This window comes from Microcoleus sp. M2_D5 (assembly GCF_036701935.1).
Lineage (GTDB): Bacteria > Cyanobacteriota > Cyanobacteriia > Cyanobacteriales > Microcoleaceae > Microcoleus.
On record NZ_JAUBRP010000008.1, the window covers coordinates 56,626 to 114,296 of the forward strand.

At 46.8% G+C, this 57,671-nt stretch carries 42 protein-coding genes, 1 pseudogene and 1 riboswitch (2 of these 44 only partly in view); of the genes and pseudogenes, 25 read left to right on the top strand and 18 right to left on the bottom strand.

Annotated features, from left to right (window positions below; genetic code table 11):
- Window positions 1–2 carry a 2-nt sliver of a ribose-5-phosphate isomerase RpiA gene (rpiA, locus tag QUA50_RS05700; RefSeq protein ID WP_333263822.1) on the bottom strand. Its footprint begins 715 nt before the window's first position, so just 2 of its 717 coding nucleotides fall inside the window; only part of the start codon is in view: it crosses the left edge, with 2 bases visible at window positions 1–2; the stop codon falls past the left edge of the window.
- A gap of 365 nt (window positions 3–367) precedes the next feature.
- Here rpiA and QUA50_RS05705 point away from each other — a divergent pair, with 365 nt between their 5' ends.
- The 5 genes from QUA50_RS05705 (at window position 368) to thiC (ending at window position 7,909) form a co-directional block, all read left to right on the top strand.
- Window positions 368–592: a hypothetical protein gene (locus QUA50_RS05705; RefSeq protein WP_333263821.1), complete on the top strand. Its 225-nt coding sequence runs from the start codon at window positions 368–370 to the stop codon at window positions 590–592.
- A 165-nt stretch (window positions 593–757) separates the two neighbouring features.
- The gene (locus QUA50_RS05710; RefSeq protein WP_333299447.1) at window positions 758–4,084 is read left to right on the top strand and encodes a tetratricopeptide repeat protein; all 3,327 of its coding nucleotides are present in this window, start codon (window positions 758–760) and stop codon (window positions 4,082–4,084) included.
- A gap of 663 nt (window positions 4,085–4,747) precedes the next feature.
- Window positions 4,748–5,308: a Uma2 family endonuclease gene (locus QUA50_RS05715; protein WP_333264969.1), complete on the top strand. Its 561-nt coding sequence runs from the start codon at window positions 4,748–4,750 to the stop codon at window positions 5,306–5,308.
- A gap of 117 nt (window positions 5,309–5,425) precedes the next feature.
- Complete coding sequence (locus QUA50_RS05720) at window positions 5,426–6,244, top strand: Uma2 family endonuclease (RefSeq protein WP_333264970.1); 819 nt, start codon at window positions 5,426–5,428, stop codon at window positions 6,242–6,244.
- Between the two features lie 187 nt (window positions 6,245–6,431).
- Window positions 6,432–6,528, top strand: a riboswitch (TPP riboswitch).
- A gap of 7 nt (window positions 6,529–6,535) precedes the next feature.
- The gene (gene thiC / locus QUA50_RS05725) at window positions 6,536–7,909 is read left to right on the top strand and encodes a phosphomethylpyrimidine synthase ThiC (protein ID WP_333264971.1); all 1,374 of its coding nucleotides are present in this window, start codon (window positions 6,536–6,538) and stop codon (window positions 7,907–7,909) included.
- A gap of 396 nt (window positions 7,910–8,305) precedes the next feature.
- Here thiC and QUA50_RS05730 read toward each other — a convergent pair whose 3' ends face one another.
- The 5 genes from QUA50_RS05730 to pyrE all read right to left on the bottom strand — a co-directional run bounded on the left by QUA50_RS05730 (window position 8,306) and on the right by pyrE (window position 11,781).
- Window positions 8,306–8,422, bottom strand: a complete 117-nt coding sequence (locus QUA50_RS05730) for a hypothetical protein (RefSeq protein WP_333298801.1) — start codon at window positions 8,420–8,422, stop codon at window positions 8,306–8,308.
- Between the two features lie 211 nt (window positions 8,423–8,633).
- Window positions 8,634–9,116: a hypothetical protein gene (locus tag QUA50_RS05735; RefSeq protein ID WP_333264973.1), complete on the bottom strand. Its 483-nt coding sequence runs from the start codon at window positions 9,114–9,116 to the stop codon at window positions 8,634–8,636.
- Window positions 9,117–9,196: 80 nt separating this feature from the next.
- Entirely contained in the window at window positions 9,197–9,376 is a 180-nt protein-coding gene (locus tag QUA50_RS05740) for a hypothetical protein (protein ID WP_333298799.1), read from the bottom strand.
- A gap of 428 nt (window positions 9,377–9,804) precedes the next feature.
- Entirely contained in the window at window positions 9,805–11,091 is a 1,287-nt protein-coding gene (gene dcm / locus QUA50_RS05745; RefSeq protein ID WP_333264974.1) for a DNA (cytosine-5-)-methyltransferase, read from the bottom strand.
- Window positions 11,092–11,205: 114 nt separating this feature from the next.
- A complete protein-coding gene (gene pyrE / locus QUA50_RS05750) occupies window positions 11,206–11,781 on the bottom strand; it encodes an orotate phosphoribosyltransferase (RefSeq protein WP_333264975.1) in 576 nt (191 codons plus the stop codon).
- An 85-nt stretch (window positions 11,782–11,866) separates the two neighbouring features.
- Here pyrE and QUA50_RS05755 point away from each other — a divergent pair, with 85 nt between their 5' ends.
- Window positions 11,867–12,394, top strand: a complete 528-nt coding sequence (locus QUA50_RS05755) for a hypothetical protein (RefSeq protein ID WP_333264976.1) — start codon at window positions 11,867–11,869, stop codon at window positions 12,392–12,394.
- 314 nt (window positions 12,395–12,708) lie between these two features.
- Here the strand turns inward: QUA50_RS05755 and QUA50_RS05760 are convergent, their stop codons facing one another.
- Both QUA50_RS05760 and QUA50_RS05765 read right to left on the bottom strand, forming a co-directional pair.
- Window positions 12,709–13,452: a pentapeptide repeat-containing protein gene (locus tag QUA50_RS05760; RefSeq protein ID WP_333264977.1), complete on the bottom strand. Its 744-nt coding sequence runs from the start codon at window positions 13,450–13,452 to the stop codon at window positions 12,709–12,711.
- Window positions 13,453–13,472: 20 nt separating this feature from the next.
- Entirely contained in the window at window positions 13,473–14,117 is a 645-nt protein-coding gene (locus QUA50_RS05765) for a hypothetical protein (RefSeq protein ID WP_190661578.1), read from the bottom strand.
- Between the two features lie 334 nt (window positions 14,118–14,451).
- Here QUA50_RS05765 and QUA50_RS05770 point away from each other — a divergent pair, with 334 nt between their 5' ends.
- Entirely contained in the window at window positions 14,452–14,763 is a 312-nt protein-coding gene (locus QUA50_RS05770) for a WGxxGxxG family protein (RefSeq protein WP_333264978.1), read from the top strand.
- A 385-nt stretch (window positions 14,764–15,148) separates the two neighbouring features.
- Here the strand turns inward: QUA50_RS05770 and QUA50_RS05775 are convergent, their stop codons facing one another.
- The gene (locus QUA50_RS05775) at window positions 15,149–20,503 is read right to left on the bottom strand and encodes a PAS domain S-box protein (RefSeq protein ID WP_333264979.1); all 5,355 of its coding nucleotides are present in this window, start codon (window positions 20,501–20,503) and stop codon (window positions 15,149–15,151) included.
- Window positions 20,504–20,685: 182 nt separating this feature from the next.
- On the opposite strand from QUA50_RS05775, the pseudogene QUA50_RS05780 reads away from it, so the two are divergent.
- The 3 genes and pseudogenes from QUA50_RS05780 to QUA50_RS05790 all read left to right on the top strand — a co-directional run bounded on the left by QUA50_RS05780 (window position 20,686) and on the right by QUA50_RS05790 (window position 22,787).
- A pseudogene (locus QUA50_RS05780) lies at window positions 20,686–21,489 on the top strand (creatininase family protein).
- A gap of 192 nt (window positions 21,490–21,681) precedes the next feature.
- The gene (locus tag QUA50_RS05785) at window positions 21,682–22,437 is read left to right on the top strand and encodes a DUF561 domain-containing protein (RefSeq protein ID WP_333264980.1); all 756 of its coding nucleotides are present in this window, start codon (window positions 21,682–21,684) and stop codon (window positions 22,435–22,437) included.
- 62 nt (window positions 22,438–22,499) lie between these two features.
- On the top strand, window positions 22,500–22,787 hold the full coding sequence (locus QUA50_RS05790) for a hypothetical protein (protein ID WP_333264981.1): 288 nt from the start codon (window positions 22,500–22,502) through the stop codon (window positions 22,785–22,787).
- A gap of 148 nt (window positions 22,788–22,935) precedes the next feature.
- Here QUA50_RS05790 and QUA50_RS05795 read toward each other — a convergent pair whose 3' ends face one another.
- Window positions 22,936–23,613, bottom strand: a complete 678-nt coding sequence (locus QUA50_RS05795; RefSeq protein WP_333264982.1) for a calcium-binding protein — start codon at window positions 23,611–23,613, stop codon at window positions 22,936–22,938.
- 80 nt (window positions 23,614–23,693) lie between these two features.
- Here QUA50_RS05795 and QUA50_RS05800 point away from each other — a divergent pair, with 80 nt between their 5' ends.
- The 3 genes from QUA50_RS05800 (at window position 23,694) to dprA (ending at window position 26,453) form a co-directional block, all read left to right on the top strand.
- Window positions 23,694–24,341 (top strand): DUF2301 domain-containing membrane protein, encoded by a 648-nt coding sequence (locus QUA50_RS05800; RefSeq protein WP_333264983.1) that lies wholly within the window; start codon window positions 23,694–23,696, stop codon window positions 24,339–24,341.
- Window positions 24,342–24,468: 127 nt separating this feature from the next.
- Window positions 24,469–25,122 carry a YdcF family protein gene (locus QUA50_RS05805; RefSeq protein WP_333264984.1) on the top strand — a complete coding sequence of 218 codons (654 nt, stop codon included), beginning with the start codon at window positions 24,469–24,471 and terminating at the stop codon, window positions 25,120–25,122.
- 179 nt (window positions 25,123–25,301) lie between these two features.
- On the top strand, window positions 25,302–26,453 hold the full coding sequence (gene dprA, locus QUA50_RS05810) for a DNA-processing protein DprA (protein ID WP_333264985.1): 1,152 nt from the start codon (window positions 25,302–25,304) through the stop codon (window positions 26,451–26,453).
- 317 nt (window positions 26,454–26,770) lie between these two features.
- On the opposite strand, the gene QUA50_RS05815 is transcribed toward dprA, so the two are convergent.
- The 4 genes from QUA50_RS05815 to QUA50_RS05830 all read right to left on the bottom strand — a co-directional run bounded on the left by QUA50_RS05815 (window position 26,771) and on the right by QUA50_RS05830 (window position 38,545).
- A complete protein-coding gene (locus tag QUA50_RS05815) occupies window positions 26,771–34,618 on the bottom strand; it encodes a DUF4347 domain-containing protein (RefSeq protein ID WP_333264986.1) in 7,848 nt (2,615 codons plus the stop codon).
- A gap of 729 nt (window positions 34,619–35,347) precedes the next feature.
- Complete coding sequence (locus tag QUA50_RS05820; protein WP_333264987.1) at window positions 35,348–36,226, bottom strand: inositol monophosphatase family protein; 879 nt, start codon at window positions 36,224–36,226, stop codon at window positions 35,348–35,350.
- A gap of 98 nt (window positions 36,227–36,324) precedes the next feature.
- A complete protein-coding gene (locus tag QUA50_RS05825) occupies window positions 36,325–37,452 on the bottom strand; it encodes a cupin-like domain-containing protein (protein WP_333264988.1) in 1,128 nt (375 codons plus the stop codon).
- Between the two features lie 232 nt (window positions 37,453–37,684).
- Complete coding sequence (locus tag QUA50_RS05830) at window positions 37,685–38,545, bottom strand: PfkB family carbohydrate kinase (RefSeq protein ID WP_333264989.1); 861 nt, start codon at window positions 38,543–38,545, stop codon at window positions 37,685–37,687.
- A gap of 102 nt (window positions 38,546–38,647) precedes the next feature.
- Here QUA50_RS05830 and rsmI point away from each other — a divergent pair, with 102 nt between their 5' ends.
- Window positions 38,648–39,529 (top strand): 16S rRNA (cytidine(1402)-2'-O)-methyltransferase, encoded by an 882-nt coding sequence (gene rsmI, locus QUA50_RS05835; RefSeq protein WP_333264990.1) that lies wholly within the window; start codon window positions 38,648–38,650, stop codon window positions 39,527–39,529.
- Window positions 39,530–39,597: 68 nt separating this feature from the next.
- Window positions 39,598–40,815, top strand: coding sequence for a glycosyltransferase (locus QUA50_RS05840; RefSeq protein WP_333264991.1), 1,218 nt, complete (start codon window positions 39,598–39,600; stop codon window positions 40,813–40,815).
- A gap of 100 nt (window positions 40,816–40,915) precedes the next feature.
- Here QUA50_RS05840 and QUA50_RS05845 read toward each other — a convergent pair whose 3' ends face one another.
- On the bottom strand, window positions 40,916–41,926 hold the full coding sequence (locus tag QUA50_RS05845; RefSeq protein ID WP_333264992.1) for a DNA cytosine methyltransferase: 1,011 nt from the start codon (window positions 41,924–41,926) through the stop codon (window positions 40,916–40,918).
- 144 nt (window positions 41,927–42,070) lie between these two features.
- Between QUA50_RS05845 and QUA50_RS05850 the strand changes: the two genes are divergently transcribed.
- Window positions 42,071–43,336 carry a folylpolyglutamate synthase/dihydrofolate synthase family protein gene (locus QUA50_RS05850; RefSeq protein ID WP_333264993.1) on the top strand — a complete coding sequence of 422 codons (1,266 nt, stop codon included), beginning with the start codon at window positions 42,071–42,073 and terminating at the stop codon, window positions 43,334–43,336.
- Window positions 43,337–43,341: 5 nt separating this feature from the next.
- Here QUA50_RS05850 and QUA50_RS05855 read toward each other — a convergent pair whose 3' ends face one another.
- A complete protein-coding gene (locus QUA50_RS05855) occupies window positions 43,342–43,917 on the bottom strand; it encodes a Uma2 family endonuclease (RefSeq protein ID WP_333264994.1) in 576 nt (191 codons plus the stop codon).
- 35 nt (window positions 43,918–43,952) lie between these two features.
- Window positions 43,953–44,096, bottom strand: coding sequence for a hypothetical protein (locus tag QUA50_RS05860; RefSeq protein WP_333264995.1), 144 nt, complete (start codon window positions 44,094–44,096; stop codon window positions 43,953–43,955).
- A 270-nt stretch (window positions 44,097–44,366) separates the two neighbouring features.
- On the opposite strand from QUA50_RS05860, the gene QUA50_RS05865 reads away from it, so the two are divergent.
- Both QUA50_RS05865 and QUA50_RS05870 read left to right on the top strand, forming a co-directional pair.
- A complete protein-coding gene (locus QUA50_RS05865; protein WP_333264996.1) occupies window positions 44,367–44,984 on the top strand; it encodes a hypothetical protein in 618 nt (205 codons plus the stop codon).
- 8 nt (window positions 44,985–44,992) lie between these two features.
- Entirely contained in the window at window positions 44,993–45,412 is a 420-nt protein-coding gene (locus QUA50_RS05870; protein ID WP_333265006.1) for a type II toxin-antitoxin system VapC family toxin, read from the top strand.
- Window positions 45,413–45,621: 209 nt separating this feature from the next.
- Here the strand turns inward: QUA50_RS05870 and QUA50_RS05875 are convergent, their stop codons facing one another.
- Window positions 45,622–46,905: a sugar ABC transporter substrate-binding protein gene (locus QUA50_RS05875; protein ID WP_333264997.1), complete on the bottom strand. Its 1,284-nt coding sequence runs from the start codon at window positions 46,903–46,905 to the stop codon at window positions 45,622–45,624.
- Window positions 46,906–47,458: 553 nt separating this feature from the next.
- On the opposite strand from QUA50_RS05875, the gene pilM reads away from it, so the two are divergent.
- The 7 genes from pilM to QUA50_RS05910 form a co-directional block, all read left to right on the top strand.
- A complete protein-coding gene (pilM, locus tag QUA50_RS05880; RefSeq protein ID WP_333264998.1) occupies window positions 47,459–48,553 on the top strand; it encodes a type IV pilus assembly protein PilM in 1,095 nt (364 codons plus the stop codon).
- 497 nt (window positions 48,554–49,050) lie between these two features.
- A complete protein-coding gene (locus tag QUA50_RS05885; protein WP_333264999.1) occupies window positions 49,051–49,950 on the top strand; it encodes a PilN domain-containing protein in 900 nt (299 codons plus the stop codon).
- Entirely contained in the window at window positions 49,947–50,747 is an 801-nt protein-coding gene (locus tag QUA50_RS05890) for a pilus assembly protein PilO (RefSeq protein WP_333265000.1), read from the top strand. Before QUA50_RS05885 ends, QUA50_RS05890 begins: the two co-directional genes overlap by 4 nt.
- Before the next feature lie 478 nt (window positions 50,748–51,225).
- The gene (locus QUA50_RS05895; RefSeq protein ID WP_333265001.1) at window positions 51,226–53,610 is read left to right on the top strand and encodes an AMIN domain-containing protein; all 2,385 of its coding nucleotides are present in this window, start codon (window positions 51,226–51,228) and stop codon (window positions 53,608–53,610) included.
- 724 nt (window positions 53,611–54,334) lie between these two features.
- The gene (locus tag QUA50_RS05900) at window positions 54,335–54,625 is read left to right on the top strand and encodes an HU family DNA-binding protein (RefSeq protein ID WP_006634837.1); all 291 of its coding nucleotides are present in this window, start codon (window positions 54,335–54,337) and stop codon (window positions 54,623–54,625) included.
- Between the two features lie 15 nt (window positions 54,626–54,640).
- Window positions 54,641–55,909 (top strand): aminotransferase class I/II-fold pyridoxal phosphate-dependent enzyme, encoded by a 1,269-nt coding sequence (locus QUA50_RS05905; RefSeq protein WP_333265002.1) that lies wholly within the window; start codon window positions 54,641–54,643, stop codon window positions 55,907–55,909.
- Between the two features lie 334 nt (window positions 55,910–56,243).
- Window positions 56,244–57,671 carry the 5' portion of an NAD(P)/FAD-dependent oxidoreductase gene (locus QUA50_RS05910; RefSeq protein ID WP_333265003.1) on the top strand. Its footprint extends 63 nt past the window's final position, so 1,428 of the gene's 1,491 nt are visible here — the first part of the coding sequence; it begins with the start codon at window positions 56,244–56,246; its stop codon lies beyond the right edge, outside the window.

A 57,671-nucleotide genomic window follows, 5' to 3' on the forward strand; every position in this document is an offset into this window, starting at 1 on the left:
ATGTTCGGTACTCCTTAATAGTTTTAAGATTATACCATTTATTATGGATTTATTTAACCGCAGAGAGCGCAGAGAACGCAGAGAGGAAGAAGATGAAGAGAGGGAACTCGCAAATTATTTCAATTGGGAACTTCTCTCTGTTTTCTCTGCGCCCTCTGCGTACTCTGCGGTTAAATAAAAAAATCTAGTTCACAAATCGGTGGATAATTGCCACAATGAAAATCTGATTTCTCGATCTCGAAATTCGTCAATCTGTTTCCATAACCAGATTCCCACTATTTTCAAGCATGAAGGTACACCAAATATACGACAATGATAACCAGCTTTTTTCGACCAACTTTAGCGCCAGTGCCAGGAAACAGAAGGGGTGGAGTACGTCGGTTCCTTACCGCAACCCGAACTCGTCCGGCAACTGAGTTCCGTCGCGGTTTTAGCTTACTCGAATACCTGTTTGGAAACGTCATCTATTGTGGCGATGGAGGCGATGGCTAGCGGTTGCCGGATTGTGACGAGTGCATTGGCAGCTTTGCCGGAAACAACTGCTGGATTTGCCCGTCTAGTTTCCATGTCAGGGGTGGAAAATTTTCATTGATAACTAATTGCAAGCTGGTGGAAAAACCGGATTGGGAGGGATATATAAGGATGTTTTTAGAGGCGGTAGTCGGAGTTTTAAATGAGGGAACGGGTGCGGGGCGCCACGGCTGAAAATCATTTAAGATAGCAGGTAGAATATATAAATCGAGGGTGTATTTTGTCTGTGCGATCCCGAAAGTCGGTAGAATGGCTGAATAGTCTTAGTGTAAAACCAGTAAGAGTGGCAGAGCAAATGATCGGGAATTCTTTAGTAGGTTTAGAGGCAGTGAGAGATTATTTTCAAAAGGGAAATTGGCGGAAAGAGCAAGGTGATCTCGGTGGCGCTATCGAGAATTATCAGAAAGCTTTAGAGTTTAATCCCGAAGATGCGGAAGTTCATAAAAAGTTGGCGGAAGTTTATGTTTTGCAAGGAGAATTTGAAAAGGCGATCGCCTCTTGTAATGTCGCTCTTCAATTTCAACCAACTTTTGCTCCTGCTTACTTGACAATGGGCAATGCTTTGCACAGTCAAAACAAGCTGGAAATGGCTATTCAAGCTTACTTGCAAGCTTTAAAAATTCAGCCGGAATTTGCCGAAGCCAGCGCTAATCTCGGCAGTATGTATTACAAATTAGGGCAATTGGAACAGGCTGCAAATTATTACCAAAAAGCTCTGCTAATTAATCCTCAATTGTGTTCTGTCAATATGATGATGGCGAGCGTTTTGCAGCAGCAAGGAAAGTTAGATGCAGCAATTATTTGCTATCAAAAAGTGCTGGAACAGCAACCTGGAGATGCCAGCGCAGCGGAGAAACTATCGAGTTTGACCGCACAAAAAGAGCGGCAAACTACAAACAGCAAATTTATAGAATTAGAAACAGAATCAGGCGAAGCCCAACCACTATCTGTCAACAAAGATGAAGGCTACGGCTTGCAGCCTTCGAGTATCAATTTGCCGCCAGCGCCAACCGCTGAGACTTTAAATACTCCGTTTACAAACCCCGCCGAACTTTCCGAACAAGTTACCTCGATCGATGTTCCAGATAGCGGACAAGTTGCCAATTTTGAAGAAGTAGAACCGTACAATAAACTCGCAGAACAGTTTTTAGTTCAAGGTAAAATTAAAGAGGCGATCGCAGCTTGTCAGCAAGCGATCAAAATTCGACCGGATTTCATCTACGCTTACGTCACTTTAGGCAATGCCTTGCAAGCAGGAGGCAAAACTGAAGCTGCAATTCGATCGTATTCTCAAGCCCTAGTATTGCAGCCAAATTTTGCGGAAGTGCGCGCCAATATCGGCAGTATGTATTTCAAAATGGGGCGTTTGGAAGAAGCGATCGCCCATTACCAGCAAGCCATCGCCCTGAGTCCCGATTTAGCGGGAGCTCACTGGAACTTAGGGAAAGTATATCACCAACACGGCAACATCGAAGCAGCGATCGCCTGTTTTAAAAGAACATCCGAGCTCAACCCGCAGCTAGTCGGTGCAGACTTCCACTTTAACTTAGGTAATCGACTTTTGGGCCAAGGAAAGCGCGAGGAAGCCATCGAAAGCTACGAAAGAGCGATCGCCATTAAACCGGATTGGGCCGAAGCTTACGGTAACATCGGCAGCGCGCGATCGCAACAAGGCAATCTCGACGCCGCCATCGCTTACTATCAGAAAGCTGTAGCTTTAAAGCCGCATTTAGAAGTTTTGCACTTCAATATAGCCAACTCTTTTTTACAGCAAAACAAGTACGAAGAAGCGATTACTAATTATCAAAACACTCTGAAAATCAAGCCCAACTGGCCGGAAGTTCACGCTAACCTCGGCAGTTGTTTTTCCATGCAGGGGCGGCTGGAAGAAGCTTTAGCCAGCTACCAGCAAGCTTTGGCCTTAAAACCGAATTGGGCAGAGGTTTACTGCCGGATGGGACACATTCAGAAACAAGATAAGCCCTTGGAGGCGATCGCCAATTTTGAAAAGGCGATCCAATGCAACCCCAAATTTAGCGAAGCCTACCAACAACTGTGCGACTTGCTAAGCCATTCCACCAACCTCGCCGGAGCCCGCAACGTAGCCGACAAATACTGCGAAAACTGCGGCGAAAATGCCCCAGTCATGTCCGCTACAGCCTACGTCTTTTCCTACCTGCAATCAGGTGTCAGCAAACAGGCAATTCAAAAACTCGAAGAAATCGAAAAACTATGCTACGAAAAGGTCGAAACCTTTAGCGTAATTGAACTAAAACTGCTCTACGAAATCTTCCTGTTTGCAGTTTCTCACCTGCGAGACAACCGCGAAAAAAATGCCAGTTTCTACAGACTCATTGCCAAAGAATACTACCAAAAAGCCGTTCCTAAGCGCCAGGATATTAACAGGATAAACTTAGGAAAGTACCAAACAAAAGAACAGCGTCCTTTAAAAATCGGCTTCCTTTCCAAACACTTTCGCCGCCACTCAGTAGGCTGGTGCAGCGAAGCTTTAATTCGCGAATTAAGCCGCATCACCCCCCACGTTCACCTTTACGTCACCGGGAAACTCCACCGAGATGAAGTTACGCAGCGGTTTGAAGACATGGCAGGCAAGTTTTACTGGCCTAAAAAATATCCAAACGGCTTTGCTGATGGCGGTGAAATCTTCGCCGAAGTAGCCCAAGACAACTTGGATGTTTTGATAGACTTAGACTCGATGACAGTGCCAACAAATGTGGAAGTGCTGTATCAATATCCTGCGGGTATTTGCGTTTCTTGGTTGGGATTTGACGCACCCTACATTTCAGATAATCACTACTTTCTGTGCGACGAACACACTCACCCCCCTGGTGTTGAAAAAAATTACTTAGAACAGTTAGTAAGATTGCCTGCAGGTTCGGTAGCAATTGGCGCACTGCAAAGCATTCCTGTGAATCGAGATGCCATTAGAAACGCTCTCGGAATTGGCTTGGATCAAATGACTTATCTGTGCGTTTCGCCAGGGAGAAAAACCAATCCCGAAATGGTACGAGCTCAAGTTCAAATCCTTAAGGAAGTACCAGAGAGTTTGTTAATTCGCAAAGGTCAAGGCGACCCGGATGTTATTCACAGCACTTACCGCCAAGAATGCGAAATTCAGGGAGTAGATTTTGCTCGGATTAAGTTTATAGGGCAAACCAGAAGCGAAGAAGAACACCGCGCTATTTATTATGTAGCCGACGTGCTTTTAGATTCCTATCCTTACAACGGCGGGACTCACAATTTAGAGGCTCTGTGGGCAAATTTGCCAGTGGTAACTCGCTCCGGCGACCAATATCTTTCGCGCATGGGTTACGCTTTTCTCAAAAGTGCAAATCTTGATGTTGGTGCGGCGTGGAGTTGGGAGGAATACACGCAGTGGGGAGTTAAGTTTGGCCGCGATGCTGGTTTAAGAAATGCGGTGAAAGAACATTTAGTAAAATCTAAACAGCCAGAACATCTCGCACCTTTGTGGAATCCTAAAAAGTTGGCTGAGGATATGTATGAGGTGTTTCAAAAACTGTTAGCTAAATAGACTGGGAATGTGAATTTCTTTCTTTCTTTCTCTCTTCTCGAACTCTGTGTCATCTGCGCCCTCTGCGGTTCAAAAAAAAGAGATATCGGGTAGAGAAAAGTGATTTCTGGATATTTTTACCCAACGCCCAGTAAAGTTTTGTAAAAAAATCAGTGAAAATGCGTAAAAATTCCGCGCAGAGCCTGATAGATAAATAGCTGATTCATAGTACCGCGATCGCACTAACTTTATGCCAGTTAGGGCGATCGCTTTTTTAGGATCGCGAATTAAATAACTTATAATTTTAATTGTTATTGTGGGATGGGCCTGAAAGCCCGTCCTTAAAAGACGGGCTTTCAGGCCCATCCCACTTTCAAGAGTGGAAGTTATTTAATTCTCATTCCTAATCGGGAGGCGAACCCTAGTTTTAAGTTGATAACGGATGAGAATATATTACCTGTATATCGAGATAAACTTTGGCGGCGCCAATCAAATTTAGCTGTAGTAATGCTTGAAAACAAACTATATACACAGTTATTTGCGAGTTTTAGCAAAACTTAATAGCTGGAATTTAAATGGTTTTTATCTGAGGTTGATAGTCAAAAAAATATTTTTGTGCCGCTCTGTTTGGGGCGGTTTTTTTATGGTAAATTTAGGCAAGCTGCAAACAAGGAGAATAGTTATATGTCTGTTCAGCTTCAAAAACGGTTATTTACAGTAAAAGAATATCATTTGATGAGTGAGGTTGGTATTCTCTCCGAGGGCGATCGGGTAGAACTTATAGAAGGAGAGATTGTTAAAATGGCTGCAATTGGTACTCGTCACGCAAGTTCGGTTAAGCGTCTGATCGCTGTGTTCTCGGATTTGGAGAGAAGACGTGCGATTATAGGCGCCCAAGACCCTATCCAGTTGACGGAGCGCACTGAACCTCAACCGGATGTTGTATTGCTGCAACCTCGCGCTGACTACTACGCCACAGCCCATCCCGTACCGTCTGAAGTTTTGCTGTTAGTTGAGGTTTCAGATAGTACGGTTGATTATGACAGAGATGTGAAAGTATCGATTTACGCGCGATCGCTCATTCAGGAAGTTTGGCTGGTAGATTTAGTTGAAAATTGTTTGGAAGTTTACCGTCAGCCCGGCCCGAACGGTTATAGTTTAATGCTCAAGTTTTGGCGCGGTCAACAAGTTGCGCCGCTGGCTTTTCCCGATTTAGAAGTGAGCGTTGATTTTATATTGGGTTAAGAGAATTTTTTTATTAATTTTTCCTAATTTAGGGAGCGATTTGAATCCGCCAAATTTCGATTCTTCCTTCTTCCTTATACTATAATAAGTTTAATTCCTCAAATCAGCGCAAGTGTTATGACTATTGCCAAATCATTTGAATTGGAAGTCACCCATCTCCCAGACCACACTGAATTACCAGAGTCGGACGGTACTTTTGTGAAAAACTTTCAAGAACTTCCTCAAAGCATTATTCTCACTGATTCACTCCGACCAATATTGCAACGACTTCATCCTGACGGACGCTACCGCATAGGCCAAGATTGCGGGATTTATTGGCGTTTAACTGACCCTCTCGAACGCGGTGCCGAAGCGCCCGATTGGTTTTATGTGCCGAATGTTCCCCCACTATTAAATGGTGAGGTGCGACGTTCTTATGTATTGTGGAAAGAATACGTTGCACCGCTGATTGTTTTGGAATTTGTGTCGGGGAACGGTGCAGAAGAACGAGACAGAACGCCGCCGCCCGAACCAGGTCAAGCCGAAGAAAAAAAGGTGGGCAAATTTTGGGTTTACGAACAGGCGATTCGCGTGCCTTACTACGGCATTTATGAAGTGAAAAAAGCGGCTGTAGAAATGTATCATTTAGAAGACAATCGCTATCAGCGCATGAGTGTAAATGAGCGCGGTCGCTATCCGATTCCTCAGCTTGGAGTTGAATTGGGCATTTGGCAAGGTGAATATGATGAGATGAATTTACCTTGGTTGCGTTGGTGGGATAGTGAAGGGAATTTGCTGTTAATTGGAGAGGAACGTGCCAGAGAAGAACGCCTGCGGGCGGAACGAGAACACCTTCGCGCTGGAGAAGAACGCCTTCGCGCCGAGGAAGAAAAACAACGCGCCGATCGCCTAGCAGCAAAATTGCGCGAAATGGGGATTAATCCTGATGAGGTGTGATTGTTTTTAGGTTGTTAAATGGGGTGCGATTCCCTTCGGGATAGCTTCGCTGGCGTGTACTTTTTAAACAGCAAAAATATCAGAAGCCCTAAAAGGGATCTCGCACTTTCGATCTCTTCACCCCATTGTTTATATTAAGATTTCCTTAATTGCTTTCATTTGGTACAGACATCAGTGCTACTATTAACAACTTAGCTAGGGGTGCCCGAATATCCGGGCTGAGAAAACACCCTTAGAACCTGAGTCTGGGTAATACCAGCGGAGGGAAGCTGTTTATCAAGGAAATTAAATATGCGTACCGAATGGATCGCTAAGCGTAGCGGGCAGAGCAATGTATCTCAAATGCACTACGCCCGCCAAGGTGTAATTACTGAGGAAATGCACTTTGTTGCTAAGCGAGAGAATCTCCCGGCAGAACTGATCCGCGCCGAAGTAGCGCGGGGACGGATGATTATTCCCGCTAACATCAATCACCCGAATTTGGAACCGATGGCGATCGGCATTGCATCTAAATGCAAAGTCAATGCTAATATCGGTGCATCTCCAAACTCTTCCAATATGGAAGAAGAAGTTGACAAGCTTAAACTAGCAGTGAAATACGGCGCTGATACCGTGATGGACTTGTCCACCGGGGGCGGCAATTTGGATGAAATCCGCACTACGATTATCAAAGCTTCACCGGTGCCGATTGGTACAGTACCAATTTACCAAGCTCTAGAAAGCGTTCACGGTAATATGGAAAGCCTGACGGCGAATGACTTTCTTCACATCATTGACAAACACGCTCAACAAGGTGTTGATTACCAAACAATTCACGCCGGAATTCTCATCGAACATTTGCCGCTGGTGAGGAACAGAATTACTGGCATTGTCTCTCGCGGCGGCGGTATTTTGGCGCGGTGGATGCTGCACCACCACAAACAAAATCCCCTCTACACTCACTTTAACGACATCATTGAAATATTCAAAAAATACGATGTTTCGTTTAGTTTGGGAGATTCTCTGCGCCCCGGTTGCACTCACGATGCTTCCGACGAAGCTCAATTAGCCGAACTCAAGACTTTGGGTAAATTAACTCGCAAAGCTTGGGAACATGACGTGCAGGTAATGGTGGAAGGGCCCGGCCACGTGCCGATGGATCAAATTGAGTTTAATGTCAAGAAACAAATGGAGGAATGTTCGGAAGCACCCTTCTATGTTTTGGGGCCGTTGGTGACAGATATTGCGCCTGGGTACGACCACATTACCTCAGCAATTGGGGCGGCGATGGCCGGTTGGTACGGTACTGCAATGCTGTGTTACGTGACGCCGAAGGAACACTTAGGATTGCCGAATGCTGAGGATGTCCGAAACGGGTTAATTGCTTACAAAATTGCAGCGCACGCGGCGGATATTGCGCGGAGGCGGCCGGGCGCGCGCGATCGCGATGATGAACTCTCGAAAGCGCGTTACAATTTCGATTGGAACCGTCAATTTGAGCTGTCATTAGATCCAGAACGCGCCAAGGAATATCACGACGAAACTTTGCCGGCGGATATCTACAAAACTGCTGAATTCTGTTCGATGTGCGGCCCTAAGTTCTGTCCCATGCAGACTAAGGTTGATGCCGATGCTTTGACAGAATTAGAGAAGTTTTTGGCTAAGGAACCTGTAGCCCAAAGCTAATTGGATTAATTCGTAGGGTGCTGATGGCGCACTTTACTTAAGCCTCAAGCTGTTTCGTTTGTTGTGGGGCGGGCATCCTGCCCGCTCAAAAGTAAGGTGCTGATGGCGCAGCTTACTTAAGGTTATATTAAAAGCAGTTTCCGAAAAGGAGAATTGCGATCTTCCGTTGCAGGTACTTTTTTGTTACCAAGGAATCTAGGATTTTATCGAGATTGGGATGAGCAAAAAAAGTAGCTATTTGCTCTTTAGTTAATACCTTGCCATGTGGGTTCTGTCTAAAATATTTATTTCACCTTGTTAATATAACACTCTTCATCAACTCAATTTCGTCTCAACAGAACTCGCCTCGCAAACCCTGTTCGCAAGAATGAAGAGAATTGCCACAGCGATCGTCAATTAGCCGCCTACCCTGTACTGGTAAACTAACTGAGCGTCGGGATTGATTTCGCTGCTTAAGAGGCATTTCGTTTCCAGATTCAAGGAACCAGCGGCGGATTCAAGCGCTAATCTCATGCCGCCTATTCCTGAGAATAAGTCAATAAAACGGATTTTTTTCAGTGCCATTAAGCCTGCGGTAAAAACTCATATTTTGTACGATTTTTCAATCGAGGCAGAGCCTCTAGATATTCATTACCAGGCAGAGCCTCGTAACGATAAAATGTCAATTGGTAAGGTGGGTTAACGCAGCGCCAGCCTAATGTAATATTTGAGCGAAGTAAAAGATTTACCGGGATATGTTAGCTCCCGCTGTATCTTTGCACGTTGAAAGAATGCGGCGATCGTTTGAGCTAATTGTGCGGATAGAATGCAGATTTGTTAACTGAGTATTGACTTCAATTGTTTGAAATTTTCCGGCTGAGATTGCCTTCCCGTACAATGTATTTCCCTCAATTTTACCAGTGAAGCACGCAAAGTCCGATCGCGGCGCGTAGATTGCACCAACGACGCGATCGTCCTGGCGTTGAAACACGATATAGTTTTGAAGAACTTGGTTGGGCTGTGGCGAATCTCCGTACAGATAAATACCATCTGGCAAAGCAGCAACATTAGTCTTAGATGGATTTTGTTGTGCTTGAATCGGTTGTTGCTGAATGCCAACACCAATTAGTGTCAGAGGACAAATAAAGGCTGTTGCCAGTAGTTTCCATTTCCTTTTAATAGATGCAGGTAAAATCATTACTGCTTCTCCTTGCGCGTCACCTAACATATTAAAACAGTCTTCTCTAGTTAAAATCTCACTCAGGTTATAATTTCGCTCTGCTCAAATCTGCCGATTGGTAGAGACTCTCAACCTGAAAGCTTGCGCTTGTTTAGCACCGAAAACTTTATTTTCCCTTGCGATCCAAGTACCTGAGCTGATTTTGATAAAATTAGAGCAGACATAGTTTCTAATCCCACCCAATAAAACACCGATCTAAGGTTGATGCCGATGCTTTGACCAAGAATTTCAAAGGTGGTACCCGCCACGTGATTTCTCCGTGAAATCAATCCAAAATCTAAAATCTAAAATCCTCAAGCCCCCGCATTTATCGATGGGGTGTAAGGATTCAGGTCTAAAAACTTGCGACTCCAACGCTTGTTTGGCAAGGGCTTTAGGGGAAAATAAGGGTTTTTGGCTTTCGTGGTTGATTGTCAATAAAGGACGAAAAGCTGTCATTTTTTGTCATTTATTGAGAATAGAGATTTATTTAGCATCAAGCTCCCGATCTAAAGTCTTTGCCTAGCAAGGAGTTCAGTGACCTGAATCCTTACGGTGGGGTCAATGCTAAAATCTAAAATCTAAAATCTAAAATCTAAAATCGATTGACGGAATTAGAGAAGTTTTTGGCTGAGAAACCTGTAGCGCAAAGCTAGTTGCTAGGGTGGGCGGAAACACTCCGCCAACCCTTCCCAATTCACCAGGCGCTAACTTTTTGTTTGGTAGAACACAAAACATTTTGGATAACTTCTAGAGCAACAGCTTTAACTACATTAATACTTACACTATTACCCAGTTGATGATAAGCTTTTTCATCATTAGGATGCAGAATAAAACTATCGGAAAAACCTTGTAACCGCGCCGCCTCGCGGGGAGTAATCCTGCGGACTCGGTTATGATAATAAACTCCTAATCTATTAGCATCACTGGCAACAATTGTTACAGAAATTTTCTGCAAATCGAGAAATTTATAGACTTCAAAGGAAAAGTTACCGGATACAGGTTTGTATTGATTTTTGTTCCGTTGCAGGTACTTTTTTGTTACCAAGGAATCCAGCATTTCATCGAGATTGGGATGAGGAAAAAAAGTAGCTATTTGCTCTTTAGTTAAGAGCTTGCCATCTCGGTCTGTTCCAAATTCTTTATTGCGCCTTTTCAAGATAAAAAGATTCATTAATTCAATTTCTTCTAAACTGCACTCGCCTCGCAAACCCAGTTCCCAAGAATGAATCGAATTGCCACCGCGATAGTCAATTAGCCGCCTACCGTGCAGTCGGCTGAAATCATTGTTAACTATTTGTTTTAAGGCATTAACAAATTCTGGCGAACAATCATATTTGGGATCGGGATTGTCTTCCAAAATATCTGCAACGGTGACAGGTTGACTTAACGGGGAAAAGAACGATAGCTGTTGATGACTAGACGAATGCGAATTTTTTGGGCCTAAGTCGGAAATTAACCCAAATTGGGGCGAAGCATTTAAAATTCCTACTAGGTAAACTCGGACGCGGTTCTGAGGTAAACTAAAGTTAGAGCTGTTGAGCAAAAAATAATCGAAGCTGTAACCTCGGCTTTTGATTTCGCCCTTAATAGTTTCGAGGGTTCTGCCGCCGTCGTGGCTGACAAGCCCCCGCACGTTCTCGAAAATAAATGCTTGAGGTTTAAAGGTATCAATTAACCTGGCAATCTCAAAAAATAGGGTGCCTCTGGTGTCTCCAAAGCCTTCTTTTTTGCCAGCATAGGAGAAAGACTGACAAGGAAATCCCGCTAGTAAGATATCATGTTCTGGTAGTTGGTCAATTAGTCGGATGTCGCCTAAAGGTGTGTCGGCAAAGTTTTTCTGGTAAACTAATTGAGCGTCGGGATTGATTTCGCTGCTTAATACGCATTTTGTTTGCAGATTCAAGGAACGAGCGGCGGATTCAAACGCTAATCTCATGCCGCCTATTCCTGAGAATAAGTCAATAAAACGGAGGGTTTTCATAGCATTAAACTGGCTGGTTAAGATTGATATCTTGCACCATTTTTAACATGAGGCAGAGCGAAAGCATCTGCGTTACCAGGTAGAACCTGGTAACGAGGGGAATCGCACTTTTCCCTATTTCTTGCTACTAATCCATTCCTTAAGATCCGCGATCGTAAAAATGGCTTGAAAATCCAATCCCGCCTCGCGATATAATTCCCCTCCACCTTGCTCTCTGTCAATCAGCGACAACACGCGATCGACTTTATAACCAGCAGCCCGCAACCGTTCCACCGCCTGCATCGCCGACTTGCCCGTCGTCACCACATCCTCCAAAACCGCCACATTCGTGCCCTCTGGCAACAGTGGGCCCTCAATGTACGCCATTGTCCCGTGTCCCTTCGTCTCCTTTCTGACAATTAAAGCTGGTATAGGTCGATCGCCCAAAGCCGAAACCACACTCACAGCAGTTACAATCGGGTCAGCACCCAAAGTCAAACCGCCCACCGCTTCCACCTCCGACGACAGCATCGACAACAGCAAACGTCCCGTTGCCAATGCACCTTCAGCGTGCAGCGTCACCGGTTTGCAGTTAATGTAATAAGAACTTTTCTGCCCCGAAGACAGCACAAAATCGCCTTCGCGATAGGCCTCCTCGCACAGCAAATCTAGAAGTCGATCGCGCAACACCTTTAAATCCGCAGCATCCATAACTCACACCGTGTAAAAAACACAAATAATCCGCCGATAATCAGTTTATAGTGGAATCGGAATTAATTAAGGAGGCTGAAATATTATGAGTCAAAAGTTAAAAAGCCTGAGCGGCGCGTTGATTCTCGCTGTCGCCTCTGCCGCACTGGCATCCGTCAAACCAGCTCAAGCACAAACAGCTCGATTTCACCCAATTGCCGACGACTTCAACCGACAATTCTTTGAAGCTTCAGGAGACTTTTACCACAACGTCAGCTTGCAAGGTTACTTGGGCGACTATTTAGGCATCGGTTCCCCCAGCGGCGTCGTTGCCTTTCCCGAAAAAGAAATCGAGCGGGATTCGAGTCGCGTCAACGGATTCTACCGCCGAGTAATGCAGCGGCAAGTTTCCAGCGATCCAATTCTCCGTGTCCCAGATGCCGTCAATCCCTTCGATGCCTCAATCATGGCACTGCCTGCAGCTTGCCAGCTAGGACCTCAACCAAGCGGCTGTTTCCCCACTCCCGGCGGACTCCAAGATCAGTTTACACTTCCAACACAGCAGCAAAATTCACCGAGCGATCCAGGGCCCGTTAGAGGACTTTATCAAGTATCGCCGAGTGGCCAAAATTAATCGATCGACAGTTGCGAGTTTTGAGCCGAGGCAGGTTTACTCTCATCTCGGCTTTGTATTTTAGGAATGAGAATTAAATAACTTTCACTCTTGAAAGTGGGATGGGCTCTTATAGCCCGTCCACTCATGACGGGCTATAAGAGCCCATTCCACAATAACAATTAAAATTGTAAGTTATTTAATTCGCGATCCTTAGAGAAAACCTCAACCCGCCCCAAAAGCTCATCTTTTGGCAATCTTTTCGGTAAACGCGCAACTGGCTTTTTTTTCACAATCGCGGTTATTTTAGAGGAATAAATATTATCCAATATTTATCAAACAATGCTGCCGTCAGGCATGATTGTTCCTTTCAAAATAGCTTGGCTCAGATTAGCTCCCGCCAACTTCGCTCCCCTGAGATTTGCCCCGGTCAAATTCGCCCCTCTCAAATCAGCTTTGCCGAGGTTTGCCCACCGGAAATCTGCCGCGCTCAACTCTGCAAAACAGAGATTGGCCCGGAAAAGATATGCTGCTGTGAAGTGAGCTTCACCGAGGTTAGCTTTAGAGAAATTAGCTGCATAGCAATGTGCTTCAATGAATTCGGCTTGAGGGAGACTTGCTTGACTGAGATTAGCACAGTTGAAGTTTGCGCCCATTGCATTAACTCGAAACATCACCGCACCGATTAAATTCGCCTCTCCAAAATCGGTTTGTTGGAGATTCGCACCGCTAATGTCCGCCCCAATTAAATTAGCACCGCTCAAATCAGATCCTCTGAAGTCAGCCGCTTGGAGGTTGGTTCCAGTTAAATTAGCTTTAATTAAATTAGTTTCGAGCAGTTGCGCTCCGGCAAGATTTGCTAAACTGAGGTTGGATTCGGCGAGGTTTGCCGCAATTAATTTAGCCTTAAACAAATCTGTTTTAAAAAGGTTCGAGCGCCAAAGATACGCACCTCTGAGATTTGCTTCCGCGAGGTTAGCTTCGCTGATATCCGGTTCTATATTTGGGTTGAGACTTCTCCATTCAATCCAAGTGACTGCACCTTTTTTTAACAGAGCTAAATGCTGTGTATTTGCCATAATTGCGTCTCCTTTAACGGCTATTCCTTGCGACCAACAATTGCTGGATTTTCTCGACCCGTCACGTTTTCCACCGCCGCAATTGCTGCCTGGGAACCTGCTATAATATCTCGTTCTGCGCCGCCGAGGTAAAGCCGTCCGAAACTGCCTACAGCCTGAACCTCTAAGATGTTAATAGATGCGCCTTTTTCTGCTTCATTAGCCGCCAGGGCTGCATAGGCCGCCGGTTCTACTTCTAAGACGTAAAGCGTTTGTCCCGCCAGCAGCAACTGTCCGCGGCGGGTGCGGTTGATTAATTGTGTTTGGTGGGGGTCAATGTTGCGAATAATTTGACTGGAAATCACTCGCGGTTTGATACCTTCTTCTCTGCGGAGTCCGATGAATTCTAGAATTGCTTTGCCTGCGGCCCGCGTTTCCCCCTGCTGACTCGAGTGTACTTCCAGAAGGCCGTACAAGCGTTCGACTATCTGCACTCCCGGCCGCACGGAGGCAGATTTGAGGGCGACATCGGTAATTCGGTTAATTTCGATACCGGGCGAGATTTCTATCCACAGCGACGCATCCCCCGGCAGCGGCAAGAATCCGGCGGCGACTGTGCCGATGTATGCTGCGTGCTGTGGCTGCAAGTTGTCTAGAAATACGTAGCTGCGTAGCTCTATACCCAAAAGTTTCTATCTCCGTCGATCGAGTTCCAACACTTGTCTGTGCAATATCTGAGTTTACCTTTTTTTGTGAACAACACCTTGTCTGTATGATTGTTGAGTGTTGACTGTTTGAACAATACCGATGCAACCGGAAACGATATGAGACACCACCCAGAGTGCCGGAGTGCGTTTGCTAGCCATGTTTAATTTCGATCGCCTGCTAAAAATTTCATATCAATCTGTAGTTATAGGTGGAACTTAGCAATGTTTACCGCTAGAGATGGATTTAACTTTAAAAGCCAATCGATATAGTTTTGATAGTTAAAGATTTTAGCCAACAGAGAGCATTTGAGTTATGAAACGTTCTGATTTATCCAAAGCAATCGGTGCAGGTATTATAGCTGCTGGGTTAGCCATAGCACCAGCTCACCTGCCTGCTTCAGCTCAGACAGATACAACTGGCGGTACTAACAACACTACAACTACCACCACTCCTCGCTCCGATGTCTACAATGCTGAGAACGATCGCGATTTTGATTGGGGATGGTTGGGATTGTTAGGTTTGTCTGGTTTGTTGGGCTTGATTCCCCGCAAACGCGAAGAAAATGTCCGCTATACAACTACAACGAGCGATCGCGATCCAGCAGTTCGCACCGACTACCGCTAAGAATCGAGTCTTAGGGTTGTGGGCATGATGCAGGGACGGGATGTTTTAACCTGTCCGACCAGCACAAATAATCATCAAAAAACCTCCATCTGTGAGGTTTTTTTATTGGATACGATCCGCGATCGAACGACAATAAAATAGGTTAAATCTGAGATATTTCACCATTGTCAATCAGATTTTTATGAACAGGCTTTCGGGCCTGTGAAGCGAGAAAATTCACTTTTTGTGGAACAGGCCCGAAAGCCTGTTCCTGACAATGGTGCAATATCTCAGATATAAGCGGAATTGAGATTATTAACTTCTTCCTATCTTCTTCCCTTCTTTCTTTGCATTCTTTGCGTCTTCGCGGTTCATTAAATAAAGACTTTTCCGACACAAAAACATTTTAAATAATGTTTTTCCCCGATCGCTCGAGTACCTCCCCAATCGCCTGCACCAAATTGTCGGGGTCTAAAGGCTTAGCAATGTGGCGCCAGAACCCCGCAGCCAGGGCCTGCTGATAGTTAATTTCTCCAGCATAAGCCGTAAGGGCGATCGCCGGAATCCGTCCCCCTTTGTCGGGTGGCAGAGCCCGAACCTGTCGCATCAACATATAACCGTCGGTATCGGGCATTCCAATATCGCTCAACAGCAAATCCGGCACAGACTCAGTTAAAACTGCCAAGGCATCGGCGGCGTTAGCAACTGCTGTAACACTTGCCCCACACTCCTCAAGCAGAAAAACCACTAAATCTAGCGCATCGGCCTCATCATCCACCGCTAACACCTTGACACCGCTCAAATTGAAGGATCGATCCGGCGACGCAGTTCCCGCAGGACTTGTCTGAGATTGGAGCGGCATCAGAGGTATCCTGACAGTCAAGGTTGCACCTTGTCCTTCGCCGGGACTGTCAGATTTCACTGTACCGCCGTGGAGTTCGACGAGATGGCGGACGATCGCCAATCCTAAACCCAATCCGCCAAACTTGCGCGTCATGGTGCTGTCAGCTTGGCGGAAGTAGTCGAATACATAGGGCAGAAAATCTGGTTCGATACCTTTTCCCGTATCAGTTACAGTAATTTGGGCCTTAGTGTCAACCCGATCGAGAACGACTTCAATTTTGCCCGACGGCGGGGTGAACTTGACGGCATTTGACAGCAAATTCCAGACTACCTGCTGAAGTCTGCCCGCATCGCCCAACACCGGGCCCAGATCCGGTGCAAATTGAGTGGTGATTTGAATCGACTTGACTTGGGCCGCCAGACGCACCGTTTCAATAGCAGCGCCGATGACCTCGGCTAAATCCACAGGTGCAATATTCAAGCTAACCTTGCCTTGCAGAATCCCCGACACGTCGAGCAAATCTTCGATAAGCTGGGTTTGCAGTTTGGCGTTGCGCTCGATCGTCTCTAAGGCATAACGCTGCTTTTGGGGTGTCAGAAGATTCGATTGCAGCAGCTTCGCCCAGCCCATAATCGGGTTTAAGGGAGTCCGCAATTCGTGGGACAAAACAGCCAAAAATTCGTCTTTGACGCGGTTAGCCTGTTCTGCCTCTTCCCGCGCTGCCTTTTCCCGTGCTAGAAGGCTTTCCCGTTCTGCTTCTGCAACTTTGCGATCGGTAATATCGGTGTTAGTGCCACACCAGCGCAGCACCTGGCCTTGCTCGTCGCGAATCGGCACGGCGCGGGAGAGAAACCAGCGGTACGATCCGTCTTTGCCCCGTAAGGGGAAAGTATCTTCCCAGAGTTCGCCTGTTTCAATGCAGCGCCTAAATTTTTCCACAACGCCATCGAGGTGTTCCGGGTGGTGCACCTTTTGCCAGCCCCAGCCTAGCATTTCTTCTAGGGTGGTGCCTGTGTAGTCAAACCAGCGTTTGTTATACCAGAAAATCCCCCCAGCAGCATCTGTCATCCAAGCCAACTGAGCGATGTTGTCAGCTAGAGCGCGGAACCGAGCCTCGCTTTCGTGCAGCTCATGCAGAGCTCGCGCGTGCAGGATCACCGTCCAGAGGCGAGCCACCACTTCTTGCATCAGCCAAACTTCATCGGGCCGCCAGTGCCGCACCACCCTTGATGTCACCAGCAAAAGAGCCACCCAGCGCCCTTCCTGAAGGCAGGGAACATCGACCAAAGCGCGAATACAAACGGCACCGTAGTTATCGAATAAATGCGCTGTATGGGGGTAAGTAGCGATATCTGAGATGACAAGGGTTTGACCTGCCATAGACAGAGCTTTCAGTTCTGGCGTCTTAAAGTCTGAGATTTGATAGGTGCCGGCGGCGCTGGCAATGTCGGACTGGTGCCAGTCTTGGTGGACAATTGCCCGATCGGCTTCTAAATCGATTTCGTGCCAGATGCAGCGATCGACCTTTAAATATTCTCCCAGACTTTTCATGGCTTCCCACAACATTTCTGTGGGGTTGAAGCGCTGTCGCAAGCGGGCTTCGAGATCGGAGAGAAACTGCTCGTTAAGTTGGGCTTGTTTGCGATCGTGAATATCAGTATTCGTACCGATCCACTCGACAATCTGGCCTCCTGCGTCGCGAATTGGCACCGCGCGGGACAAATGCCAGCGTTCCATTTGGTCTGCTGCCCGCCGGAGGCGCAGCTCAACTTGATAAACTTCTCCGCTGATTAGACATTCTTCCCAGCGGGCCCAAGATTCTGCCAAATCCGAGGGCGGGACTAGGTATTGCCAATTGCTTTGAGCGGCTTCCTCGTAAGACATTCCCAGATATTCCAACCATTGTTGTTGATTGGTAAAGCGAATTTCCCCGCCGGAACTTACGTTCCAAAGCAGGTGGGGCAGCGACTCAGCGAGGAAGCGAAAGCGGCGGTCGCTTTCTGCTAAGCTTTCTTCTGCTCGTTTGCGATCGTCAATATCAATGCCGATACCAGCCCATTGCACCACCTTTCCCTTCCTGTCTTTGACGGGTACAAGTCGCGCTAGATGCCAGCGGTAATTACCATCAAACCTGCGTACCCGACACTCGAATTCGTAGGCTTCCCCGGCTGCAATCGCAGGAGTGCGCGTGGCGACAACTGCTGGCAGATCATCAGGATGAAATAATTGCAGCACCGGCGCAGGCATCGGCAATTCTGGCCTCATGCCCGTATAGGTTTTCCAGTGTTGGTTGCAAAACTCTAACCTGCCGTCGGCGGTGTTGATCCACATTAATTCCGGGACGCCATCGGCGAGGGTGCGGTAGAGATTTTCGCTGTGCCGCAGTGCTTCTTCTATTTGCCGGCGCTCGGTTTTGTCCTGCATAATTTTCAGGAAACCTTGCACCTCGCCTGCTGCGTCGCGCAGGGGCATCACCAGCCCGCTGCCCCAAAAGCGGCTGCCGTCTTTGCGGAGGTGCCAGCGCTCGTTTTCTCCTTTTCCTTGAGTCAGGGCGCTGTGCATTTCTGCTTCCGGCATCCGGGCTGCTGAGTCTTCTGGGGTGAAGATGATGCGTCCGTGCTGCCCGACGATTTGGGCTTCGGAATAGCCCAGCAATCTCTGGGCCCCTGCGTTCCAACTGGTAATGTGTCCGTCGGTGTCAATGGTGAAGATGGCGTAGTCTTTGGCGCTGTCGAGAATCAACTGCAGGTGGGTTTCACGATCGCACAGTGCTGCTTCTGCTTGTTTACGCTGGGTAATGTTGCTGGTGAAGCCGACTATTTTGGTCGCTTCACCTTGCTGGTTGCGGATCGAACAGCCGCGCTCCCAAACATCGATCCAGCGCCCGTCTTCGTGCCGGACTCGGTACTCGATTTCATAGCGATCGGGAATATTCAAGATTGATTGCCCCCCGGCTTGGATGCGTGCCAAATCGACCGGATGGATGCGTTCTCTCCACCACTCTGGTGTTGCAGGTGCATCCTCTGGGTAGACACCGACGATCGAGCACAGTCCCTGGGAACGGTAAACTGAGTTTGCTGCCAAATCCCACTCAAACACCATGCCGTCGATCGCCCTTGTAGCTAATTGGAAACGGTTGTAGCTTTCTTGCAAGGCGAGTTCTGCCATTTTGCGAGCGGTAATTTCCTGTACCACGATATGAATCCCCACAATCTCTGGGCCCCTGTCTCTGAGCGGCCACCAATTCTGGAGCCAAGTGCGAACAACTGTGGGTTGATCCCTAGTTGCACCGGTGAGTTCATAATTCCGGATCGGTTCTCCGGTGTCTAGAAGGTGTCCCAACAAAGGTTCGGCTGTGTCTGCCCAGTCGGGGACAATTTCGCGCAGGGTATGGCCGATGTGCCTTTCTACTGCCAAGCCGTTCATTTGGGCAAACCGCTGGTTGATCCGCACGAACCGCAAATCTGTGTCTAAAACGGCTAAACCCACGGGAGTTGTTTGGTAGAGCGACTCTATCTCTACAAGTTGACGCCGCACGGTTTGTTCGCTTTCTTGTAGGGCGAGTTCGGCTTTTTTGCGATCGGTAGCATCAAATAATACTCCGATAAACCGCACTGCTTCGCCTGCTGCGTCGTAGAGATAGCGCCCGAACGCGCTCAACCAGCGGATTTCTCCGTTGTCGGCGCGGATGATCCGGTATTCGGGGGAGTAGAGCGATCGGGTTTGCCGAGCTGTTTTGGCTGCTTGCATGACTTGCTTGAAGTCGTCTGGATGCACGCAGTTTTCCCACACAACCGCGCTTGCTTCCCCGCCTGGTACCGGTTGGCAGCCCAAAATGCTGAAATGGGTCGCCGACCAAATTACTCGATTTGTTCGCACGTCTAAATCCCAGGTTGCCATGCCTGAGCCTTCGATGGCGATGCTCAAACGTTCTTCGCTTTGTTTTAAGGCAATTTCTGTTTGTTTACGCTCGCTGATATCTGTGAGGGAACCCACGGCGCGCACGGGATTGCCTGACTCGTCCCAAATTGCTCGCCCTCTGGCTAAAACCCATTTGTAGCGCCCGTCCCCACAACGGATGCGGTACTCGCAGCAGTAATGTGAGGTTTCTCGATGCAAGTGCTGCTGCCAATTGCTTTGCACGATCTCCACATCATCGGGATGAACGTAGCTCAAATATTGGCTAAAGTTTTTGACATCTTCGGGCCCACGTTCCAAAATCTCTAAAAAGCGATCGCTCACTACAGAGCAATTTGTTTGCAGGTTGCGATCCCAAATCCCGTCGTTGTTGCCGGCACAGGCTAGCTGCCAGCGTTCTTGGCTTTCTCGCAAAGCTTCTTTGGTTTGATTGGCGCGATCGATTTGTATGGCGGCAACGGCAAAGTCTGCTAGGGCGATCGCGATCTGCAAGTCTTCGGCATCGAACTGGCGATCGTCCTCGTGAGATACAATCCATATTGCCCCCAGCGATTGATTTTCTGCTTGCAGTGGCACGACTAACGCTTCGGCGATCGGCAATTCTAACTGTTGTAAGTCGGTAAAATATTGTTCGGGAGCAAAGTAAAGCTGGGGAGTTTGGCGATCGATCCCGGTGCCCGACAAACGCAATTTGCGGGGTGTGTTTTTATGTTCTGCTGCTTCCCACGCGCCCGCTAAGGCTTCCCAGCGAAATATTTGTTCGGAAGTTGCATTTTCTTCTAGCAAGCAGACTCCGACGCTTCCGGCGTCGCACAAATCTTGAGCGATCGCAACGAGTGTTTTTAGCAGCCTGTGCGGTGAGGTTGCCAATTGTCGAGCCAGCGTTTGCAGCGCTCGGTTTTCTGCTTTTCGATCGTGTGATCGAGGGATGCGGCGCGACAGTTCATCGGCGATCGGAATGTCGGTTAAATTAGTTTGTGGGGTGTGCCAAGCTTCCATCAATTAGTGGTCTCTATGTCTTTCGGTCTGAGCTGGCGAGCGTATATCAGCGCCCTCTTCAACCATCTGCTACAAATTATAGCATTTACCCAGAGACAAAATTAGTTATCTATCTTGGTAATTACTTTTTATTTTTCAGGCTAGTGGATTGCCTTAGTTGCCTTTACTCTTGTCGCCGCCTTATGCACAATTTCATTCCAGAATCGCGCTTTTTTCCATATCTGACTTGGAGAGAAATTCAGTCTATGCCGGATAAGGAAAATACTGTGATAATTCTGCCGCTAGGTGCGATCGAACAGCACGGCCCCCATTTGCCTTTAATTGTAGATGCGGCAATTAGCGCGGCAGTTACAGGCCAAGCCCTGGCAAAGTTAGAGGCAAATATTCCCGCCTATGCTTTGCCACCTTTGTACTATGGTAAGTCAAACGAACACTGCCATTTTCCCGGTACAATTATGCTCAGTGCTCAGACACTTTTAGCAGTAATCAGTGAAATTGCGGACAGTATTTATCAGGCTGGCTTTCGGAAATTAGTGTTAATGAATGGTCACGGCGGACAGCCACAGGTGATGGAAATTGCGGCGCGGGATATTCATCAAAAATATCAGGATTTCTCTGTTTTTCCGCTGTTTGTTTGGCGGGTTCCTAATGTGGCTGCTGAATTATTAACTGCCAAGGAGTTGGAGTTGGGAATTCACGCGGGTGGTGCAGAAACGAGTTTGATGTTGTCAGTTTTGCCCCAACAGGTGAAAATGGAACTGGCCGTTTGCGACTAGCCCCAGGGTTTGCCAACAGACAGTTTGCTGAGTGTGGAAGGGAATTTGCCTTTTGCTTGGCTGACGCGAGAGTTGACACAAAGCGATGTGTTGGGCGATGCGACGGCGGCGACGCAAGAAAAGGGATCTCGTATTCTCGAATCTCTCTCTGACGGCTGGGCACAAGTTATCAAAGATGTTTACAAATTTCGACAGCCGGGAATTAATTAAAACACGCATCGGCATCCAGAAACCGGGTTTTTTACCTAATCTGCGGTCTACAATCTGTGTATTTTCGTAAAAAAACCCGGTGTCTAAACAAGGAGTGCGTCAGTCGTATAAAAATTAAGAATTAAAAATCAAAAATTATTCTAATTTGTGTCAAAATAAGTCTAAGAAATTTTTTGAGTTGGAAAACTAACGATGAGTGTAAATTCTAAATTGCAGCGCGCATTTGAGCAAGGTCGCGCCCTGAAAATTATCAGCGGTTTAAATAATTTTGATGCCGCCAAGGTTGCGGCTGTAGTCAAAGCAGCGGATCTCGGCGGTGCTTCCTTTGTCGATATTGCTGCCGATCGCGATTTGGTATTGACGGCAAAACAGTTGACAAATTTGCCAATTTGTGTATCGGCTGTGGAACCGGAAAAGTTTGTGCCTGCAGTAGAAGCCGGCGCTGATTTGATTGAAATTGGCAACTTTGATGCTTTCTACGCAGTAGGCCGCCGCTTTGAAGCTGAGGAAGTTTTGCAATTGACTCGCGAAACTCGATCGCTATTTCCAAATATCACTCTTTCTGTAACAGTTCCCCACATTTTGGCACTCGACAAACAAGTGCAGTTAGCAATTGAATTAGTCAAAGCAGGGGCTAACATCATCCAAACCGAAGGTGGCACCAGCGCCCAACCAATTCACGCCGGCACATTGGGATTAATTGAAAAAGCAGCGCCTACTTTGGCCTCCGCCTTTGAAATTTCCCGCGCCGTATCCGTCCCCGTACTCTGCGCTTCCGGTATCTCCAGCGTCACCGCACCCCTCGCTATTGGAGCCGGCGCTGCGGGTGTTGGTGTCGGTTCTGCTGTCAGCCAACTTAATAGCGAAGTGGCGATGATTGCGGCTGTTCGCAGTTTGGTTGAAGCTTTGGCTTTGGTTTCGCGATCGCACTTGCCGGCTTCCATTTAATTAAGAAGGAAGTTCGGCAACGGATTCTGTAACGGATGTAACGGATGTAACGGATGTAACGGATGTCCGTCGGAAGTTCGGCAACGGATTCTGTAACGAATGTAACGGATGTCAGTCCGATGTCCGTCGGAAGTTCGGCAACGGATTCTGTAACGAATGTAACGGATGTCAGGAAGAAGGGAGAAGGAAGTTCGGCAACGGGTTCTGTAACGGATGTAACGGATGTCAGTCCGATGTCCGTCGGAAGTTCGGCAACGGATTCTGTAACGGATGTAACGGATGTCAGTCCGATGTCCGTCGGAAGTTCGGCAACGGATTCTGTAACGGATGTCAGTGTGATGTCAGTGTGATGTCCGTCGGAAGTTCGGCAACGGATTCTGTAACGAATGTAACGGATGTCAGGAAGAAGGGAGAAGGAAGAAGGAAGATTTTTTCCATCCCCCACTCTCCCCTTCTCCCATTATTCCCGTCTTCCCCTCCCCACTTTTCCACTCTTCCTTAATAATTGATAAACCACACGGCATAATCATCTAATAACTGATTGTTTCGGGAGATTACATCAACTGATTCTAACTCTGATAAAGGCAGCATAAACTTTTGGCGATCGCTGACGCGCTGCACTTCCACAAATATGCCTTCTTCCTGAAGCACCAAATCCTCCAAGCGATTAATTGTGAATCTATCAGTATAAGAAGGTTGAGTTTTTTTGAGCCGTGCATATTCTTTTTTGCTGCCGGAACCCATTGTATATTCTTCTTCCCATTCAAACTCTTCTATGCCGGTAACGTGGCAGGGTAGTTGAATATTTTGCTTGATGTAGTCTAGATATTTGACGGAATTTTTTAGGCTGAAGTTAATATTTTTTGATCCCAAAATCTTGCTGATTTTAGTTTCAAATTGCTTGGTATTAAATGGGAGATTTTCATCGAGATGCGCTAACATTTCTGGATCGAACCCCGCTCTCAATTCGGATAATTCCTCCAGCAGCCTCTGAAAGTCGTTGAGCGGTTTCGGTCTTCTGCCTGCTACAATGGTTTCATCAAGCTGAACTGGAGGAAGTTCTGATTGTGAAGGAAGGGATTGGCTTTGCTCTGGGCGATCGTCAACTTTAGATTTGTTAACTTTAGATTTGTTAACTTTAGGCTGGTTAAGTTTAGGCTTGTTAAATTTAGGCATCGCTCGGTCTCGCTGGGTCGGTTTATCAATAAAGTATATCTTGGCAGAAGTACATTCGTGTCTGATAGGAGGAAGCTGTAATGCAACTACTGAAATCACCTGATGAATCGCCAGTCTATCAAGGACAATTCGGCGAGTTTACGATTACTCAAAACGATCGCACGGGAGTGTTGATTTACCGCGCTGGATTGGGGGTGGCGGCGCTGTGTTTTGCGATCGGCACTACTCTGGTGCTGCAACAGAGCGACAACCCGATGGCAATCCAAGCTGTAACGCCTGTTTTTGCTTGTTTCTGGATAGCTTTAGGCGTCAGCTTGGCAACTATTCACATTTACATGATTGCGCTGCATCGAACACTACAGGCGTTTTGGGCGATCGGCGGCGCGGCAGCATTGTTTGTCGCCCTACAAAGCAGCCAACCTCTAGCTTTAGCAGTGTACGAACATCCCGCCACGTTGTGGGGAATTGGCTTTACGTTTGCAGCCTTAAATGGCATTTATTTTAAGGAAGCATTCTGCTTTAATCGCCTCGAAACTAAGTTTTTGACTCCGGGAGTTCCTTTATTAATTTTAGGACATATATTCGGATTTTTGTCAGCCGAAAATGAACAATTTTTGCTAGCAGTTTGGGCGGCTTTGTTTATCATCTTTGCTGTGCGTAAGTTTTTTCAACCAATGCCGCAGGATATTGGGGATAAAAGCGTTTTTGAGTATCTGAAACACCAATAATTTGGGAATTTGGCATGGGAAATGGGGGATTGGACATTGGGGAATTCTATCATTTTCCCGCTATTTCCCTCTTCCTCAGTCTCGCCGAATCTACCTCCATACCATAAAACATCTAGAGCTAGTTAAAATGAGAATTCGTCTAATCCGCCGCCGAGAAATGTGGGTAGTTACCAAGGAAGGTTGGGTAATTGCTCTGATGGGATTAATAATTACAATGCTCTTAATTATCACAAATATATATCCGTTTTTGGCGGTAAATGCGCCGATTAAAGCAGATGTTTTGGTTGTCGAAGGCTGGTTGCCGGATTATGCGATCCAAAGTGCGATCGCACAATTTAAAAAAGGCGAATACCGCCAATTAATTACCACAGGAGTTCCTTTAAGTAAAGGCTACTTTCTTGCTGAATATAAAAATTATGCCGAACTAGCTGCCGCGACTTGTATTGCGCTAGGATTTGATAAAAACAAAGTAGTAGCAGTACCAGCAGCGAGTGTTCTCAAACACCGCACGGCTGCTTCTGCGATCGCACTTCGAGATTGGCTGGCTGCTTCTGCCATAAAAGTTGAGTCAATTAATCTTTATTCTTTTGGCCCTCACGCCCGCAGAAGTTGGATTATTTTCAAAGAAGTGCTGAATCCTGACATTAAAGTCGGGATTATAGCTGCTGAACCGCAAGATTACAATCCCCAAGAATGGTGGAAATCGAGCGAAGGTTTTCGGACTGCGATCGGAGAAGTTATTGGTTATATTTACGTCCGTTTCGTTGATTGGAAAGCTTAGCCAGTAATTGTCAACCTCCCTCTTAATTTTCTTCGCCTTCTTAGCGCCTGCGCGGTTTGTAAAAAACATTTATATAGCAGTTTTAAATCTGTGGAAATACAGGACAATGCTCTGCCGTTTTCTACCATAATTTAATCAAAAATGATAAAATTTTTCTCAGATAAGTTGAGGGCAACTCGTTGTTAGAAGAACGCGCTTACTGGTTAGCATGGTCGCAAATTAACGGAATCGGGCCGATTTTGTTGCAAAGATTGCACCAAAATTTCAATAGTTTGGCAGAAGCTTGGACGGCAAAACCAGTAGATTTAATGCGAGTCGAAGGGTTCGGGAAGCAGATAATTGAAACCATTGTGCAAGAACGAACCAAACTTAATCCTGAAGAACTTATCGAAAAACATCTTATAAAAAATCCCTGTTTTTGGACGCCGGCAGATTCAGATTATCCCCGCTTATTATTAGAAATTCCCAATCCGCCACCAGTGTTGTATTATCGCGGTAATGTCGATCGCAAAGAGAATCAAGGAATTACGCCGACGGTGGCAATGGTTGGTACTCGCAGCCCAACGGAATACGGCAGAAGGTGGACTCGCAAAATTAGTACGGCTTTAGCTAGAAGCGGTTTTACTGTGGTTTCGGGATTGGCGGCTGGCATTGATACAGAGGCTCATACAGGCTGTTTGGAGGCGGGAGGAAGGACTTTTGCAGTAGTGGGGACGGGAGTAGATATTGTATATCCTAAACAAAATGAGAGGTTGTGCGATCGCATTTTGCAGCAGGGATTGGTAATTAGCGAATATCCGGCGGGGACTCAACCGAATAGAACTAATTTTCCCCGCCGAAATCGCATAATTGCTGGCTTGAGCCGCGCTACAATTGTGATAGAAGCTCCGCATAAATCGGGTGCTTTAATTACTGCTTATCAAGCGAATGATTTTTGCCGGGATGTGTATGTTTTGACGGGCAGATTGGATGATGAGCGTTCGTTTGGGTGTTTGGAATTGCTGAGTAAAGGTGCTCATCCGATTCTGCCAAATAGCGATCGACTTTTAAGCGAAGACAGGTTGTTGGAAATGCTCGGAGCTATGCCAAAATTGGATAATGCCGAGCAGTTGTCGCTATTTCCTCCAAATCCGACGGTTGAGAAGCAAGGGCCGCCGTTGGAGCCGGAATTGGCTAAGGTGTTAAGTGCGATCGCCTCTGGGCCGATTTCTTTTGATACAATTGTGGAAGCAGCGGGATTAGAAGCGGGAACGGTTTCTAGTATACTTTTGCAGTTGGAATTGTTGGGATTAGTTTCGCAGTTGCCGGGAATGCGATATCAGCGATGCTGATGTGAAAAAAAACTGGGCGGTTGAAACCCCGTCTACACAGACAAAATCCGCCTGCGCGGATTGAAGACAATGGAGGACACGGCATTGCCAATTGGTGTCAACTTAAGGTAAAACCGATAGTCCGACAGGGAATGAATTCCCTGTCTCAAAGCTAAAGTCCTCGCTATGAGGACTGAAGAACTCATTAGTCGTCTTCAGACGACTTTAGCTATTAGACAGGGGTTTCAACCCCTGGCGGACTGACGGATGAGCGAGAAGACTAACGGACTAAAAGCTTAAGTTGACACTAATGGGCAATGCCGTTTCCCTGCTCCATCTCAAATCAATCCGAAATTAACGGCAGTGATACTGCTAGCAGAAACTCCTGCCAGAGAAGCTAAAATCTCCCCTGTTTGTGCAAACCGGATTAAAGTTGCACCGCTATCTTGGACAATTGCCAATTGCGAGAAACTCAATCCGTTACCCAATACTAACAAGTCTTGACCGACTTCAAAGTCAGCAATAGTATCAATACCGGAATTGGTAGATAATAAGAAGCGATCGCTCCCTACATCCCCTACTAAGGTATCATCGCCCAAATCGCCACTCAGGAAATCGTTACCCTGACCTCCTAGCAGAATATCATTGCCTTGACCGCCGTAGAGGGTATCGTCGCCCTTTTCACCAATTAGGATATCTTCACCTCGATTGCCAGAAAGGAAGTCATTGCCTGCGCCACCTGTCAAAGTATCAAAACCCTTACCGCCATAAAGGGTATCGTCACCAATTCCACCATCTGTTACGTCGTTGCCTTGATTGCCATTCATCCAATCATTGCCATCAAGGCTAAATAACAAGTCATTTCCTTTTTTACCGCGCAATATATCATCGCTAGCGCTGCCAGTAATGGTATCATCGCCATCTGTGCTTTCGGTAGTATTTTCCCCATCTTTAACAAATTCAATACCGCTTTCTGGGAATGGTTCTTCGGGTGTAGACGGTGTACTGGAGTCATCAGTATCTAAAGTATTGCGGACTGTGGGATTGTTAGCTGTCGCCGACTGGATTTTGGTATTTAGAGATGCACCAGTATTTTCGGAAATCGCCGACTGAATCGTTTTATTTCCGGCTGCAACTTGCAGTAAATCTTGGGCTACTTGTCCTTGTGCGACTTTTTGGATGCGGGCGATTTCTGTCGCGGCATCTGAGGGCGAGGTATTGCTGGATGCGATCGCACCTATTCGCTGATTTCCCTCTGCAATAATTTGGGCAGCATCCGAAGCAATACTAGAGAGTTGCGGTACTTGCAGTTGACTTGTCGCCGACTGAATAATCGCCTGCAATTGTGTGGAATTGCTTAAGTCGAGAGTGCCAGATTTAATTTGATTGGCAACGGCGGAAATTACGCTAGAGGCAATTTCATTTTTCGCGGTATTTGAAGCACCGCTAATTAAATCTGTGACTAAAACAATGGTATTTTGTACCTGAGCGTGGGCTGCATAAACGACCAAACCGTTCTGGTCGTTTTGAGTAATTGCCTCTAGCGGGTCGTAGCTAGTCAAGTCAATTGCTGACGACACTCCCAGTGCAGATTTCACCTGAATTTGCGCCTGATTAGGGTCAGTACCTTGCTCGACCAACTCGGTCAATAAGGTAGTTAACGGAGTGACGACAATAGCATCAGGTGTGGCAAATAGCGGCGTTTGCTGCGGCAAATAAGTAGAGGTATTGATGCCGTCTATGAGTACAATTTTGCCTTCATCCGGTTCGAGGTCGCCGCTATTATTTTTGTCGAATTGGTCAAGAGAGACATCTAAGTCAAAGCTGCCATCTGCGTTAGTAATTGAGAACGGTTCGTTGTCATCCTGAACTCCATTAAAGTTGGCATCGAAGAAGACAGTCGCCCCTGCCATGTAACCGTTAATTGCTCTACCCCTAGTGCTAGAACTCGGCCCCAAAGTAAACTTAGCTAACTCAAATGTGGCAAAGTTATTATCGTAGACTGTTTTGTAATCTAATCCACAAGGATAAGATATACTGAAGCGCTTCCCAAATACTTTGAAACTTTTATCACAGAATTTGACTGAAATGGACTTAACTTGAGCACCCAAGAAAGCATTAACTTGTCCTGTTACATCAAACAGTTCCGAGGGTTTGCTGATGCGGGAAGTAATTTCCGATGTTCGGATTTTGCCGTCGCCACCTTGTTTCGGTTGGAATTCTCCGATATCTATTAAGTCAATGCCGACTTTTCCTTGAATTCCACCTTTGACATAGCCCTCGGCAATGCCAACATCTATCCCAGCACCCACGGCAATACTAGCGTCAAGCCTGAGTTCGTCAACATCTCGTCCTGTGCCGTCAGCATTTTCGCGATCGCTCACATAAAATCCATCCAAAACTTTGCCAGCAGAACCCGCAGCAAAATTCGAGTTTTTCCACTCATTTAGTCCGTAGGTATCGTACCCAAATCCTAGATGAGCGACAGCACTAAACTTGCCTTCCAGTAAACCCTTAAGCGGCCCCCATATCGGAAAATCTTTCCGAATATTAAAGTCAAATCCCAGTTTTGGCATCTGATAGGTAAATACCGGAACATCCGGTTTACCTATCAGTAACTGAATCGCAGTTTGCGGTTTGGTCAAGAGGGGCACATCAAAGCCATCAATGTCTTGTAAAGCATTTAAAAATTCCTTGACCTTGCCGCTTGTTTTGGAGTTGATTTGTTGGTTGGTGGTTTGCTGTAGGACAGTTTTTGGAACCGGGGAAGCGTTTTGCAGATTCGCACTGTTATCGGCAACATCTATATTCCCCAGAGTGTAGGAACCTAAGTCGATTTTATCGGGAGAGTTCGCTATTTGGTTTGCCAAATTCACGACTTTATCAACCTTGGCAACCGCATCTAAAAAGCGAGTATCGATATCGCGACCAGAGATTTTTGCTGCCAGCTCTAGTACACTGACTTTGCCATCCCCATTTTTATCGAATGGTCCCGCTATACCTAGTTTAGAGAGTAACTTGGTGTCGGCATTCAGAAAGTTGATAACTGGTCGAAATGGTTTAATGACATCGGAAATTTTACCGATTATTGGTTTGGCAAAGTTATTGACAAATGTTCCCAAATCTAGTTGCATATTGTTAAATGCAACTGTGGGCTTTTGCGGGCCAGTTAATTGACCGTTAGCGTAATTTAGGATCGGCCAATTAACTGCTAAGTCGAAGTTATAGGAGGGGAATGCAGCATTGCCGTTGATGCTGGTTTTTGCTGTGAGACCGAGATTAGCATTGCTCGTTAAGTTGGCATTGAATAAGTCTTTAAACTGATAGTTGCCTTGCAGTTCTGGCAACGTGAGGCGAGATCCATCATTCGGGCCGCCCAGATTGTCTAAGTCATTGAGCTTGACTTCGAGGTTGGCATCGACTTTAGTAGGGTTTTTGGCATCGTTGGCGAGGTCTACTTGGAAAAAACCTAAGTTGCCTTTAGCCTTGAATTGGTCATCTAGGCCCAAGTCAATGTTGGCGGTTAACTTGGTTTTGTCAGTATCTATGTAGCAGCCGAAATCTTTACTAACACCAACTCCTAGGGACAAGTTGAAGTTGTATTTTGATTTTGCTTTTCCATCTACATCTAAGCTTAATGCCGGCACTCCTAAGTTTTTAGAGAGATTGAGATCGGGAAACTGATATTGCTTGCCAAGAGTAATTAGCAAGGTACTTTCATCAGCACTAGAAGTCCCAGTTAGAGCAACATTGAAAGTCGAGCCAAGTGCAGTGCGGAGGCTACTTTCTAACTGACTCAAACTTTGATTAGCCCCATTTTTAATCGTATCGACTAGCTTAGTCTTGATGTTGCTAATAAAATCTGGGGAAATGTTCTTCAGCGGGCCGACAATGGGTAGCTTAACTGCCTGTAATTGGTCGTCAAGAATTTTCTCAAGTTTATCCAATCCAGCTTCTACGCCGCACCAATTCTTCTGTGTGTCGATGGTACCAACAGGTGTCGGTGGTGTCGGTGGCGTCGGCGTCGGCGTTGGAGTCCCAGTTGTCGGCGTTGGTGTCGGAGTACCAGTTGTCGGTGTCGGCGTTGGTGTCGGAGTGCCAGTTGTCGGCGTCGGCGTCGGAGTACCAGTTGTCGGTGTCGGCGTTGGTGTCGGAGTACCAGTGGTCGGCGTCGGAGTTGGAGTACCAGTTGTCGGCGTCGGAGTTGGAGTACCAGTTGTCGGTGTCGGAGTTGGCGTCGGAGTTGGTGTCGGGGACGGTGGCGCTACATCGTTATCGGAGATCGCCACTGTCACCCCTGGCACCACAACCGCATTATACTTAGCATCAGTGCTACTCACACTGTGAGTGATATTACCGCTGTGCGCGCCTTCCACAACCGTATCGTCAACAGCTTTCACCGTAACGGTTTGAGCGACATCCCAATTATCCGCAGTGAAAGTCACAGGCGCGATCGCCTGAATCTGATTACCTGTTGTGAGAGTGATAGTTACCGGGGCGATCGGCTGGCTGTTGAGTTTGACTGTATAACTGCCATCCGCACCGCCTTCTGTAGCACTTGTGCTCGCCGCAGAAATGCTGACACCTACTGTGTCGTTGTCGGTAATCGCTACATTTACATCCTGAAGGGTCTGACTGCTATACTTAGTGTCGGTAGTGGTAACAGTGTGAGCGATCGTGCCGCTGTGCGTACCTTCGGCTTTGTTATCCTCGGTAGCGGTGACAGTGAGTGTTTTGGCAACATCCCAATTCGTGCTGTCAAAGGTAACAGGGGCGATCGCATTTATTTCACTTCCGGCATTAAAGTTAATGGTAACAGGGGCGATCGGCTCCGACGTTAACTCGATCGCATAACTGCCATTCGCACCGCCTTCTGTAGCAGTTGTTGCCGTGGGAGTAATAGAAATACCAGCCGTATCATTGTCCTTATTGCTAAGGCTAACATCCGCTGCATCTAGCTTATAATTCGGATCGTCGCTAACAGCAAGCGCTGTGACAATTTTGTAGTTAATATCGCCGTCAGCAATACTATCATTAACCCCTGTTACTGTCACCGGCTGCGGTGTATCCCAGTTAGCCGGAGTGAAAGTTATGCTATTAGTCGAAACTGTTCCCTCCGCAACATTATCACTGCTCAAACCGATAGTCACATCAGCAGTTGGTTCAGTATTGAGAACCACAGTAAAGTTAGCCTTGGTGCCATCTTCACCAGTAGTTAATCCCGCCGTCGGATTCACCGTAATTCCCGGAGTTTCATTGTCACTGTTGGTGACGGTGACATCTTCAGGATCGAGGTTATTGTAATTAACATCGTTACTCACAGCAGCAGCCGTGACTATTTTGTAAGGTTTAGGGCCATCAGCTACTAAATCTACAACACCAATTATCGTTATTGTTTGCGGTTGATTGTAGTTAGCCGGAGTGAAAGTTAAGCTATTAGTTGAAACTGTTCCTTCTTCAACATTGTCACTCCTCAAACCGATGGTAACGTCAGCAGTGGGTTGAGCGTTGAGTTTGACTGTAAATTCTGCCTTGCCACCAGCTTCACTGGTAGTTAATCCCGATAGTGGGTTAACAGTAAAGCCAGCTTTGTCATCATTAGTAATAGTTGTGGTAGCGGTAGCAGTGGTAATTGTGGGGGTTACGCCCGGGCTGGTGGGATTGGACAGGGTGACGGCTATGGTTTCGTCGGGTTCAACTAGGGTGTCGCCTAATACATCCAGAGTAATGGTTTTGGATGTTTCATCGGCGGCAAAATTAATTGTGCCAGTAACAGTAGTTACCCCTGAAGTGCCGCCAATGTTGTTGTAATCGCTGACGTTTGTAGCTGTGCCGGCGATCGTATAATTGATGCTACTTGCCCCGCCTGTGTCGCCACTGCGAGTCGCGGTGAAAGTCAGAGGTTTTGTGCCGCTATTACCTTCAGGAATGCTGGCAGTACCGGCAGCAATGGCATAAGAAACAGTACCGTTGGCTGCAATAGTTAATGTTGTTTGTTTGGCTGTACCGGCAACGCCTCCGGTGATTGTGCCGAAGTTGAGGATTGCGGTTTCGGCGTTTTCAGGGAGATTGTCGGGTTTGATAGTAACTGCCACATTCTGGGTGAGTGCGGCACCTGTTGCGCCTGCGGGGAAAGTAATTGAAGTAGGCGAAAAGGCGTAGTCGGAATTTTGGGTGGCACTGCTGCTGGGGTCGATCGCAATTGGTACAATTACATCAGCAAAAGGAGTGCCACCGCTGATGGTGACGGGAATATTAACTACTGTATCCGCAGTTCCTTCTGTACCGCTGTAAGTTGCTGAACCGAAATTAACTGTATTCGGTGTATTTAGCAGCACGGAAACGTTGTTAGGATTGAAGTCGGTGGTGGCCACGTCAGGCAAATTGTCCCCGTTCAAATCCTTCGCAATAACAGAAGTAGGCGACAATCCCGCATCTAAATCAGCAGTCTTGGTAAATGTGCCGTCGCCATTCCCCAACAGAGTTGAAACCTTGTTATTTTTCACGACAGCCAAGTCTTGCTTGGAGTCACCGTTGAGATCCGCCACCGTGACGAAATTAGGACTCGAATCCACTGGAATTTCCGTATTAGTAAAGCCCCCACTACCATTTCCTAGCAAAATTGAGATGCTCTTAGAATCAATATTTGCCACAGCCAAGTCGGGGAAGGGATCAGTGTTAAATTTCCCCACAGCCACCGAATATGGCCGCGACCCCACTGTAATATTATTGGCAGCGCCAAAAGTGCCACTGCCATTCCCTAGCAGAATTGAGACAATGTTTACACCTGCGTTATAGCTTGTGACAGCCAAGTCTTTTGTGCCGTTGCCGTCAAAATCATCGACGGCAATAGATTGAGGTGCTATTCCTACCAAAAAGTTTTGAGGAGGCGCAAAAGTGCCATCAAGATTCTGCAATAGAATTGAGACGACACCATTAGTATTGGGGGAACCCGTGGCACGATTAGTTGCTAAAGCTAAGTCTGTCCTGCCATCACCGTTAAAATCTTCTGCAGCAATGTATTTAGTGAAAATCAGCGAGTCGAAAGATAGATCGACGGGAGCACCCAAGCCAGTGCTACTCCCATAAAATATTGAGACAGAACCATTCTCATTATCTACAACCAAGTCGTCATAGATATCTGGATTAAATTTAGCAACAGCGAGGCCATTTCTCCCCCGTGGCAAGAGAGTAGCGGCCCCAAAGCTACCCGTACCATTTCCTAACAGAATTGATGTGCCCCTACCACTACCACTGGTGGAAGCGCCACTGTTGGTCACAGCTAAGTCTTTTTTTCCGTCGCCGTCAAAATCTCCGACATCGACGAAGACAGGATCTGAACCTACGGGAAAATTAGTTGCCGCACCGAAACTATTCAAAACGTACTCGTAACCCGCTAATACTTCGGGTTCAAATACCAGCGGCGTTTCTATTTTCCCGGTTCTCACTTCCAGTTCCCAGTCGCCACCCTTTGCTGCACTTCCCGTGAGGTTTTGGGAAGCTGCAACGTTTGTATTTGTAAGTTTGGCAATTCGTTGGATGAAGGCGAAACCGTCTATATTTCTGGCGTGTTCATTATCTATGGCGTATTCATTATCTATGGCGTATTTATCATCTATGGCGTATTCATCCGATCCGCCGGGGGTTGAAACCCCCGTCTCATAGCGAAAGTCCTCTGAAGAGGACTCAATAGCCGGCTTGTTTTCAGTCGGTTTCAACCGACTTGAGCTTTGAGACAGGGAATTCATTCCCTGACGGACTTTCGGGTAAGCAGTCGGTTTCAACCGACTTGAGCTTTGAGACAGAGAATTCATTCCCTGGCGGACTTTCGGGTAAGCACCAGAGGCTGCCACATTACAACCGTAAATCAGAATGTCCGCATCAACAGTTAAAGCACTCCGCCACTGCTGCAATTTCTCGGAATAAGTTTCCAGATTATTTAAACTCAAGCAGCCATTACCCAATTGCAAGCTGCCGGGAGCACCGTGAGAAACAATGTGAATGCTGTCAATATTGCTACGAAGACCTAAAATTTGAGTAATTTGGTCGATCGCATCTTTATTCCCATCCAAAACAACTACTTCCGTACCCGGTTTTACCCCGGCCATCAAACTTTGATAATTTTCAACTTGAGTGTCTATAAAGGCGATCGCACTTCCTGAAACTTGATTATTTAAATTTGGCATAATACACCTACTAATAGCTAAAAAAAGACAAGGATTTCCCTGTTTCGCGACTTGCATCCGAAACACTTTCTGAAGGTTGTAGTAACCATAACTGTTTTTTAAGAGAATATCTATAAAGTTTTCTTTATAAACACCTTTTTAATTAAAGTTTTGATAAAGTTGGGGGATTTTATTAAGTAATATTACGGATGAGCCAGCGCGAGGTGGATGAGATAACACAAAAAAAATTCAATAGCAAGTGTCATTATACTGAAATATTAAGAGCGCGATTTTTGATACATATGTGCGATCGGCGGGTCGATCGCGCGGTCAGAAACCGGGTTTTTTGCCCAGAAGACACGTTACAGCCGCAGAAACAGGAAAAAACCCGGTTTCTTGGCTTTTGATGCCTCCAGGACTATAAGCTGTTAGCGATCGCCAAGATTTTTCCTAACACCCACCCCTTGTATTCTGAAAGAAGTAGATTGCGATTTACCGTTGGGTGGGGCGGGTTTATTATATTGTCTGCGATCGGCAATTATTGTTGATGAACCCGCCCCTACAAGTTATTTGTGGCAATCTTTACGCGCGATTCCCTAGGGGATAGCTTCGCACGCGCGGACTTAGGATCGCGAATTAAATAACTTATAATTTTAATTGTTATTGTGGGATGGGCGTCCCGCCCGTCCTTTTTGGAAGGGCTTTCAGGCCCATCCCACAAACTTGTGGAAGTTATTTAATTCTCATTCCTTACTTCAAACTCCCATCTATCCCCGCTAAAATCTCCTCAGCTTGCCCGCACAAAGCAGCGTGACAGCAGCCATTACTCGCCAACAATCCCCCCCACTGACTCACATCTCCCCGGTTATATTGCAAAGCAGAACCGTCAAAACGAGTAAATTGACCGCCCGCTTCAGTCAAAATTAATTCCGGTGCCGCTAAATCCCAATCTTTCGGCGCAGACTTTCCCGAAAGCGCAATATAAACATCAGCCTTTTGTTCGACAATTGTCGCAATTTTGCAGCCAATACTGCCGACAGCTATTTGATTTTGACAAGGCAGTTTGTGCAATAATTGATTAAAGCGATCGTCCCGGTGACTGCGGCTGGTTACTATAGATAAATCTGCCACTATATTTCGCGCCGAAACCTGCAACTTGACCGCAGAACCGTCCCGATTTTCCATAAAAGCGCCAGCATTTTGCACCGCGTAATAAATCTTTTGCTGTTCGGGCCAAGCCACAACTGCCAATATCGGTCTTCCCTCGAACGCTAAAGCAATGTGAACTGCAAATTCCCCTGTCCTGTCAATAAAATCTCGCGTTCCATCCAAAGGGTCAATAATCCAAACCCAACTTTGAGGTAAGGGAATTTGACCGTTTTTTTCTAAATAAGATTTGTAAGTTTCTTCGCTGAGATAGCCAAATTCTGCATTCCCTAAAGCCGACTGCAATCCGTCGAGAATGTAAGAATTGACAGCGACATCGGCGGCGGTGACGGGGCCATCTTTTTTCTCTTGGATGTCGAGGTTAGGAGTGTTGGAGTCCTGGCGATAATAGGATTGTAGGATATCTGATGCACTCCAGGCGATCGATCGGGCAATTTCGCTGATTTCTTCGAGAGTTTTCATGAATTTCTTTTGTTTGAACCGCAGATGAACGCCGATTAACGCAGATTTCTGTAGGGGCGATACCCCCGTGCCCGCCCCTGGGAACCATACATTACCAACTACCAATTAATATGAGGATATTTCCATTCATAATAATTGGGAAACACAAAATTAGTAAACGAAACCGAAATACTAACATCCAATGATTTTACATGATGCCACCAACCGACAGGAATAAAGATAGCTTCTCCCGGTTCCAAAATCACTTCAATAATTTTCGCATCTCTGTAAAGCGGGTATTTGTCATAATCTGGATTTTCGCCGTCAACTTTGCTGAAAACGCCGACATGATTGTAAAGCAGAGGTGTTTGTTGGGGAGAAATCAATTTAATTAGTTTGCGACCAGACACTTGAGCTAAAATTAAATTAACTGGGTCGTGGTGGAGTGGTGTAATCGTGCCTTTCGGGCCGAACCAAAAGAAAACTCTGCCTTTTGTATCCGTTGGATTGAGGTATTCGGGAAAAATTTCAATGTCGTTAAATAGCGGTTTAAATTCCTCTCTTTCCAGAGTTTGGTTGTTAGCAACCATGTAATAGTCGTTGCTAGGCCCGCCCTTGACCACCATCTCTACATATTTGCGGAACAAAACAATTTTTTTGTGATTTTCTATCTTAATTTCGTAATTAGGGTCGGAATTGCGGTTGGCTTGAATTTGTACCTCTGCATCGCCATATTTTTGCTGCAAATATTCCGGCGTCCACAACTGCAACGCTTTCCAGTTGTGCATGATATTGGTAATAATTACTGGAGTATTTTTGGCGTAGTAATTTTCGAGAAAATACTCTCGCGAAAGGCTGCTTTTGCGTTCGATTGTGCCAAACTTGGAAGACAATGCAGCTAATTGATTGTTAATCCTGAGATGCGATTCTAATTTCTGCAATAACTGGACGTAATGGCTGCCTGCTTGGAAGTAGGGATGAGATGATATTTCTCTAACTTCTGCGGTGGCTGTTTCCGCATCTATGCCGGTACTTATTAGCGCTTGAATGATTTCGGCGTCAGGTTGATTTAATAATTTGTTGGCCGCCACCCACTGTTTCATATTGTCGGGGACTTCTGGTTTGCTTGGCGCTGCGAGTAGATTAGGCAAGTTTTGCGTCAGCCATTCTAGATTAACCTGTTGTTGCTCGCTTAGGGTAATCCGCAAAGGGGGAAGGGTGATACTTAGAGGTTGGGTGTCAGGCATGATTCGGGTATGTTGTTTTGGGAGTGTTTTGCGTGACTTTAACTTGTCTTACTAATATAGCAATCTTGTTAACGAACCGCGAAGGCGTTAAGGGCGCAAAGGAAGAGAAGAGAGAAGTTCACAAATTTTGTCGAGGTTGCTGTCAGGATTTTAACTCAACAAGTGTTGCCAGTTCAAGTTTTCTAGCTTTGAGCGGTTTTAACCGGATACTTTGGTTAATTTTAATTTAAAATTAACTCTTATTCATCCAGGCGCGGGTTCCGAAGTTTTTGCAGGAATGGGAAGCGATTTTAGCTGATGCGGTGAGAGTATCTGTAAAGTTGTTATTTTGCAAAATGTAGTGACAGAAAGCGCCGTGAAAGATGTCGCCCGCGCCTAAAGTGTCTGTGGCTTGAATTTGAGGTACTTCTATAGTGCCGTAACTGCCATTGCTGAGGTATAAAATTGATTTTTCGCCGCGAGTGATGGCAATATTGGGAATTCCGGCTGCTGACAGGTAAGCAAAAACTTGTTCGGAATTGTCGCAGTCGGGGGGATAAAAGTTATCGGAACATACCGCCCATTCAACGAAAGGCAATATTTCCTCTAATCCGGGTTTCCAACTGCCGCCGTCGAGGACAATGGGAATGTTTTTTGACTTGGCAAGTTGAGCAATTTCTTGGCTGGCTGCGATTTGATGTCCGTCAACCAGTACAATATTAACCGATGTTAAAATATCCCGGTTAATTGTTTCACTGTCAACTTGCGATTTCGTAGCATTGATGGAAATTACCGATCGATCGCCCGTTGCTTCAGTTACAATAATCGAGGAAACTGGCGGCGAGTGCGATCGCCCTGGTGCCAAATCAATTATCCTGACATTATACTCCGCTAAGTCTGCACGAATTAATTGGGCGATCGCGTGAGTGCCCAAAACACCTGCCCATACCGCCGCATTCCCCAAATAGCTAAAAGTCACCGCAGCATTCGCCGCCGGCCCGCCCGCAGCAATGGTACAATCAGAAGCAACAACTTTCTGATTTTCACCCGGAGGCCCAACAGCCAAATAAACTAAATCTAAAGTCGCCAATCCCAAAAACAATCCAGTTTTCATATCTTCTTAAATATGTGGCATGGGCGTCCCGCCCGTGTCCCATCTGCGTGGCATGGGCGTCCCGCCCGTGTCCCATCTGCGGTTAAAAATCCCAATCTTAAAATGCAAGCAAACCCCAATACAGGAACACTTTACATCGTCGGAACCCCGATCGGCAACCTGGAAGACATGACATTTCGCGCCATCAAAATCTTGCAAAAAGTAGACTTCATCGCCGCCGAAGATACCCGCCATACAGGCAAACTTTTGCAGCATTTCCAAATCAAAACGCCCCAAATCAGCTATCACGAACACAACCAACACCAGCGACTGCCCGAACTCCTCGAAAAACTGCATTTAGGCAAAGATATCGCCCTCGTCACAGATGCCGGAATGCCTGGAATTTCTGACCCCGGATACGAGTTAGTCAAAGCTTGCGCCGATGCTAATATTAACATTATTCCGATTCCCGGCCCGACCGCCTGCATTGTTGGGATAACTGCATCAGGATTGCCCACAGAGAAATTTGTATTTGAAGGTTTCTTACCCGTGAAAGGTCAAGAACGCCAACAAAGTTTAGAAACTTTGCAAATAGAATCCCGCACTATAATATTATACGAATCTCCGCACAGATTGCGGCAAACTTTACAAGATTTAGCAAATACTTTGGGAAGCGACAGACAGATTGTGCTGGCGAGAGAGTTAACTAAAATGCACGAAGAGTTTTGGCGTGGTAGTATAGAAAGTGCGATCGAGCTTTACACCAATCGCGAACCCCAGGGAGAATTCACCCTCGTAATTGCCGGCATCCAAACAGCAGCCCCAATATTTTCCGAAGACGCCATCAAAGCAGAATTGCAAACATTAATTGCCGAAGGCATAAGTCGTTCCCAAGCCAGCCGCCAGCTAGCGCAACAAACATCCCTCCCGCGCCGCCAAATCTACCAACTCGCCCTCACAATTGGCGACAGCGAATCACTAGAACAACCCTTAGATAACTTGTGAATATCTCTCTGCGCCCTCTGCGCCCTCTGCGGTTAAATAAAAAAAGCTAGATACTCACTCAGAATTATATGGTACGCGGAAACTACGATCGACAAAAACCATATTTACGCAACCCCCACATCAACAAACCAATCGCCGAAATTTATGCAGACTTAGACGCCTTTAGCTGGGAGATATTTGAAGACCAACCCCACCGCTTCGATACCGTCAGTTTCTACGTCTTGCTTCCCCCACTGTTTTACGAAGGGCTTTTCATCAAAGGAATTTATTTCAGCGAAGCAGTCGAACTCATCAACAAACTATTTCCCCAACTTTCCTCAGTCTTTTTCTCCTTCACCTATTCCCCCGGAATCTCCTATTCCTGGGCACCTGTAGCCGACGCCTACTCCAGTTTATACAAAAACCCGCAGCGAGATAAGTGGTTTCGCGAAACTTATGTCGATCGCGCCCACAAACCAATCATACCACTGCAAGACACCGACTTCATCAACGAATACTTAATTTGCCCGCGCAACGTCCCCGCAAAAGACATAGACTTGCTAGCCGTCGCCCGAATTTCTGAAGAAAAAAATTTGCCAATCATAGCCAAAGCCTTAAAAGTTTACCGCCAAAAATATCCGCAAAAACCGATAAAACTAACAGTAGTCACCGGCCACGAATTTGATGCAAGCGACCTGAAAACTCTCGACGAGTACGCATTAAAAGAATGGCGACAAGTGGAGGCTATTTTAGGCAATCCCTCCGACTACATTAACTTAGTGCCGAGAGTTGACTACTACAGCGAAATTCCCACATATTATTCGCGGGCGCAAGCATTCGTCCTCGGTTCCCTCCTCGAAGGAAAAAACCGGGGCATTACCGAAGCCATGAGTTGCAACGTACCAGTAATTTGTTTTGAAGAATTCAACCAATACGCCAGAGGCAACTCGCCCGTTTTCCCCGAAGGTGCGGGCCTTTACGCCAAATTTGACCCAGAATCTCTCGCAGATACTATATATACAGTATTGGAAAATCAAACAGAATTCAAACCGCGATATCAGTATTTAAAGCATTGCGGTCGCAAGAACTTTTTCAATACTTGTACAGACAGTTTTCCTTACTACCAGCACAACATTCCCGACTACAAACCGGGAGATGCGATTAACAATTTGTGGCTGGATTTGGCGGTACAGCAAAATTATCAAGTTAGTTTGAATAGCTTTGTGTACGGAGGTTCTCCCTTGTCTCATATTCGCGGGATAAATGCGATTGGGCACAATCTCGGCGAGTTAACCAAGTTTCAATGAGAGATAATTTGGAATTATTAAACCGCAGAGGCCACAGAGGACACAGAGGAAAAGAAGAGAGAGATGAATAATTCTGATGTCAACCCGTGGTATTCATTCTCTAGCGACTGGTAGATGGTCGGCTTCTGTTGACAATATCCGCAAAAATCTTACTGGCTAAAACTCTTGCTAAATTCACAGGAACAGCATTGCCGACCATTTTGTATCCATCAGCAATATACTTGTACTTAAAAATAAAGTCATCCGGGAAAGTCTGAACTCTCGCGCACTCTCGCACAGAAAGCCGACGGTAAGGCTGAGGCGAATTGGGATCAAAAATGCGTTTGTCTTTGCCAACCAAAATCATTTTACTAGCTTGAGGATGGAGAGGCGCGTGTCTGCCGCTTGCCTGAATTGTAAAAGAAGGTTCCGACCAACTTCTCACTCGATTCCGCGACATATAAATGCTGGAAAACCCCAAATCGGCACATTCGTGATTTGGGACAGAATCGTGATAATTATCTAATTTACCCTTAACTGACATAGGGGCGATCGCCTGCAAATCAAAAATCGCATCTTTCAGCGTCAAAACCTCGGTTCCAGGTTCGGGAAACTCAAAACCAAAACCCAGATTTTCCCGATAGCCAACAACAATCACCCTTTGCCTATCTTGCGGAACACCAAAATTTCTAGCATTCACCAACTTGTACGAAACCCGATACCCGATGTCCTCAAACTGCGATAATATATAAGTGAAAGCATCCTTGTTTCTGGCAGCCAAGATACCGCTAACATTCTCAGCTAAAAAAAACAAAGGCTGCTTGTCCCGCACAATTCTGATATACTCCCAGAAAAGTTGACCCCGACAGTCATCAATCCCTCGTTTAGCGCCTGCTTCACTCCAACTTTGACAAGGAGGCCCGCCAATTATCCCAATACAGTTGGGAATTTCATCAGATTTGATTTTTCTGATATCTCTGCCATCTAAAATAGTTTCAGGATGATTGAAATTATACGTATCCCAAATAGACTTATCATATTCATTCGCCCAAACCGGATTAAACCCAGCCAAGCGAAAACCCAAATCCAACCCCCCACAACCAGAAAACAAAGAAATAATATCCAAAGCCACCTTTTTTAACCCGCAATAAATACAATAAATCAATTATAAACCTCTATTTTATAAGATATCTATCTCTTACTTCTCTCCCTCTGCGCCCTCTGCGGTTAATAAAAAAAAATCTAATTCACACACAAACAGAACTTATCATCCTCAATGAATGCAGAATCCATCCTCCAATCTTACCAACACTTCGGCGTCCACCTCGGCCTAGAAAGAATCCACCAACTTCTCCAAAAACTAGACAACCCCCACAAACAAGTATCAATTATCCACATTGCCGGCACCAATGGCAAAGGTTCCGTTTGCGCTTATCTCTCTTCCGTACTAACAGAAGCAGGCTATCGAGTTGGACGCTACACATCCCCGCACTTAATCGATTGGACAGAAAGAATTTGCATCAACCAAAAACCGATTTCCCCAACAGAATTGCAACAGTGTCTAGAACGAGTTGTCGCCGCTACTCAAAAAAACACCGAAACTCCCACTCAATTTGAAATAATCACCGCAGCAGCTTGGTTGTATTTCGCCGAACAAAAAACAGACATCGCAGTCATAGAAACTGGATTAGGAGGAAGATTAGATGCGACTAACGTTTGCGAAACACCTCTCGCTAGCGTCATTACTTCTATCAGTCTCGACCACTGGCAAATACTCGGCCCCACTGTGGCAGATATTGCGGGGGAAAAAGCGGGAATTCTCAAATCGAAGTGTCCGGCAGTTATCGGAGAATTGCCAGAATCAGCTAGAATAGTAGTAGAAAAACGCATTCAAGAATTAGACTGTCCGGCAACTTGGGTAAAACCAGCAATAGATTTAGGACAAGGATTCGCAGAATATCAGTTAAATCAAAATGCAGTTAAAATAAAATATCAATTGCCACTGCTGGGAACAATTCAACTAATGAATTCAGCAATTGCGATCGCAACTTTGCAAACTCTCCAAAACCAAGGATGGCAAATATCCCCAACCGCCATCGAAAACGGTATCGCCAAAACCCAATGGCCCGGAAGACTCCAGCAGACAACTTGGAAAAACCGCAATATATTAATTGACGGCGCGCACAACCCCGCCGCCGCGATCGCCCTGCGCGAATATGTAGATAATCTTAACAGTTCCCAGCCACCGATTAACTGGGTAATCGGCATTCTGGGGACTAAAGACTGCGATGATATTTTGAAAGCATTACTCAAAAAGGGCGATCGGCTTTACCTAGTACCCGTACCAGATCAAAACTCATCATCCCCCGCAGAATTAGCCGCCCAAGCTCAAATTATCTGCCCCGAATTAACTCTCTGTCAAGCCTTCCCCGACTTAACAACAGCTTTAGATGCTGCTGTTACAGGCGACAACCTAACAATCCTTTGCGGTTCGCTTTATCTCGTCGGCTATTTTCTGCAACAACAACAATCCCAAGCTTAAACGCATCAGAATTGTGTTTCTTCCTCAGTAAAGATAGGAGGCCACAATTCAGAAACGGGCAATTCCCAACCGGGAAAAAGTTCTGCTACTGTTAAGATATCGCCATTTCCTAAAACAGTCGGTTCACCTGTAGATCGATAAACAGTCACTGTTTCTTCATCAGGATCGATCAGAATTCCGACAATCGCACCCAACTCTATAAACTTCAAAACCTTGGTTTCTATAGGCTTAATGCGATCGCTCTGAGATTTAATCTCAACCACCAAATCGGGGACAAGTTCTCCAAAATAACGCGGACTTTGGCGCAAGCGGGCGGCGCGCACAAAAGAAACATCCGGCGCTTTCACATTCGTATCCGGCATGATGAAACCGCCTGCGGAGTCAAAGACTCTCCCCAAGCGACGGGGATAAACCCAGTTACCCAGCAAACGAATCAAAATACTGCTGATTTCACTGGATACGATGTCTGATGGCCCCACAATTGAAAGTCTCCCGTCTTCTAGTTCAATTTTGTAATCTAAACCCGCTTCGGAAAAAAGGGTTTGAACTTGGTTTAAATCTTTGAGTGTCATCGCTGGCATAAGAATTTTATCCTATTCTGAGCTGAGTTTTGATTTTAACACGAGTCAAATTTCTGAATATTTGAGGAATTCAGGCTGTATTCGTACAAATCATCAATTAAGCTGAATTGAGAAAGGCGATCGCACGGGATAAATAAACCCGGTTTCTGGGATGAGCGATCGTTCTGACCGACAAACATTTACCTCTAAAATAGTCGAAATTGACTTATCCAGAGTTCTCCTCCGACTCCGCCTTGTGAAGAGGCGGTAATTTCATCATTCGATAATAACTTAAAAGCTAATATCTGCTTATATATGGCGGCACAGATTACCATTATTTAATAATACGTCAAGTTGCAGAAAAAAGCAAGGGGTGAGAGCAAAAAAGATTAATGCCTAATGCCCAATGCCCAATGCCAAATTTTTGTTACAATACAAGTGAATTTAGAAAAATTTAGAGATAAAAGTTTATGAGCAGCCTTATATCGGTGCAAACGCTAATTGAATATATAGAAGCTTTGCCAGCCCAAGAGCAAACTTTACTATTTGACGAGCTTTTCAGGCGAAACACAATCAAGCAGCTTCAGGAAAACAATACAGCAGCAGTGAAGGCGTCTATGATGGCAGAAAGAGAAAAGCCGCGCCAGGAAAACAGCAAGCATACAGTTAAGACAAAAACACTCTTAACAGGTAACGCTACCTGCGACATTCGCGCAGCCGATCGCACTAACTTTGGGGGCGATCTCGACAGCTCAACTGCTCACATAATCATTAAAAACGAATCAGACAGAACAGTAAGTGCAGCGTTGCTGGGATGGCCCGAATGCAAAGCTTTTGGCGAGACGCGATCGCAAGCACTGCAAAACCTTCACGATTTAGTAAATGCCCAGCTAGCCGAAGCAGAAATCGTCTCTGTCAAACTCACGAATAGTCGATCGAACAATCCTTGGGTGAGGTTAGCTGGTAAGTATGAAAACGATCCGTATTACGATGAGGTATTGGCACACATAGAAGAATATCGCCGCGAACTCGATGCAGAAACCGAAGCTTATTACAGTCAAATTGACGATGCGGTTGAGACAGAATGAGCCTATAGATACTTGATACGAATTGTTTCTCCGATTGGCAAAAGAATGAGCCAATGATGGTGCAGCGAATCGAGGTTAACGCAGAAAACCTTGCTGTAACTATCGTAACCGTAGAGGAAGTAATTCGCGGCTGGTTCGATTTTATCAGAAAGGCTTCGACATCTTCGCAAGCGGACAAATTAGTATGGGGTTACACCAGGTTATGGGATACATTAGATGATTTCAAAAATCTCAACATTCTGAAATTTGACCCGAATGCTTTCACTATTTACACTGAGTTACGCCGTCAAAAAATACGCATCGGCACGCAAGATTTGCGGATTGCTGCTATTGTACTTGCTAATAATGCTATCCTCGTTACGCGCAACTACCGAGATTTTTCGCAAGTCCCTGATTTAGTGCAGGAAGACTGGACAATTCAACCTTAAAAGTAAGCGCGATTGCTAATCGTAGGGTGCGTCGCCATCGAATTTTTCGCGATGATTGGAAGCTCTGCGAGGCGACGCACCTTACATTTAAAGGCTGATATCTGCTTATATATGGCGGCACAGATTCCCATTATTTAACAATAGGTCAAGTGACCTAAAAAAGCAAGGGGCGAAATAAAAAAAATCCCGCCCCAGCTTCACTTAAAAAACTACCTTTGATCCCAAGCCTTAGCCGCATCAGCCACAGCTTGATCTACCGACTTCTCATCCAACATTGCCGCCTGCAAATTGTCATAAATCGCCTTTTGCAACTTCTTAACATCCTTGAGAGGCGGAATCAATAGCTCGGCGGAAGTCAACCCAGAAGCACTAACAATCCGAGCTCGATCGGCAGCAGCAGCATCAGCAGAAACAGTCTTAAAATAATCGTCCTGCAAAGCCTCAACCGTAGAAGGCAAAACATTAGCAGCCTTAGCAAAAGCCAACTGATTTTGAGAATTAGTCACGTACAAAGCAAACTTGACAGCATCATCAGGGCGCTTGCTGTCGCGGGGCACAACCAAATTCATCACCGCCACAGTCTTCTTGCCGGTTTCCCCCGTAATTTGAGGCGCAGCAGCCGAAACAGCACCAATACTCGGAGCATTCTCAGCAATCGCCTTCAAAAATTGAGGGCCCGAAGCTAAAAAAGTAGTTTCTCCAGCTTGATAAAGCTCGATCGCCCTGCGATGTCCCTGCACCAAAACATCCTGCGGCAAAAGTCCGTCTTTGTACAAATCTACCCAATACTGAAAGACTGCTTTCCCCTTAGCAGTATTAAAAGCCGCCTTGCCTTTAGCGTCCACCAAAGGCACACCCATCTGCACGAAAGATTGCAAAACTTCCGCCGAATCTTCCGGCACAAAAGTCACAAAAAAAGCAAACTTACCAGTCTTTTCCTTCACCTGCTTGGCAACAGTTGCCAACTCGGCATAAGTAGCAGGAGGCTTAGCAATTCCAGCCTTCTTCAACAACTCCGTATTGTAAATTGTCACCCCAGTCGTGAGATACCAAGGAATGCCAAAAGTCTTGCCGTCGAGTACACTAGCTTTCCAGATATTTGGGAGATAGAGCTCGCGAACTTGCTGCGGAATTCGAGAGTCCAAATCCAGCCAAGCATTGCGTCCCGCCAACAGCGAAGCAAAATCGGGATTTAGGTTAACCACATCCGGCGCAGTTTTCGCCGAAACAGCCCCCAAAATCTTGCTTTCCATCGCCGACCAAGGAACGTCCACCCAGCGCACCTTCACCCCCGGATTTTCGGCTTCAAAACCGGCGATCGTCTTGTTGAAATACTCAGTAAACTGAGGTTGAAGCTGCATAGTCCAGAACTCGATTTCCTGCGTATTATTTGCCTGGGAATTCACAGCCGGCTTGCTGCAACTCACCACCGCAGACAGCAGCAGTCCCACCAGCCCAAAAACAGCAAACAGTTGCCAAGATTTACGTTTCATAGAATAAAATTTGAGAGTTATGGGAACCGTCATTCGATTTGAGATTTTAGATTTTAGATTTTGGATTGACTTGCGCGAGATTAATTCGGGGGACGCAAGGATTTTAGATTTGAGATGCTTTCGATTGACTTGCGCGAGATAAATCACGTGGCGGGTAACACCTTTGAAATTCGCTTGTCATACAAAGGCACGCGCGGCGAAGCTATCCCGTAGGGAATCGCCCGAATCAAGCGCGATGAGTCAGTAACAGAGTTTTGTACCTGGGTTCAGGAGCGAGATAGTCTGTTTTTGTGCAGAATCGGCAGGTTTTCGGTCGATCGAGCTGGAATTTATTGACATTCTCCGCAGAATAGCTATTGTCAAGTAAATTGGATAGCATAAAATCGGAACTAGCGATCGCGCAACACAGACTGAGCTGTGCAGAAGAAGGCGGGATACCGAGATTACAGCACTCTTGCGGCAGTTGGAAACCAACCCTCCAACACGCCTGCGCGCTGAATCAGGCTGGCCAACTACAAAAGAAAAAAATAGCAATTATCGGCGACCCAATCACATGGTTAACTTTTTCAAAGGTCTACTTTCCCAACGCCAGCCAGGAATCGGGATCGAAATAGCCCCAGACCGCATCAACATCATTCAGCTCGAAAAGAAAGCTCAGGCATTAAAATTAGGCATCCTAGCCTCAATAGAAGTTCCAGAAGACTATGTACAAGAAGGACAAATAGTCGATCCGCCGGGAATGGCAGAACTAATACGTACCGTCCTCACGGACAACAAAATCAAAGCCAAGCGAGTAGCCACAGCCATTCCCGGCCGCGAAGCAGTCATCCGCCTCATCCCAGTTCCAGCAGAGCTCAACGAAGAAGAACTGCGGGATTACATGAACGCAGAAGCAGGACTGTACTTGCCATTTCCTAGAGAAGACGCCGACGTAGACTATCAAAAAATAGGTCTTTTTGTAGATGACGACGGAGTAGAAAAAGTGCAAGTCGTCTTAGTAGCAACCCGCAGAGAAGTTACCGACACATACATCGAAACATTCAAAGAAGCCGGACTAATTATAGACGTACTAGAAGTAACCAGTTTTGCCCTAATCCGCACCCTCAAAGAACAACTGCAACAATTTTCCTCCCAAGAAGCAGCAGTTCTCACCGCCATAGAATTTGACAGCACCGAGTTAGCTATAGTAGTGGACGGCATACCTCAGTTCAACCGTACCATCCCGATCGGCACCTACCAAATCCAGACCGCTCTCAACCAAGCCATGAACCTGCCGCCAACCAGGGACACCAGCGAACTGCAAGGCATGACCCTGCCAGTCACAGATACAATGGGCGCATCGGGAGACGCCAATCCGGGAACAAATGCGATGATCAAAGTATTGGGAGAACTAGCAGACGAACTGCGCCGCTCAGTAGACTTTTACCTCAACCAGAGCGAAGAACTCGAAGTAGCGCAACTGCTGCTAGCAGGCCCGGGAGCTGCGATCGGCAAACTCGACGAATTTTTTATGCAAAGATTAAGCTTGCCCGCATCTCAAGTCGATCCCATCGAAACCCTAGGACTCGAAATCAGCCAAGAAATTACCCCAGAACAGCGAGCAGGTTTAGGAGTCGCCCTAGGTTTAGGACTGAGGGAGGTTATGTGACCTAACAGTTTTAGATAAAGTCCTGGACGCACACGGGGGCAAAAACCCGGTTTCTGCGTCAATATCTCGGATCGAGCCACGATTTTTCGGAGAAACCGGGTTTTTTTGACCTTAGTCCTAAGATAGAAAAACCGATTTGAGAATTTTAGGTAAAAACCCCTGCCAAAAGAAGAAGGCAGAAAGCAGAAGGTAGAATATTGGAGGTAGAAGGTAGAAGGTAAAAGGTAGAATATATCTGAGCTAGAAGCAGCCCCTTCCTTCAGTAGAAGGCAGAAAGTAGTTTCTTTCTTCCCTAAATAAATCCTTCACTTGTACCAGCAATCTTGGATTCTGTCTAAAATCTAAAATTTCTAATTTAAATCTATAGCAACAGCCAAGACTGTTAGTACCTTCTTAATTGCTGAAACATTAGCGGTAGATCACTTTTTGCTTCTACCTTCTACCTTCTGCCTTCTGCCTTCTGCCTTCTGCCTTCTGCTATAAAAACGAGTGAAGCCATGTACAGCCTAGATATTAATTTTCTCAACGACCGTCCCGACTACAAACCCGTTGCAACCAAAAGCCCAGCTAAAAAAAGTTCCGGTGGAGCCAAAGACCAACTGCCCATATATGGGGCGCTGCTGTTTGCCCTTGGCATCAACGCCGCAGTCATGGGCGCCTGGTGGTGGAAGACTAACGAAAATACCAACTTGGCGACAGAACAAGCAGCCATCGACCAAGAAGTGGCCAAGTTAAACACTCAAGCCAACACCATCAAAGCCATCAACGCCGAAACACAACAAGTTACCGCCGAATACCAAGCATTAGCCGGAGTATTCGACCAAATTAAACCTTGGTCGGCGATGCTGCAAGACCTCAGTGCCCGCACTCCCGCCGGAGTGCAAATTGGCAAAATCGAGCAAATCGACCCCAGTCCCTCCCCCGTTGCAGCAGCACCCCCACCCCCCGCAGCAACTCCCGCTGCTTCCCCAGGGGCGAGTCCGTCTCCAGCAGCCAGCCCCGCCCCGGCAGCACCTCCCGTCCCCGTCGTCCCGCAGCAGGCATCAAAAGTGCAAATTTCAGGGATAGCCAGTACCTTTGCTCAAGTTAACGACTTTATGTTGCTAGTCCAGCGCTCTCCTTTCTTCCTTAACACCGATACCAAACTGATAGCGGCCACATTAAAAAACAACCCCGCACAATTGCAAGTACGCAACCAAAACGCAGCACCAGCAGAACTTCCCAAACTGCGACCGGTGGTGGAATATAAAATTGAAACGACGCTCAGCCCGACGGGGGCCTCCGAGTTGCTCCCCGAACTGCGAAGCAAGCAAGCAGACGGGCTCGCAATACGGATAGAAACACTTCAAGAAAAAGGAGTGCTAGAACCACAAAAACCAGAGGTGAAAAAACAATGACAGCAAATCAGTTTATTCCCAGCGGCGCACAAGCAGAAGAGACAGGGACTCAGGAAATATTCGGCATTAAGCTGACACCCCAAGTCCAAGCAATCGGCATCGCGGTTCTCGGCCTCCTGATTGCCGGCGGCCTAGGCTACCAGTTCGTACTGCCCGAATTCCAAAAAAACGGCGAATTGCAGCAAAAAATTGCTGAAAGCGAGCAAACGCAAGAGCAATTGAAAACTCAAATTCAAAAAAAGGCAGAAGCAGAAGCCAAGCAAGAAGAAGCAAAACAGCGCCGCGCCAACGTGACGGCAATGTTTGCCAGCGACGCCAGCGCCAACACGCTGTTGCTTGACATGACCCAACTCGTTAATAGAATCAACGCGGGCGTGCAAGGAGATGACCTCAAGGCTAAAATTACAAAATTTGAGCCGGATATGCCGCCAGCAGCAGCAACCGCCGCGCCGGGAACTGTAGACCCTGATATTCTGGCAGATACCTCCTTCGGGCCGTCCCTGGCTGGCAAGCTCAGACGCAAAAAATTTAAGGTAGAGTTTGAAGGCACTTTCGCTCAAACCCGCAATTTTATGCGTAACTTGGAGTTGATGCAGTCGCTGTTGGTAGTGAGGAATTTGAAATCTGAATTGCTAGCATCAAGTCAGCCAATTGAAGTTGATTTTTTGAAAGGGAAAATAGTTCCTGTGGAGCAACCGCCAACAAAAATTAAAACTGCTTTTGACTTGCACGCGCTGCTGCCGTTAAAGCAAGAAGAAAAACCGCAAACTCCGGCTCCGAGTCCTGGTGCTAGGTAGCGGTAGTTGGGCAGATAGATATTAGCTATTGTTCCCAACTCGCTATTTCACAAGAAAGGAGAAGGCAGAAGGTTTAATTTTGAAGATTGAAGGTAGAAGTCAAAAAAGTATGAAGGCCACAAAAATATTTTTATATGGCACTCAACAATTTGCTCTAAAACCTAATTTCTTCTAATACCAGTTTCTCAAAGTAATGGAACTGTATAGCAATCCTTGTATGAGTCGTAATTTTTTTAGCCAACCCCAACCATCCCCTTAAAAAGGGGAGGGAGTAAGAAATCCACAAATGATGCGAGGATTGCTGTAGGATAGCTTCTAACCCTGATATCATCATTTATTCCCTATCGAAAATAGAACATCGAAAAGGGCATAAATTCTTCCTTCAAAAAGGCTCGAACCCTTGAATATTTTAGTCAGTTTAGCAGCTAGCGACAAAAGACTGCGAACAAAAAATACAAATTGTAGTGGAGGAGAGAACGTGAAACAGCATCTACGGTTAAGTGGAGGACTCTTATGCAGCATGGCCGGAGTTCTCGTAGCCCAAGCCCCCGTCTTGGCAGTGCCGACTCAAGTCACAGGAGTGCAAGTAAGTCAAGCTAATAATGGCGTAAATATTGTGATGGCGACAGAAAAGGGCGATCGCCCGCAAGTTTTCGCCATCAATAACGGCAATACTTACCAAGCCACAATTATCAACACCCAGCTCCGCTTACCACAAGGCAACAGCTTCCGTCAAGATAACCCCGCTCCGGGAATTTCTTCAGTAGAAATCAGCCAGGTAGAGGCTAACAGCATCCGCGTTGTAGTAGCCGGCACCAACGGAGTTCCCAACGGACAAATTGTTCCGGGACAAGGCCAAAGCATCGTCCTCAGCGTTGCCGGAGTAGGTGGCACAGCACAGTCTGCCCAAACTCCACCCCCGCCCCCTCCGGGACTGCCGCTGAGCCAAACAGCTCCCCCGCCGGCTCCCCAAGTCCGCACCTCGCAAAACCCAGGCGTGCTGCTGCCAAATCCCCAAGTTACTGTTACCAGAAACGATCGCCCGCCCCTCCCCAGCGAGATTCAATCTCAGGCAAATCAGGCTGCGCCTTTCCAGCCGCGGGCCGTGGCTCCGCCCTTGGGAGATATCGCGGTGTCTAACATCGCCCCCGGCGTGGGAAATATTGAACTGAGTTCGGGAGAACGCATCCCCCGCTTGGTGCTGCGGGATGCCCCAGTCAGGGACGTTTTGGCTCTGCTGGCCCGCGCTGCGGGCTTGAACATTGCTTTTACAGGCGGCGGGGCCCCTGCTCAACCGGGGCAGCCCGCAGTGCCCGGTCAGCCGGGAGCCTCCGGCTCAGATGAAGGGCCAAAGATTTCTTTGGACATCGAAAATGAGTCGGTGCAAGATGTCTTTAATTACGTGCTGCGGCTCAGCGGGCTGCAAGCAAACCGCCAGGGGCGGACGATTTTTGTAGGGACGAGCTTGCCGATCGACTCGCGCAATATTATCATTCGGACTCTGCGGCTCAATCAAGTTCGGTCTACGGATGCAGCTAACTTTTTGAGCGCTCAAGGCGCGGAAACTCAACTGCCGATTACTCGCGTGACTATTCAAAGCGTGGGCCAGGGAAATGCTGCGCGGGATGTAGAAATTCGGGAACCCGACATTAAGGCGATCGGCGCTAGGGAAGGCACGGGGCCGCTGTTGCTGAGGGGGCTGTCCGTGCTGGCCGATTCTCGGCTCAATTCCATCACTTTAGTGGGCGATCCGCGCAAAGTTGACATGGCTGTGGCTTTCTTGACACAGCTAGATTTGCGTCGCCGTCAAGTCGCTGTCAACGTCAAGGTGATCGATATCAACTTGTTGGGAAACAACCAAACTAACAGCAGTTTCTCTTTCGGAATTAATAACAATTTCTTCGTCAATGACAATGGGGCGGCAAGTCTCAATTTTGGCGGCATCAATCCGCCCAGTGGGACTGCCCTTGGGGGGATCAACGCTCGACCGATCGTCCCCAATCCCCTAGGAACCCCGGATGTTTTCTACGATGCGAACGGCCGGCGTATCGTGCCGTTTACAGGTCAAGGTCTCGAAGGCCCCGCCAAAGGTGCGTTCCTCGATCCCATAGCCCCAGTTACTAATGACCCCACGCGAGTTGGAATTACGGATTACGAGCCTGGATCGGCAACCGCTTCGGGAAGTGCAACTTTCGGCCTGTTCCCGCTGTTCCAATATCCCAGGAGGTTCCTGTCGGCGTTGCAGGCAACTATTCAGAGCCAAAATGCCAAAATCCTGACCGATCCGACTCTGGTGGTTCAAGAAGGAGAAACGGCGAATGTGAATATTACTGATGAGGTGATCAGCAACATCACGTCCGACACCCAGACTACCGGAAATACAAGTACCACAACGGTGACGGCAGTCAAAGACAGGGCCGGTTTGCAGTTGGGGGTGGCGATCGACCGGATTGACGACAACGGCTTTGTCTCTCTGCGGGTGAACCCGATTATCAGGACACCGGGCGTCCCTCAAAACCTGAGCACGGGCCCGAACACAAATACTATCAGGCTGCTGGGCGAGCGATCGTTGCAATCGGGGCTAATTCGCCTGCGGGACGGTCAGACTTTGATTGTTTCGGGGATTATCCGCGACGAAGAACGGGTTACAGCGAACAAGATTCCGATTTTGGGAGATTTGCCGATTATCGGTTCGCTGTTCAGGAGCACCAGTAAGGCCAACCAGCGGGCAGAGTTGATTGTATTGCTGACTCCGCAGATTTTGGATGATAGCGATCGATCGAACTTTGGCTACCAAAACAGCATCAGTCCCGACGCGCGCCAACTGTTGCAGCGCAGTCAGCCCGTCCAGCCGAGACAGTAGGAACGAAGGAAGAAGACATGGGTGTCAACTTTCCACGCTCTTTCCCCTGAGTCCGACAGTCCGACAGGGGTTGAAACCCCTGCCTCAAAGAAGACAGTCCTCGCTCAAGAGGACTAAAGAACTGATTAGTCCTCTGCAAAAGGACTATCAATCACTCTTTGAGTCGTCTTCAGACGACTTTCGCTATGAGACAGGGGTTTCAACCCCTGGCGGGTTTCGGGAGAATGAAACAGTCCTGGCCCACGGGGAAAAGAAAGGGGAAAGAAAGAAGGAAGAACGAAAAAAATTTTCCTTTAGCCCTTGACAAATTACATTTTATTCCTTCTATTTCTATTTTTTTGAGATGGCAAATCCACCGAGGCGAGAAATCTTGTCTCCAAGGTGGTATTTTTTTACCTAAATTTTGGGATTAATTACAAAAATTAGCCAGTTCCATATAAATTAAAGGTTCCACCGATCCATAACGGTCGGCAAGACTTTAGAATAATGCAGTGAAAATTAGATGCTGTGGGGTTTTCAGCAGTTAGAAACAAAAATTCCTTTTCTGACCAATTACCCTAGGGTAATTGGTATTCAGCAGGAGTTGTGATTCGGGGAAGCGGACGGGAGCAATCGGGAACCACCCAAACCTCCCAATCCACACCTCAATCCAGTTGATAACTCACAGCTAATAGTTGAACTAACTCTGTTTAACGTAATTTTGCAAATCGAGAAGGACTTCGCAATGAACAAAGGTGAATTGGTTGATGCAGTGGCGGAAAAGGCTAGCGTGACGAAAAAACAGGCAGATGCTGTTTTGAGTGCGGCCCTGGAAGCAATCATGGAAGCTGTCTCCGATGGCGACAAGGTGACGCTGGTCGGTTTTGGCTCGTTTGAGTCGCGGGAACGCAAGGCCCGCGAGGGTCGCAATCCCAAAACTGGCGACAAGATGGAAATCCCGGCAACCAGAGTTCCTGCATTTTCCGCAGGGAAGTTGTTTAAGGACAGAGTTGCACCGCCGAAAAACGCAGAATAGCTGGCAAACTGAGTCTTGATTAGACCTTTACACGGTGGGAATTTAGCTTGGGCAGCCGCACTGGCAGGCTGCCCTGCCTCTGCTATTGTCGATTTTTCTGCGAGTATCAGTCCTTTGGGCCCTCCTGAGTCGGCACTGGCTGCGATTCAATCACACTCGAGCAGTCTGACGGCTTACCCAGACCCGGATTATGGGGAGCTCAGGACTGCTTTGGGGGAGGCTTTGAATGTTGACCGGGATTGGATTTTGCCGGGGAATGGTTCGGCGGAATTGTTGACTTGGGCGGCTTGGGATTTGTCGAAGCTGGAGGGGACTTATGTGGTGACTCCGGCTTTTGGGGATTACTCGCGGGCTCTTTCGGCTTTCGGCGCGCAGGTGCTTAAATGTCCTTTGGAACTCGAATCTTGCACCATTGTCAAGAACGGGCAAGATGCCCATTCCACAAGAGAGGAATTTTCTGGTGGAACAGGCATGATGCCTGTTCATAAACAAGTAATTGAAAATGGTGCAACATCTGAGTTGGATCTGAAATCGTTGGACGTTGGGGCCCGAAGCCGGTTAGTAACGGATGATTTGTCGGTTTCTAACGGTTCCCTTGTCTCCCCTTCTTTTCGTATCCCAGTTCCTCTGGCTCTCGATGCCCCCTCTCGACGAGGTTTGCTACTGAATAACCCGCACAATCCTACGGGTTTGCTGTTTGCTAGGGAGGCGATTTTGCCTTACGTGAAGCAGTTAGGTATGGTGGTGGTGGATGAGGCCTTTATGGACTTTCTACCGCCTTCTGAGCAGGAAACTTTGATCGATGCTGTTGAGGAGTTTCCGAATTTGGTGATTTTACGATCGCTCACTAAATTCTATTCTCTGCCGGGACTGCGGTTGGGCTGCGCGATCGCCCATCCCGATATTCTGCGCCGCTGGCAGTTACTGCGCGATCCTTGGCCTGTGAATGCTTTGGCTGCTGCTGCTGCTGCTGCTGTGGTTCGAGATGCGGCTTTTGAGCAGCAAACTTGGGATTGGCTGCCTGTTGCTCGCTTTGAGCTATTTGAGGGTTTGGCTAATTTGCCGGGTTTGCAGCCTTTTGCCGGGGCGGCTAATTTCTTGTTGGTTGAGTCGTCGGTGTCGGTTTCTTCGATTCAAAAAAGTCTGTTGGAACGACACCGGATTTTGATTCGGGATTGTTTGAGTTTTCCTGAGTTGGGCGATCGGTTTTTTCGGGTGGCTGTGCGCTCAAGGGCGGACAATCTGCGGTTGATTGCTGGACTTAAAGAAGTCATTAGTCAGTAGTCAGTTGTCAGTTGTCCGTTGACAAACCGATTTTATTGGTCGTTCGAGCGCACCTACTCAAGAAACCCGGTTTCTCTGATAAATCTTGGATTTTGCAGCGAAGTATCTAGGAAGAAACCGGGTTTCTGACCCCGCGCGCCGATCGCCCTAAACTACTAACTAATGACTACTGACTAATGACAATTCCCGCATCCAGGATACAAGCTCCCGGATTCATCCGTCCCGAAATAAAAAACCTGTATCAGATGAAACTTGCCGAACGTATTTATCCGTGGTCAATGCTTCAAATCTAAAATCTAAAATCTAAAATCTAAAATCTAAAATCTAAAATCGATTGACTTCTTTATTTATGCTTGATTATGATTTAGTGATTATTGGTGGAACTCCGGCCGGACGTTATGCTGCTTTGACTGCAACTAATTTCCCGGCCCGCGTTGCTTTGGTGGAACCGCTAAGTAATTCCCAAGATTTGCCGAGTGGGGGGAAAGAGTCGATCGACCTTGGTTTGAGATACAGCCAAACTTTGAGGGAGGCTGCTCGTTTTGCTCAGCAGATCGGCCGCCAGCAGTTGGGAGTTCGCTGGGAAGTTGCGAATTCCTCCATGCCGCTCAAATTGCGGTTTGACGGGGTTCTAAAGTGGGCAGATGATGTTGTTTCTAATTTGTCAGAAATTGATTCTCTCGGCCTTTTGGCTACTCGCGGGATTGATGTTATTTTTGGCAACGGCGAGTTTGTTGCGAAACCGGATTTGGCTTTTGTTGTGGGCGGGCGAAAATTGCGATCGCTCTGTTATTTGCTAGCTTGTCCAACTCTGCCGGCGATTCCCAATATTGAAGGACTTTCGTCTGCTGGCTTTTTTACTTCGGAAACTGTTGGGGAATTAGCAAAACTTCCCCAGTTGCCTAAAAGTTTGGCTGTAATCGGCGCAGATCCCAGCGGTGTCGAAGTGGCTCAAACTTTTAGGCAACTGGGGGTTGCTGTCACTTTGGTGGTGAAAAGTTCGCACATTTTGGCTAAAGAAGACCGGGAGGCTGCTGGTTTGGTGCAAGCTGGAATGGAAGCTGAGGGAGTGCGGATTCTGACTGCTACTGAGGTGACTCAAGCTAGGGTGATTGATGGTAAAAAGTGGATTCAAGCTGGACCAAGGGCGATCGAAGCTGAGGAGATTTTTCTGGCTGCGGGTAGAGGACACAATTTTTCTTCGTTAAATCTCGAAGCGGCTAAGGTTAAATTCAGCGATCGGGGGGTGATTTTAAATGAAAAGCTGCAAACAACTAATCACCGAATTTACGCGATCGGCGATGTTGCTGGGGGTTATCCGTTCCCTCACATCGCTAATTGCGAAGCTGCAGTTGCTGTGAAAAATGCTTTGTTTTTGCCGCTGTTTCAAATAGATTATCGCGGGATTCCTTGGGCGATTTTTTCCGATCCGCAGTTGGCGAGGGTTGGCTTGACTGAAGCGCAAGCAAGGCGCCGTTTTGGAGACGATCTGATTGTTTGTCGGGAATATTTCAAGAATGTTGAAAGAGCTCAAATGTCCGGGGATACAACTGGTTTTTGTAAGATTGTCGGGCGTCGCAACGGGGAGATTTTGGGAGCGAGCATTGTGGGGCCGCAAGCTGCTGAGTTGATTCACGCGATCGCTTTGGCTGTGCGTCACGGGATGAAGGTTGAGGCGATCGCCCAACTTCCTTATATTTGGTCGAGTTTTTCGGAAATTAGCGGTCAAACTGCTGCTGTTTGGGAGTCGCAGCGCTTGGGC

Coding starts and splice junctions, on each gene's coding strand:
- QUA50_RS05775 (WP_333264979.1), bottom strand. CDS start 20,503: ATGGAAGCTTGGCACACCCCACAAACTAATTTAACCGACATTCCGATC.
- QUA50_RS05900 (WP_006634837.1), top strand. CDS start 54,335: ATGAACAAAGGTGAATTGGTTGATGCAGTGGCGGAAAAGGCTAGCGTG.
- QUA50_RS05855 (WP_333264994.1), bottom strand. CDS start 43,917: ATGCCAGCGATGACACTCAAAGATTTAAACCAAGTTCAAACCCTTTTT.
- QUA50_RS05885 (WP_333264999.1), top strand. CDS start 49,051: ATGTACAGCCTAGATATTAATTTTCTCAACGACCGTCCCGACTACAAA.
- pilM (WP_333264998.1), top strand. CDS start 47,459: ATGGTTAACTTTTTCAAAGGTCTACTTTCCCAACGCCAGCCAGGAATC.
- rsmI (WP_333264990.1), top strand. CDS start 38,648: ATGCAAGCAAACCCCAATACAGGAACACTTTACATCGTCGGAACCCCG.
- QUA50_RS05785 (WP_333264980.1), top strand. CDS start 21,682: ATGAGTGTAAATTCTAAATTGCAGCGCGCATTTGAGCAAGGTCGCGCC.
- QUA50_RS05850 (WP_333264993.1), top strand. CDS start 42,071: ATGAATGCAGAATCCATCCTCCAATCTTACCAACACTTCGGCGTCCAC.
- QUA50_RS05755 (WP_333264976.1), top strand. CDS start 11,867: ATGAGTCAAAAGTTAAAAAGCCTGAGCGGCGCGTTGATTCTCGCTGTC.
- QUA50_RS05815 (WP_333264986.1), bottom strand. CDS start 34,618: ATGCCAAATTTAAATAATCAAGTTTCAGGAAGTGCGATCGCCTTTATA.
- QUA50_RS05875 (WP_333264997.1), bottom strand. CDS start 46,905: ATGAAACGTAAATCTTGGCAACTGTTTGCTGTTTTTGGGCTGGTGGGA.
- QUA50_RS05860 (WP_333264995.1), bottom strand. CDS start 44,096: ATGTTTGTCGGTCAGAACGATCGCTCATCCCAGAAACCGGGTTTATTT.
- QUA50_RS05795 (WP_333264982.1), bottom strand. CDS start 23,613: ATGCCTAAATTTAACAAGCCTAAACTTAACCAGCCTAAAGTTAACAAA.
- QUA50_RS05820 (WP_333264987.1), bottom strand. CDS start 36,226: ATGAAAACTCTCGAAGAAATCAGCGAAATTGCCCGATCGATCGCCTGG.
- QUA50_RS05770 (WP_333264978.1), top strand. CDS start 14,452: ATGAAACGTTCTGATTTATCCAAAGCAATCGGTGCAGGTATTATAGCT.
- pyrE (WP_333264975.1), bottom strand. CDS start 11,781: ATGGATGCTGCGGATTTAAAGGTGTTGCGCGATCGACTTCTAGATTTG.
- thiC (WP_333264971.1), top strand. CDS start 6,536: ATGCGTACCGAATGGATCGCTAAGCGTAGCGGGCAGAGCAATGTATCT.
- QUA50_RS05865 (WP_333264996.1), top strand. CDS start 44,367: ATGAGCAGCCTTATATCGGTGCAAACGCTAATTGAATATATAGAAGCT.
- QUA50_RS05730 (WP_333298801.1), bottom strand. CDS start 8,422: ATGAGATTAGCGCTTGAATCCGCCGCTGGTTCCTTGAATCTGGAAACG.
- QUA50_RS05790 (WP_333264981.1), top strand. CDS start 22,500: ATGTCCGTCGGAAGTTCGGCAACGGATTCTGTAACGAATGTAACGGAT.
- dcm (WP_333264974.1), bottom strand. CDS start 11,091: ATGAAAACCCTCCGTTTTATTGACTTATTCTCAGGAATAGGCGGCATG.
- QUA50_RS05715 (WP_333264969.1), top strand. CDS start 4,748: ATGTCTGTTCAGCTTCAAAAACGGTTATTTACAGTAAAAGAATATCAT.
- QUA50_RS05800 (WP_333264983.1), top strand. CDS start 23,694: ATGCAACTACTGAAATCACCTGATGAATCGCCAGTCTATCAAGGACAA.
- QUA50_RS05830 (WP_333264989.1), bottom strand. CDS start 38,545: ATGAAAACTGGATTGTTTTTGGGATTGGCGACTTTAGATTTAGTTTAT.
- QUA50_RS05760 (WP_333264977.1), bottom strand. CDS start 13,452: ATGGCAAATACACAGCATTTAGCTCTGTTAAAAAAAGGTGCAGTCACT.
- QUA50_RS05735 (WP_333264973.1), bottom strand. CDS start 9,116: ATGTTAGGTGACGCGCAAGGAGAAGCAGTAATGATTTTACCTGCATCT.
- QUA50_RS05825 (WP_333264988.1), bottom strand. CDS start 37,452: ATGCCTGACACCCAACCTCTAAGTATCACCCTTCCCCCTTTGCGGATT.
- QUA50_RS05890 (WP_333265000.1), top strand. CDS start 49,947: ATGACAGCAAATCAGTTTATTCCCAGCGGCGCACAAGCAGAAGAGACA.
- QUA50_RS05840 (WP_333264991.1), top strand. CDS start 39,598: ATGGTACGCGGAAACTACGATCGACAAAAACCATATTTACGCAACCCC.
- QUA50_RS05720 (WP_333264970.1), top strand. CDS start 5,426: ATGACTATTGCCAAATCATTTGAATTGGAAGTCACCCATCTCCCAGAC.
- QUA50_RS05805 (WP_333264984.1), top strand. CDS start 24,469: ATGAGAATTCGTCTAATCCGCCGCCGAGAAATGTGGGTAGTTACCAAG.